Below are 57,671 nucleotides of genomic sequence, written 5' to 3'. Positions count from 1 at the left end.
TTCTAACGCCTTCATTGCGAGCCGCGGAAAAATCATTACCCCAAGTAAACTCATGAACTTGGGCCTGGTAGGACAAAGCGATCGCTTTTGTGCGATCCGTGGACCCCGTATCAATGACGATGATTTCATCTACGGCGCTCTTGACGCTTTCCAGGCAGCGCTCCAGCACATCCTGTTCGTTCTTGACGATCATGCACAAGGAAAGAAGCATATTCATTCTCCTATATTCTTGATTTGCCTTAGTTGTATATCGGATTTCAATCGTTATTACAATAGATCCTATCCACAGTTACAGTTACTGCTCTTCCGAACGGAAAGGAAACACCCTTCCATTCTCCGGAGAGACGAAAGGGTGTCAGGCAGAAATTCCTGTCGCCGTCACCGATTATCTCAAACGTAGGCGGTCGCGGTCGACGAAGATGGAATTGATGCCGGTGAAAGCATACTCGTCATATCCTTGCTGATCCATGAAGCGGACAATGGTTTCGTTTTTCGTTCGATGAGCAAGCCTGATTTCGTAATCAATCATTTCAATGACAATAATGACGGGGCGTTTGGTCTCAAAATCGATGGATTGCAGAATCTCCATATCCTTGCCTTCGAGATCAATGGACAGCAAAGCTGGCGGAGCATGAAGGTACTGATTGACGAGATCATTGTAAGAAATAGTAGGAACTTTAATATGATCAACAATGGACAGGTAGGGATTTTTTTCACAGAATTCCATAGCTGACTCGTAGCTGGTCGTACAAAGTCCGTCCGAATTCAAGATGTAAAAATCCTGGATCCGGCCTGATTGTACATCCACGCAGCGGTTCAAAATCAGATCTCGGGTCCTCTCGGATTCGAGCTCTGGAATAAGGGATGGATTGGCTTCCACCAGTATGCCGGCTGCTCCCCTTGAGTACAAGGCATAAGTATTGCTCAGGAATTTGGCATGATTCGCTCCCAGATCTACATAGGTTGCGTCCCCGATTGAAATGTTAAGCATCTGCAAAATATAGAGGATGATGCTGTCTTCTCCGGATTGAGAGTACGTTTCTTGCACATATGGAGACGCAGCAGGAGCTTGTGCAGGAGAGTTGTTTCGTCCCAACTGGTCAAGCTTGTCGGCGAGAATGAGCAGCTCCTGTTTTTGCTGGAGACTCTCCTCGGTAAGCTCGACCAGATGGTGGATGTATTGTTGTAAGATGGTTTGTTGCTGTTGAGCAGCAGTGCAGGCCTCTTCCTGCTGCAGCTCGACTTGAGAGATTTTTTCGGCAAGCTGCCTGTTTTCACTCCGAATGCTCTCGATTTTTTGCTCCAGCTCAAGGAGCTGTGAGTTGGGTTCCGGGACGCTGGGGGCGTTCATCGGCTTCATTGGGATCACCATCCGTTGTTTTCTGTTCGTGCAGGATGAAGCAATTTGCAGAGAAGAAAAGTTGTATTCTAGTAGTTTACTCGGTATATAGAAGGGAATCCGTTAGCGGCTTTGACGTCTTTCTTTGGATTTTATATTGATATTGGAACAGTCGATGTCGATATTAAAGTCAACGGATAGTCATAAAGGAGTCCTGCAGATGAATGCCAAAGAGAATAAGCCGGTCAGCAGCGTTACTTGGATCGGGCCGCAGTTTGAACAAGCGAGTCTTGCGCATGTAAATAGAGAAATTGGAAGCCGTCTCGCAGAGCGCCGAGAACTCGTTTCTTTCTCGTATATGGACAAAGTCAATCAAAGCGAAATCGTTCCTGAATATAAAAAGATTCAAGAGAGGACTTGGCAAGGAGACGAGTCTTCCATTGCGATCGCACATCAATGGCCCCCTGACTTTAAGCGCCCGAACAGCGAGAAATGGATAGTCATGCAGCCTTGGGAATTCGGAGCCATACCGAGGGATTGGTATATTCCGTTCAAGTATCATACGGATGAGATTTGGGTGTACACCAGCCATACAAAAGATTGTTATGTGAAATGCGGCATTCCGGCTGAAAAAATCAAAGTCATTCCACTTGGAGTGGATCCTTCGCTCTATTGTCCTTCGGGCTCCCGATATCCTCTTCCGACCAAGAAGAAATTCGTTTTCCTGTTTGTAGGAGGAACGATTTACCGTAAGGGAATCGATACTCTGCTCCAGGCCTATATCCAAGAATTCAGCCCTGAGGATGATGTTGTGCTGGTCATCAAGGACAATGGCCAAAAAACATCCTATCAAGGGCAAACAAATGAGGAAGCTATTCAAAAAATACAAACTAATGATCTTTATCCTGAAATCGTCTATATAACGGATGACTTGACTCCAAGCCAGATGGCGGAATTGTATCGATCGGCGGATTGCCTTGTTCATCCTTACCGGGGGGAAGGTTTTGGACTGCCGATTGCGGAGGCGATGGCTTGCGGCATTCCGCCCATCGTTCCTGATCGCGGAGCCAGCATGGATTTCTGCGATGAAGAGACGGCTATTTTGGTTCCGAGCTTCGAAAAAAGGGAATTGCAAATGAAGCTTGGGGTTAGCGCAAGCATTGATTTTCCTTGGGTAATCGAGATTCATGTCGAAGACCTCCGCCAGAAAATGAGGTCGGCCTATCAGGATCCGGAGCGGCTGCGGGAATTGGGAGCCAATGCATCCAGCTTCATTAGGCAAGCCTTCACCTGGGATGCGACCGCCGATACGGTCGAAGCCGAAATCGAAAGAGTAATCGAAGAAGGGCAAGGACGGACAAGAGCGAAATCCGACATCATTGAAGAAGAGTCGAGTGTAGCATTCGAATTCTATAAGCAAGGAAACGATCCGAAAGCGGAAACGATTTTCAGAGCGATTCTGGATCATTATCCGCATAGATTGGATATTCGCTACAACCTTGCCGTTGTCTTGTTCCGGATGGGGAGCATTCAATCGGCGAGACAACAACTTCAATGGATAACGGGGATCATGAAGAACGAGACTGCAGAGCTCCAGTCTGACATCTGGAACCTGCTGGGTGTTTGCTATTCCGAAGCCGCCAGTTTTTCCAAGGCGGCGGAAGCTTTCAGGAACGCTCTGGTGTGCAACGAAAATCATCCTACCGCAGCGGAAAGTCTTGCTTATGCAGAGACAATGCTGCTTGAGTCAAGCCATCGAGGAAGTGTGGATGAAACAAATCCCGGAGGTCCGGATCAAGAGGACTTCGCTCTCGCTCTTATCAACAATGAAATCCAGCTTGATGAAATTCAATTGCTCTCAGATGAAGATTTGCAGTACATTCTGGATTCGGCCTTCCTTGCCACTTATCATAAGGCCGTATCGGTCCGGAACTATTTGACCGGAATTATCATGCTTAAGCTGGATCGGATCGAAGAGTCCATTCAGAACTTAAGGCTTGCTGTCAAGCATTTTCAGGAGGGAGAGCAGCCTGCGTTCCTCCGTTTCGCCTCATTGAAGCATTTGGGGCGTGCATACTTTACAAAGAAAGATCTGCATCAGGCCGTCCACTATTTCAGGGAAGCTCTCTCAATGACGGAGACAACCGGCAGGGCGGCGGACAAAGTCCTCATCAGGGAATGGATAGAGGAAGCGGAGAGAGAGATGGAATCTCTTCGAAACTATTACTGCAATCATGGCGACGACATGCCTGAGAGTCGGCCTGTGTCTGCAGCGGATGAAAACGAGGGACAGCCGGAAGCTTTTCAGAATGAATGCTTAAAAACTTATTTCAACGAAGGCGACCATGTTCTGGTTCTTGATCCCCCCCTATTGTCGGCATCGGAATCCTTCTCGAATCGGGGAAAGAAAACACGGACGGTTGGAGGCATTGCCGTCACACGGCTGTCGCTCAACGAGTTCAGAAACGAGCAGGGACTGAAGGTGGACGGGATCTACCTCGGCAAGGTGGCGGAACGCATCCTGCCCCATGAGTGGATCGAGCTGCTCTCCCTTTGCGCCGGATCCTTGAGCTCATCAGGCAAAATGATCATTCTCAGCTATGACGTGGAGGCGCAAAAATCCGCCAATATGTTCTGGGAGAGGATCGAGCATGTACGCCCTTATCCTAAAACGCTTATGCAATCCATTCTGGCATCGGCGGGGATGACGGTTACGCTTGGCTTCGATGCGAAGAGCGAACAGGCCTATGGATTAGTAGCGTGTAAAAGACCCTATGAAGTCTTGTGGCAATCGCCCGTATATGATGCTTCGGGTTACGCCAATGAACAGGTCGACTATTTGGATTGCCTCAGAAGCCTTCCATTGAAGATACAACTGCAGCCAAAAGAGCAGAACCCTCGGCCCGATCTGCTTAAAGAAGAAAAGTTAACCTATTTGAATGCCTTGCAGAAAAATCGCAATTCAAACGGAATCGTGCATTATCAGGCAGGTCCTGGATTTCATTTCCTCCCTCCCCTGGCTCCGGTGTCCATCGGCCGAACGATGTTTGAGACCGATCGAATACCAGAAGGCTGGCTTCCTCACTTGAACGGATTAACGGAAATCTGGGTTCCTTCCGCATTCAATCGGGATACATTCGCTGCTTCCGGAGTAGATCCGACCAAGCTGGCCGTCATCCCCGAAGTGCTGGATGAGCGGAGATACGAGGAGGCCTCAATTCGACCGTTTCCTCTAAAGGAAGTCAAAAATTATGTGTTCGTTTCGAATTTTGACTGGAGCAAGCGGAAGGGATGGGACGTGCTGATCCGAGCTTATGTTCAGGAGTTCGGGGCTTACGAGAATGTGTCGCTCGTTCTCAAGGTGAACCTATCCCTTAAGCCTGACAGCAACCCGAGCATGGAGATCATGTCGCTCGTCCGGGAGATGGGCCTCAATGCATTTCCGCATATTCAGGTTATCGATTCTTACTTGGGAGAGGAAGAGCTTCTCGGCCTGTACCGCGCATGCGACGCGTACGTCATGCCTTCCAGGGGGGAAGGATGGGGGAGGCCTTATTGGGATGCCATGGCGCTAGGGTTGCCTACGATCGGGACCCGGTGGAGCGGACAGCTGGAATTCATGACGGATGAGAACAGCTATCTGATCGACGTTGAGGATTTTCATCCAGTCAGCGAGGATATGCCATCGTTCTATCACGGCCACCGCTGGGCAGAGCCGAGCGTCGTACATCTGCGGGCCCTCATGCGGCATGTCTTCCTGAATCGGGTAGAGGCCGCAGAGAAAGGAAGTTTTGCTCGAGCGGATCTTCATAAGCGGTTTTCGAAACAGCGGGTTGGACAGATGATGTTCGATCGAATTGAAAAGCGGGTTCACGAATTTCTTAATAGGGAGTAGATAATGAGAAAAAGTTTTCGTCCTTAACAGACAACTTAACGACAAATTCAGCCGAATTTTGACAGGATGCAAGAAAATCCATTAGGATGCGAGCGGAAGCGAATCTAGATCGCGCTCCTTCAAGGCCGTACAGGCTATGAATCCGCTTCCATCCCATATTGACAACTGTTTTAATCCGGTGCTATAGTCAAAATGTGGGCCATGCATACAAGGCGTCTCACAGCATTTGAAGATGAAGGGAATGTTCTGAATGCAAGGTAAAGTGAAATGGTTCAATGCAGAAAAAGGCTACGGATTCATCGAGACTGAGCAAGGCGGCGACGTATTTGTTCACTTCTCCGCAATCCAATCCGAGGGCTTCAAAACCCTGGAAGAAGGCCAATCCGTCGAGTTCGACATCGTAGAAGGCGCTCGCGGTCCACAAGCTGCCAACGTAGTCAAACTGTAATCATCCGGCCGATCGGCCATGCATAGATGATTGACGAGAATGACAAGTGCCTGTACGGGGCTCTGCAATTGCAGGGCCTCTTTTTTTGTGTTTTGTTTTTCGGCGATTCATGATTTTTTTCGTATAAAAGCGGTTAGTAAGACACTATAGCCGAATTCAAGAGGGAGGGACGAAAGGCTGATGGAGATTTTTTTCATCGGTATTTAATCGCAATAACCATGATTCCTTGAATCGGAATCGCGGAAAAACAATAAAAAGTATAGTATTCAGAATATTCACAATTGGCCAATAAGTCTTTTGATTTGAAAGCGCAACCCATGTTATAATGGGACCATGCAAAAGGAGGAGTGCTCAATGAACTACAACATTCGAGGTCAAAACATTCAGGTGACGGACGCCATGCGCGATTAAGTCGAGAAGAAGTTGAACCGACTGGAAAAGTATTTTGATGCCCCCCTCAACACAGACTCCAATGTGACGATGGCTGTCCACAAGGGACGCCACGGCGTCGAGGTGACGATTCCGATGACGGGAGTCATTCTCCGGGCCGAAGAGAAAAGCCCCGACATGTACGCCTCGGTGGATACGGTCGTCGACAAGCTGGAGCGCCAGATCCGGAAATACAAAACGAAGGTCAACCGCAAATTCCGGCAGAATGAAAGCATCAAGACGCTGTTCCGCGAGGACGATGTGAGCTCTGTTCAGCTGCATGATTCTGAAGACGACCTTGAAGTTGTACGAATGAAGAAATTCCAACTGAAGCCGATGGATGTGGAGGAAGCCATACTCCAGATGGATATGGTCGGACACAGCTTTTATGTCTTCTCCAACATCGAGACCAAGGAAGTGAACGTGGTCTACCGCCGCAATGACGGCAAGTACGGTCTGATCGAGCAGGGCTGACCCGACAGCTCGAAGCCGGCCGTTGAAGCATCCAATAACGATTCAAACCACGCCCTTTCCTTTGCCGGAGAGGGCTTTCTGCGTCCATTCCAGCCGTTGCCTGGCAACTGTAGGGCGGGTAAGCGCGTATATAGGTTGCGGATTATTTTGCGCAGCAACGATGTCAGTTGTTTTAGTACACAAGCTTTTTATCGCTTAGATTGAAGAAGAAGCCCTATTACTTATTGGAAATGATTTGCCTCTCATTGCTACAGGGTCGGCTAACTGTTAAAATTAAGGCAAAGTGGGTTTACGAAAGGGGAAAACCATGCTCGGACTGGTGAAGAAGATTTTCGGCGACGCGAATGAGCGGGAAGTAAAACGGCTCTTGCGAACGGTCGAAGCGATAAATGGAATCGAGCCGGAGTTTGCGGCATTGACGGACGAGCAGCTGCGGGCCAAGACTCAGGAATTCCGCGACCGCCTCGAGAACGGCGAGGAGCTCGACGACCTGCTGCCGGAAGCTTACGCGACGGTCCGCGAAGCGGGCAAGCGCGTTCTCGGCATGCGGCATTTCGATGTGCAGCTGATCGGCGGCATGGCGCTGCATGAAGGCAAGATCGCGGAGATGAAAACAGGCGAGGGCAAAACGCTGGTCGGAACATTGCCTGTTTATTTGAACGCCCTTCTCGGCAAAGGCGTGCATGTCGTCACCGTCAATGATTATCTGGCCTCCCGCGACAGCGAGATCATGCGTCCGCTGTACGAGTTTCTCGGCATGACGGTCGGCTGCAACCTGCATTCCCTTTCCCATGAGGAGAAGCAGGAAGCCTATGCCTGCGACATCACATACGGAACGAACAACGAATTCGGCTTCGACTATCTCCGCGACAACATGGTCCTTTATAAAGAACAAATGGTTCAGAAGCCGCTCTACTTCGCCATCATCGACGAAGTGGACTCCATTCTCATCGATGAGGCCCGTACGCCGCTCATCATTTCGGGACAAGCGGCCAAGTCGACGGAGCTGTACCATTCGGCGGACAAGTTCGTCAGCCGCCTGAAGCATGAAGAAGACTACACCGTCGACATCAAGCTGCGTTCCGTCATGCTGACGGAAGCCGGCGTGGAGAAGGCGGAGAAGGCGTTCGGCGTCGAGAACCTGTTCGACCATGCGAACGTTACGCTCAACCATCATATCCAGCAGGCGCTCAAGGCGCATGCGATTATGAAGCGCGACGTAGACTATGTCGTGCAAGAGGAAGAAGTGCTCATCGTCGACGAGTTCACGGGCCGGATCATGTCCGGACGCCGCTACAGCGACGGCCTCCACCAGGCCATCGAGGCGAAGGAAAACCTCAAGGTCCAGAACGAGAGCATGACGCTCGCGACGATCACGTTCCAGAACTACTTCCGGATGTACCGCAAGCTGGCCGGCATGACCGGTACGGCCAAGACGGAGGAGGAGGAGTTCAAGAAGATCTACGGCCTCGAGGTGCTGCAGGTACCGACGAACCGTACGATGATCCGTCAAGACAGCCCGGACGTGGTCTACAAGACCGAGATGGGCAAGTTCAAGGCGGTCGTAGAGGAGATCGTGGAGCGGCACGGCAAGAACCAGCCGGTGCTCGTCGGCACGGTATCGATCGAGAACTCCGAGAAGCTGTCGGAAATGCTCAAGAAGCGCGGCATCACGCATAAGGTCCTAAACGCCAAGTACCACGCCGAGGAAGCGGAGATCATCTCCCGCGCCGGACAAGCAGGCTCCGTCACGATCGCGACGAACATGGCCGGCCGCGGCACGGACATCCTGCTCGGCGATACGGTGCATGACATCGGCGGCCTTCATATCATCGGCACGGAGCGCCATGAGAGCCGCCGCATCGACAATCAGCTGCGCGGACGCGCGGGACGTCAAGGCGATCCGGGCTCCTCGAGCTTCTATCTGTCGCTCGAAGACGATCTGATGCGCCGCTTCGGCTCGGAGAATATCATGGGCATGATGGAGCGTCTCGGCTTCGAGGAAGACCAGCCGATCGAAAGCCGCCTCATCACGAAGGCGATCGAATCCGCCCAGAAGCGCGTCGAGGGCAACAACTTCGACACACGCAAAGTCGTCCTGCAGTATGACGACGTCATGAACCAGCAGCGCGAAATCATCTACAAGCAGCGCCGCGAGGTGCTGTTCTCGGATAACATCCGCGATATCGTCATGGATATGGTCAAGCCGGTCATCGACCGCATCGTCGAAGCCCACTGTCCGAAGGAAGAGGTTCCGGAGAACTGGGATCTTCAAGCCATCGTGGATTATGCCGAAGCGACCTTCCTCAACGAGGGAGCCGTCACGAAGGAAGATCTGTGGGGCAAGGAGCCGGAGGAGATTTCCGAATTCCTGTTCGGCAAGCTGACGGCGCTCTACGACGAGCGCGAGGAAGCCATGGGCAGCGAGACGATGCGCGAATTCGAGAAGGTCATCGTGCTGCGCGCCGTGGACAGCAAGTGGATGGATCATATCGACGCCATGGACCAGCTGCGCCAGGGCATCCATCTTCGCGCTTACGGCGGCACGGACCCGCTTCGCGAGTACCAGTTCGAAGGCTTCGAGATGTTCAAGGAAATGATCGACACCATCCAGGAAGAAGTTACGAAATACATCATGAAGGCCCAGGTCGAGCAGAACCTGGAGCGCCAGGAAGTCGTCAAGGGCCAGGTCGTGGAAATGGGCGGCAGCAGCGAAGGCCGCGAGCAGCGTCCGGCCAAGCGCGAGGAGCGCATCGGCCGCAACGATCCTTGCCCATGCGGCAGCGGCAAGAAATACAAGCTCTGCCACGGCAAGTAAGGAACTCCGCAACTGCTCAGGCGCTGCCACGGCAAGCAAGGAACTCCGCAGCTGTTCAGGCTCTGCCTCGGCAAACAGCCGAGTCGGCAGCGCGTCCAGGCTGACTGGAACGCATGATGGCTGTGAACCGCAAGGCAGGATGACTGTGCCTGGCGGGCAGCAGTCCCAACAGCATGAGAGGCCGGGAGAGACGCGCCGTACGCGCCCGCTCCCGGCTCCTGTCATGAATAGACGAAAATTTGAGGTGAAGCATTGTCATGATCGACGTAACGGTTAAGCAAGACCTGCGCGAGGCGGCAAAGCGGCTCCAAGCTCTCAGGGGGTCTCTTTGACTTAGATCTCAAACAAGAGATCATAGCCAACTATGAAGAGAAGATGACCGCTCCCGATTTCTGGGACGACAACGAGAAGGCGCAGAAGGTCATCGCCGAAATGAATGCGGTCAAGTCCGTCGTAGAGCTGTACGACAGGCTCGCTTCCCAGCAGGAGGATCTGGAAACGCTGCTGGAGCTGGCCGGCGAGGAAGAGGATGAATCTCTCGATGCCGAGCTGACGGATGGCGTGGCCGACCTGATGGGCAAGATCGCCGACTTCGAGCTGCAGCTGCTGCTCAACCAGCCGTATGACAGGCTCGATGCGATTCTGGAGCTGCATCCGGGGGCCGGCGGCACGGAGTCCCAGGACTGGGGCCAGATGCTGTACCGCATGTACACGCGCTGGGCCGAGAAGCACGGCTACAAGGTGGAGCTGCTGGATTACTTGCCCGGCGACGAAGCCGGCATCAAGAGCGTCACGATTTCCATCAAGGGCCACAATGCGTACGGATACCTGAAGGCGGAGAAAGGCGTGCACCGGCTCGTGCGGATTTCCCCGTTCGACGCATCTGGCCGCCGTCATACCTCCTTCGTCTCCTGCGACGTCATGCCGGAGATCGAGGATGATATCGAGATCGAGATCCGTCCGGAGGACCTCAAGGTCGACACGTACCGCTCCAGCGGCGCCGGCGGCCAGCACGTCAACAAGACGGAATCCGCGATCCGGATCACCCACCTTCCGAGCGGGATCGTCGTGGCTTGCCAGACGCAGCGCTCCCAGATCCAGAACCGCGAGCAGGCGATGAAGATGCTCCGCTCCAAGCTCTACGAGCGCAAGATCGAGGAGCAGCAGAAGCATTTGGCCGAGATTCGCGGGGAGCAGTCGGATATCGCCTGGGGCAGCCAGATCCGCTCTTATGTCTTCCATCCGTACAGCATGGTCAAGGACCATCGCACCTCGGTGGAGACGGGCAACGTCGGCGCCGTCATGGACGGCGATCTCGATGCTTTCATCAACGGCTATTTGCGCCACCAGATCAGGCAGCAGCCGGAAGCCTGAGGGCAGGCGAGGCACGCAGCGAATAGAAGCACGGAAGAGTTCCAACACTGGATACAGTGTGGAACTCTTTTTCGCGCGGAATGAAATCATGCTCTGCGTTACCGCGGCAGAGCAGGGGAAATCGGCTTCTGGGAAGCCGGACTCTCCACGCGGCCAGCGGAGTTAGAGAGGGGAAAACTCGTGAGCAACAGGAACGAAGGGTCATCGAGGGAAAAGCAGACAAACGCGGAACGCGGCAAGAGCCGCAAGACCCGCCGCATGACGAAACCGCTCATCAATCATCCCGTCACAAATACGCTGCTGCTGCTCGCAGGAGCGTTTATCATCGCCATCAGCTTCAACTGCTTCCTGCTCCCCAACGGGGTCGCTTCCGGAGGCGTATCCGGGATATCGGTCATTATCCAGCATTTATACGGCATCACGCCCGCGTATACGCAGTGGGCGCTCAATATACCGCTGTTTTTCGCGGGACTGCTGCTGCTGGGCCGCCGCTTCGCCCTGCAGACTTTGTTCGGCTCGGCAATCATGCCTCTATTCGTTCTGCTGACGGCGCACTGGGGCGCTCCGACGAACAATCCGCTGCTGGGATCGATCTATGGAGGAATCGGCGTCGGACTTGGACTCGGACTGGTGTTCAAAGGACGCGGCTCCACGGGCGGCACGGATCTCGCGGCTCAAATCCTGCACCGGTACTCGGGGCTGACGCTCGGCTTATCCGTCGCTTGCCTGGACGGCCTTGTCATCGCTGCAGCGGGATTGTTCCTCTCGCCGGAGAATGCGCTGTACGCGCTGATCGGCTTGTTCGTGACGACGAAGACGATCGACATCGTGCAGACGGGACTCGCCCTATCCAAGGTCGCGTTCATCATCAGTTCCCGCGCGGAAGAGCTGGCGGACGCCGTGCTGCATGATCTCGACCGCGGGCTGACGCGCCTGGACGCGCATGGTGGCTACACGGGGGATGCGCGCACGGTGCTGATGGTCATCGTCAGCCAGAACGAGGTTTCCGAGCTGAAGCGGCTCGTGCAGACGGTCGATCCCGAAGCCTTTGTCATCATCAGCCATACGGCGGAGGTGCTGGGACGCGGGTTCAAGCTGGAGTAATCCAGAGCAACCTGGAGCAATCCGGAGTAATCGGGCACAGATTTCGGAATAATCGGGCACAGATAAGGCAAGGAAATCAATATCGAGCACTTTTTCGAGCAGCGGCTGGATCCGACCGGATTCTCCGCCCGCTAGGGAAAGTGTTTTTTTATTTCCCGGATTCCATTAAGGGAACTCGTCGAAATTTCTAAGAAAATGTTAAAAACCTGGTCAACAGATTATTAAGCCTTTCCAGCGATAATGGGTGAAACGACCGCGAGAGTGTCGCTCGGTCAAGTGCCGAGCCAGGGAAAGGGGAAGCAGGATCAAATGAAAGTTGTCGCCTTTGAACGGGATCAAAAGAAGAGCAGCCCAAAGATCGTTCTCCTTCTGCTTCTGGCCGTCGTCGGCCTGGGGGCTTTCCTGCGAATGGACTTCGTGCTGTCGGTCAGCCACAAGGTCAGCCACGACACGGTCAACTATGACATCATGGTCAGGCAGCTGCTGGATAAGGGAATCTACGCCTACAAGAGCGGGGAGTCCAATGCTCAGGTTACTCCGGGATATCCGCTCTTCATGGCGGCTGTATACAAGGCGGTGGACTACCGCGTTCACGATCCTTATCCGTGGATCCGCTGCATTCAAGCGCTGCTGAGCACGGCGATGCTCGTGCTTATGTACCGGCTCGGCTCGATGCTGGCAGGAAGATGGGCCGGCTTGCTGGCCGCTTTCCTGGGTGCCGTGTACCCCGCCTTCATTTGGACGACGGGAGGCATCCTGACGGAGACGCTGGCCGCTTTTCTATTGGTGCTTTACGTCTATGTCCAGCTTCTCGCTTACCGGACACAGCGGAAGCTGCCGATGCTGCTGGCCGGGGCTTCGCTTGGACTCGCCGTATTGACTCGGCCGGAGTTTTTGCCGCTGTTCGTCCTTGTCCACCTGCTCTTCCTGCTGTGGAGCCGAAAGTGGAAGCAGACGCTGCTTCAATTCGTCATCTGCGGTGCCGGGCTGGCGCTCGTGCTTGCTCCATGGGTCGTACGCAATGCTGTCGCGCTGCATGAGCTCGTTGTCGCCTCCACCCAGGTAAATCCGTTCGCGGCCGGAACCTATCCGGACAAGAACTACGAGGACGGACTCGTGGACAGGCATGGCAAAACGCAGATGGAGGTAGCAAAGGAACGGCTTCGCATCGGATTCACGGAGCATGCACGGACCTATGTGAAGTGGTATACCGTCGGCAAGCTCAAGTACACCTACGGCCGGATGTTCTATGGAAGCGGACATACGCCGTTGTACCCCGTCATGCCGGCTGCGATGCGGTATGTCTATCATCTGGCGATCATCTGGGCCGGGGTGCTGGCCGGCGCCGCGATGGTGATCGGCCGCAGCTGGAGGCATCCCGCGGCGCTGCCTGCCCTCCTGCTCGCCGCGATGTCGGCGCTCCGGCTGCTGTTTGTCCCGGAGTACCGGTACAACTTTACGGCGATGCCGTTTTTTATCGTGTTCGACAGCGCAGCGGCTGTCATGGCCGTCCAAGCCCTGCGCCGCCGGCAGGACAATCGGATGAACAAGCCGCATGGCAAAGGAGGGATTGACGATGGAAAGACGGCAGGCGCATGAGTCCAAAAAGAAAGCGGACGTGCTGGTCATCGTCCCGGCCTACAACGAGGCTGCCGGGATCAGGGGCACGATCGAGTCCATCCGGCGGCTGGCCCCTTATGCCGACATCGTCGTCGTCAACGACGGCTCCGCGGACGACACCGGCTGCCAAGCCGAGATGGAGGGCGTGCCGGTGCTGAATCTCGGCTGCAACCTCGGCATCGGCGGGGCGGTGCAGTCGGGATACCGCTACGCGGAGGAGAACGGTTATGCCTATGCGGCGCAAATCGACGGCGATGGCCAGCACAACCCCGCCGACCTGGCCGCTCTGCTGCAAGCGATGAAGGAGCGGGGAGCCGATATGGTCGTCGGTTCCCGTTTCATCGAGAGAAGAGGCTTCCAATCCACCTTCGCCCGCAAGCTCGGCATCACCCTGCTTGCCCGCCTGGCATCGGCTCTGACGGGACAGCGGATCACCGATCCGACCTCGGGGTACCGTCTTTGCGGGCGCAGAGCCATTGCTTTATTCGCCCGGGAATATCCGGTGGACTACCCGGAGGTGGAGGCTCTTGTGCTTCTGGACAATCACCGCGGCTCCTTCATCGAGGTGCCGGTCGTCATGTCGGAGCGTCAGGGAGGCGTCTCCAGCATATCGGCGATGAAGTCGGCCTATTACATGGCCAAGGTCATCCTGGCCGTGCTCATGACCAAGACGAAAAAGAAGCGCGACTGGAGCATCGGATATGGGAACTGAATTTTATTGGATCAGCTTTGCAGTCAGTCTTGGCTTTGTATGCACCATCCTGCTGCTCATCCGCAGGCGCAAGCTGCGGGAGCAGTATGCCATGCTGTGGCTGCTGCTGGGGACGGGGATGACGGCGCTCTCCCTGTTTCCCGGACTGCTCGACGGCCTCGCGGAACGGATTCATGTCGTGTACGCTCCTTCCTTGCTGTACTTCATCGGACTCATGGGGGTTCTGTTCCTGCTTCTGCATATGACGATGGCCCTCTCAGCCCTGACCCAGAAAACGATCACCTTGACCCAATCGGCCGCGCTCCGGCAGGAGCAGGTCAGGCGGCTGGAGCGGCGGGTGGAGGAGCTGGAAGGGGCTATGCAGCATCCCGCACAAAAGGAGATGACGTGATGGCCTACCTGCTGCTTCTCTTCAACATCCTGTGTCTGGTTGCGGGACAGACGATCTGGAAGCTCGGACTGGATCGGACCGGAGGGCTGGGAACGGACAATCTCCTTCAGGTTCTGTTGTCTCCGCTTATCCTCGCGGGCATCGCCCTCTACGGCATCGCCACGGTTCTGTGGCTGGCCGTGCTGTCGAGGCTTCCCCTCAGCGCAGCTTATCCGCTGCAAAGTCTGGCCTATGTGCTCGGCCTCCTGCTGGCATGGCGGCTGTTCGGGGAGGCCGTTCCGCCGAACAGATGGATCGGATGCGGCATTATCGTGGCCGGCGTCCTGGTGATCGGCGTCAAGTAAACCAAAGGAGTTGTGGATTTGAAAGGGAAAATGATGTTCTTGGCCTTTGCGCTGGCCGCGTCCGTACCGGTTCCGGCCGAGACGCCTGCGGCATCCGCAGCATATGCAGCAGCATCAGGAGCTGCGTCCGAGCTCGGCATAACGGCCGACGGATCGAGGGCGTCGGAGGCAGCGCCGCCGACCGCTCCTTCAGGCGAAGGAGCGTCGGCAAGCGCGGCGCCGAATCCGGCCGCTGCCGCCGAGTTATCGCCGGGAGCGGCGTTGCCGAGCCCATCCTCAGATGCTTCCCCGCCAAGCGAGTCTCCAACGAGCAACGCCTCGCCAAGCATGCCCGTCCCGCCATCCGGCGATCTGCTGCTGTACATGAACAGCGCCCGCATGGAGCAGGGAAGCAAGGCCTACACGGCAGCCAGGCCGCTCGCCGTCAAAGCCGGAGTCTCCTATGGAAGCCTGCGCTCGCTGGCGGAACGTCTCGGCTTCAGCGTCGCGTACGTCCCCGCCAAGAAGGAGACCGTCGTCCGCAAGGCGGGGCTGGAGGCCCGTTTCACGAACAAGAGCAAGTATTATACGGCCAGCGGCATCCGGACGCTGATGAAAGGGGCGGCTTATACGGACAAAGGCGTCTTCATGGTGCCGCTCACCTCGATCACAGCCGCGCTGCAAATTCCTTACACGGTCGATCAGCGCTCGCATACAATTACACTCAAGCAGGCTGCCGAACCGGCGGCATCGTTTACCGTTCAAGCTGGCGACATTATCGCCGGCGAAACCCGGGTTCAATACAAGGCGCGAGCCTCTTCCCCGTCCAATCTCCAGATCGTGCAGGAAAAATGGGAAGGACGCCAGGAGGTGTTCGCAGAGCCGGGCATTTATCCCGTCACCTATCAGGTTCAGGATACCGCGGGGAGATGGAGCAAGCCCTATACCCTTTCCATAACCGTAACAAGCCCCAACATTCCTCCTGTGGCGATGTTCAGCACCGACAAGAAGGAGTACCGCATGGGAGAGCCGGTCGTCATTGCCGACGAAAGCACCGATGAAGAAAATGCCATCACGGACCGCCAGTGGACGGGGAAGCAGGCGGCTTACTTCCGGCCCGGCCCAGTGACAGTGTCGCTGACGGTGACCGACAAGCATGGAGCTGCCGCCGCATTTTCGCAGGAAATCCTGATTACGGACGAAACGCTGTATGCCGAGGATGAGTTCAACCGCCTGTTCACGCCCGTCGGCTCCAATTTTCCCATCGACGGAACGTCCGTGAAGAACATGGAGCTGCTGCCTTTTACATACGATACCGAGCCCTATACGCTCTTCCGCTCTACCGGTCCGGAATCCATCCGGGAGGAAGGGGTACTGTACCAGGACGTCATCGACGGCCCCGCAAGGATTCTGCTTCACCACAAAAACACAACGGGACCCAAGCTGAAAATCTACATGCTCGCAAGCAATCCGAACCCTCGGCCGGCAACGCTCTTCATCGAAAGCTCCGGAATGGCAGGTCCGACTCCTTACGGCGAAATAGCGGGCCAGATGTCGCTGCAGCGCTACTTCGCTTCGATCGCATCCGGCTCTGCCGCGCGGGAGCTGGTGCTGGCTCCGGGCGAAACGCGCCTCCTGTTCCAGGAGATAGGCCAGAACGCCCTCAGCCAGGGCGATATCGTCACGTTCCAGGGAGAAGTGGCCAGCGACAGCGCCGTCAAGTACACCTCTCTGGTCGTCAAAGCGGATCGGGATCCTCTGACCGCTCTACCCAGCCTGCCGTTTCTGGATCCGAACCAGTCGATCGTCAGAGGGACCTTTGCAGATTCCACCCGGATATTCGATTATGCGCCTGTCGTGGGGACGACCCCTGCCAGGATCTATCTGAGCGACAATAATGCCGATCCCTTCCAGACCGGCTATGACGGCATCAAAGGGACGCCGGCGACGAACTCCGGCAATTACGGAGTGCTGTACAAGATCGTTCTGGAGCGCGTGGCTCCCCATACGCTGCTGACCTTCAATCCGCGCGGAGGCCTGTTCCGCGGCTCGGCGCTGGTCAACGGCTCGGTCGTCACGTTCTCCCATCTGGGAGCGGCCTCTGCAACCGATCAGAACAGCGTTCTCTACCGGACGGGAGCAGGCGAGGAATCCGTAGAGATCCGGATCTCTCCAGCCGCCGGAAGCAATCTTCCGTTCTGCCTGCTGCTGTCGCCGCTGCCGTCCGTAAGGAGCTGAACCTTCAAGCCGAGAAGACGCGGAATCTATCCGCGTCTTTTTCTGCTCTCTTGAAGGAAGGCGGAAGCCGGTTCTAGAAGGAAAGGAGTGTCATATTTCCGGTTGTATTATTATTAATATAAACGTATAATGATTCAGGTATAAGAGGCCTGCGGCGGCCTCTCTCAGGAATCAGGGCGAGGAAGGGAAGTGCTGGATGATGGGGACAAAAACAAGAGCTGCCATTGTAGGCTCAACCGGCTACGGAGGCGTTGAGCTGATCCGGCTGCTTCAGGCGCATCCGTATGCGGAGGTCAGTTCGGTCATTTCCTCTTCCAGCGCCGGAACGCCGATTGCGGACGGGTACCCGCATTTGTCGGATATTTTCCCGGGGGTTCTGGATGGCGTAGACCCCAAAGAGATCAAGAGCAAGGCGGATGTCGTCTTCCTGGCCGCTCCGGCCGGAGTGGCGAGCCGGATGGCGCCCCAGCTGCTGGAGGAAGGACTGAAGGTCATCGACCTGTCGGGCGACTTCCGCCTGCCTCAGCCGGATGTATATGAGCATTGGTACGGCAAGCCGGCCGCCGATCCGGCCTACCTGGAGAAGGCGGTATTCGGCCTCTCGGAGATTTACGGAGAGCAGGTTCGCGGGGCGGAGCTGCTTTCCAATCCGGGCTGCTATCCGACGGCGACGCTGCTGGGCGCGGTGCCGGCCATCAAGGCGGGCTGGATCGATCCGTCCTCGCTGATCGTCGACGCCAAGAGCGGCGTATCCGGCGCGGGCAGGGGGGCGAGCCTAGGCACCCATTATTCGGAGCTGAACGAGAACTTCAAGGCCTACAAGGTCAACAAGCATCAGCATATCCCGGAAATCGAGCGCGTCCTGTCCGATGCGGCAGGCAGGGATATCGTCGCCACCTTCACGACCCATCTCGTTCCGATGACGCGGGGCATCATGGCGACGATGTACGCTTCGCTGGCGGAAGATCGGACCGAGCAGGAATTCATCGAGCTGTATCGGCAGTTCTATGAGGGCCGCCCTTTCGTGCGCATTCGGCCGGAAGGCGTCTTGCCGGCGACGAAGGAAGTCTCCGGCTCGAACTACTGCGACATCGGCTTTGCCGTTGACCGTCGCACAGGACGTGTGACGATCGTGTCGGTCATCGACAATCTCGTCAAAGGCGCAGCCGGCCAAGCAATCCAGAACCTCAACCTGATGATGGGCTGGGAAGAGAATGCCGGCCTGCAGTTCATCCCGATGTATCCTTAATTCCCTGGCGGAACCCCACTAGAAGGAGATGCGATTTACGCGATGACACAAGAGACAGCAGGCAAGCCGTTCACGATCGTCCAGGACGGCTCCGTTACGACACCGGCAGGCTTTCGGGCGGGCGGGCTTCACTGCGGACTGAAAAAGACGAGCCGCAACGATCTGGGAGCCATCGTATGCGAGGTTCCTGCGGCGGCTGCGGCGGTGTATACGACCAACAAGGTGCAGGCGGCCCCGATCAAGGTGACCCGGGAAAGCCTGGCGGCGGGAGGAAGGCTGCGCGCGCTGCTCGTGAACAGCGGCAACGCCAATGCCTGCACGGGCAAGCAGGGCGAGGCCGACGCGTACGAGATGCGCTCCGCCTTCGCGGCAGCGGCCGGGATTCCGGCCGAGCAGATCGCGGTAGCCTCTACCGGCGTCATCGGCGAGCTGCTCAAGATGGACCGCGTGCGCGAAGGCATCGGCCGCCTGCCGAAGCAGCTGGCGGGCGACGATCGGAGCGCGAATGAGTTCTGCCAGGCGATCCTCACGACCGATCTTGTGAAAAAATCGATCTGCGTCGCCGTCGAAGCGGGCGGAAGGACGATTCATGTGGCAGGCGCCGCCAAAGGCTCCGGCATGATCCATCCCAACATGGCCACGATGCTCGGCTTCGTCACGACGGACGCCAATATCGGCAGCGAGGCGCTCCAAAGCCTGTTGAGCTCCGCTACGGACCGCACCTTCAACATGATTACGGTGGACGGGGACACGAGCACCAACGACATGCTGGTCGCGATGGCGAGCGGGCTTGCCGGCGGCGAGGAGCTGACGCCGCTGCATCCGGATTGGAACTCGTTCGGCGATGCGCTGCGATATGTATGCGAGGTGCTGGCCAAGGCGATCGCCCGCGACGGCGAAGGCGCCACCAAGCTCGTCGAGGTCCGCGTCAGCGGAGCGCAGAGCGACCGGTCGGCGGCTGCCATCGCGAAGACGATCGTCGGCTCTTCGCTCGTAAAGTCGGCCGTCTTCGGCGCCGACGCCAACTGGGGCCGCATCATCGCGGCCGCAGGCCGGGCCGGCGAGCCGCTCGATCCGGACAGCGTCGATATTTCGCTCGGACCGATATTGACGCTCAAGGAATCCCGGCCGGTCGCCTTCGATGAAGAAGCGGCGCTGGAATACCTGAAGGGCGACACGGTGGAAATCATCGTCGATCTCCATATCGGCGGCGGCGCTGCCGTAGCCTGGGGCTGCGACCTGACCTATGACTACGTAAGGATCAATGCGGCTTACCGCACTTAACAGCAGAAACCGTCAACAGGCGAAAATATAAGCGGCATGAAGCTTCAACCGGCTTGAGCATAAGCGGCATGAAGCGGATGAAGGAGCATGAGGCAGATGGAACAGCGGTTTGTGATGAAATGCGGGGGAAGCACGCTTGCGGCTCTTCCCGCCGCGTTCTTCGAAGATCTCCGGCGCCTGCAGGAGCAGGGCGTGAAGCCGGTCATCGTGCATGGCGGCGGCCCCGCCATCTCCGGGACGCTGGAGAAGCTCGGCATCGAGACCGAGTTCGTCGACGGGCTCAGGCGGACGACGGAGGAAGTGCTCGACGTCGTCGAGATGGTGCTCTCGGGAACGATCAACAAGGAGATCGTCAGGCGCATCCAAGGCGCGGGAGCGCGGGCGCTCGGGCTCTCCGGCGTCGACGGCATGCTCATCCAGGCCAGGCCTGTCGGCAATGCCGGCAAGGTCGGCCATGTCGGCGAAGTGACGGACGTCAACGCGGAAATCATTGAAGGCGTGATGGGAATGGGCTATATCCCGGTCATCGCGCCGGTCGGCATCGATGCGGCCGGACAGCGCTACAACATCAATGCCGATACGGCGGCAGGAGCCGTCGCTTCCCATCTGGGCGTAGAACGGATGATCGTTGTGACCGACGTGCCGGGCATCATGCGCACCGTGGACGGAGCCAAGACGGTCCTGCCTCGCGTGAGCGCGGCGGAGATCGAGGAGATGATCGCCACCGGAGAAATCTACGGCGGCATGATTCCGAAGGTTCGCGCGGCTCTCGCCTGCCTGCACGGCAATGTCCGCGAGGTCGCCATTGTCAGCGGCACCGAGCCGGACATTCTCAGCCGGGCCGTCCTGGAGGGCGGCGTCGGCACGGTGATTGCAGGCTGAAGCAGGGATCAGGGATTAAGGACCAGGGAGCAGACTGCGAAAACGGAGGGCTCTTCCGATCGCTGTTGAAGACGGGAGCAGACTCCGAAAACGGAGGGCTCTTCCGATCGCTGTTGAAGCCCGGATTCCTTGAACTTACCCCATGAATGGGGGAATCCGGTCTTCAAATGCGAACGCTCCGCTTCTACAGAGCCCCTCCATCTTTCTTCGTCCTCCTGATGGAGGAAGTTCTGCCTCCTGAAGGCAGGCTCCTCCTCCCTTCAGCAGAGAGGAATTCCGCTTTGCGTAGCATGCCTGGAGCGGCAGCATAAGGCTGATCCGGAGCAATGCATCCGGGGCGGCCCTGGGGTTGAAGCCCGGAGCGGAGCATCCGGGGCGGCCCTTGGGGTTGAAGCCCGGAGCGAAGCATCCGGGAGGGCACCTTGGGGTGGAGCCCGGAGCGAAGCATCCGGGAGGGCACCTTGGGGTTGAAGCCCGGAGCGGAGCATCCAGGGCGGCCCTGGGGGTAAAGCCCGGAGTGGAGCACCCGGAAGGGCACTTTGGTTGAAGCCCGGAGCGGAGCATCCGGGGTGGCCCTTGGGGTTGAATCCCAGAGCGGAGCGGCCGGAATGGCCCTGGAGAAATGACAATGGTCGCCTTTGCCGTCGGATTTCAACCATTGAATCCATTTATTCAGGAAATCTGGCGGCAACAGCGATCGGAAGGGCCATCCGGCGGCGAAGCGATTTTAGGATTCAACGTAAGAGCCATCTGGCGGCGAAGCGATTCTAGGATTCAACGTACTAAGAGCCATCTGGCGGCGAAGCGATTCTAGGATTCAACGCACCAAGAGCCGTCCGGCGGCGAAGCGATTTTAGGATTCAACGTACTAAGAGCCATCCGGCACCGAAGCGATTCTAGGATTCAACGCACCAAGAGCCGTCCGGCGGCGGAGCGACTCCAGGATTCAACGCACCAACAGCCATCCGGCTGCGAGTCCATATAACGATAGGGAGAGGTGGATCTGCAATGAGCAACAGCGCACTGTTTCCAACCTACGCAAGATATCCGATCGCGCTCGTCAAAGGCGAGGGAAGCTGGCTATGGGACGATACTGGCAAGAAATATCTCGATTTCATGAGCGGCCTCGCCGTCACGAACCTCGGCCACGCGCCGAAAGTGATCAAGGACGCGCTCGTGAAGCAGCTCGATGAAGTCTGGCATGTATCGAATCTGTTCCATATTCCGGGGCAGGAAGCGGCAGCGGAGCTGCTCGTGCAGCATACATGCGCGGATGCGGTCTTCTTCTGCAACTCCGGAGCGGAGGCGAACGAAGGCGCGATCAAGCTGGCCCGCCGGTACTTCCAGAAGATCAAGGGAGAGCACCGGTACGAGATCATCACCTTCTCCCAGTCCTTCCATGGACGGACGCTCGCAACGCTGACCGCAACGGGCCAGGACAAGGTCAAGGAGGGCTATCTGCCGCTGCCGGAAGGCTTCGTCACCGTGCCGATGGACGATCTCGACGCGCTCAAGGCTGCCGTGAGCGAGCGGACCGCCGCGATCATGCTGGAGCTTGTCCAGGCCGAGGGCGGCGTCCTGCCTGTCCGGGCGGAGTTCCTGCACGACATCGTCAAGCTGTGCAAGGATAACGGCATTCTGCTGATTGTCGACGAGGTGCAGACCGGCATGGGACGCACGGGCAAGCTGTTCGCCCATGAGCATTACGGCGTGCAGCCGGATATTTTCACCTCGGCAAAAGGGCTCGGAAGCGGCTTTCCGGTAGGCGCCGTCCTGGCGAAGGAATTCCTCCGCGAAGCGTTCACACCGGGCTCCCACGCGACGACCTTCGGGGGAACGCCGATCGCTTCCGCCGTCGTCAAGGCGACGGTCGAGGAAATCGCCGGCAACCGGGTGTATGACCGCGCGGCAGGCGCGGCCAGCTACCTGACCGGCCAGCTGCGCGAGAAGCTCGCCGGCAATCCTTGGGTGACGCAGATCCGCGGGCTCGGCCTGCTGATCGGCATCGAATGCGCAGGTCCGGTCGCCGACGTGATCGCGACGATCCACGAGCGCGGACTGCTGGTCGTGCCCGCCGGCCCGACCGTCATCCGCCTGCTGCCGAATCTGCTCGTCTCCAATGACGAGATCGATCAGGCTGTCGGCATCATCGCCGCCGTCCTCAAGGAGAAGACGGTCACGGCATCCCAGAACTAAACATCCCAAACCTAATTGGGGTGTAGGTTCCCGATCTCCACGAATCCAAGCGCCGCCGGACGACCGGCGGCGAGCATAGAAAGAGCAGGTGTTCCATTAATGCAGCAACCTCTTATTTTGGCCGGAGCCCGCAGCGAGGAGCTGGCGGCAGGCCTCAAAGGGCGCGATTTTCTCGCGCTGGCGGACTACACGCCGGAGGAGCTCCGCTACCTCATCGAGCTGGCGATCGAGTTGAAGCGCGTCCAGAAATCCGGAGAGGCCTATCACCCGCTCAAGGGCAAAACCCTCGGCATGATTTTTGAAAAGGCGTCCACCCGGACGCGGGTCAGCTTTGAAGTCGGCATGTACCAGCTCGGCGGACAGGCGCTGTTCCTCAGCGGCAACGATCTGCAGATCGGACGCGGCGAGCCGATCTCGGACACGGCGCAGGTGCTGTCCCGTTATCTGGACGGCATCATGATCCGCACGTTCGCCCACCGCACCGTCATCGAGCTGGCGCGCGCTTCCACCGTCCCGGTCATCAACGGCCTGACGGATTCCGAGCACCCTTGCCAGGTCATGGCCGATTACCAGACCGTCCTCGAGCACAAAGGCAAGCTGGAAGGGCTCAAGGTGGCCTATATCGGCGACGGCAACAATATGGCGCATTCGCTGCTCATGGGCGCAGCCAAGCTCGGCCTGCACATGAGCGTGGCGACTCCGGAAGGATACGAGCCGGATGCCGCTATCGTGAAGCAGACGCAAGCCGTCGCTTCCGGCACCGGGTCTGTGATCCACGTCTGCCGCGATCCGCGCGAAGCGATCGAGGGAGCGGACATCGTCTACACCGACGTGTGGGCGAGCATGGGTCAGGAGGCCGAGCAGGCGGAGCGCGAGCGGGCATTTGCCGGTTATCAGGTCAACGAGGACCTGACGAAGCATGCCAAGGCCGATTACCTGTTCATGCACTGCCTGCCCGCTCACCGCGGCGAGGAAGTGAGCGAGGGCGTCATCGACGGCAAACACTCCATCGTATTCGACGAGGCGGAGAACCGCCTGCACGCGCAGAAAGCGATTATGGCCGCTCTCATGTAGAGGCGGCTCCGACGAAATCGAACGATCGGGGCCTGCCCGAGGGCAAGGGGCTACCGGACGGGACAAGGAAAGGAAGATAAAAGCGATATGGCAAAGGAAAAGATCGTGCTCGCCTATTCAGGCGGCCTGGATACATCCGTCATCCTGAAGTGGCTCAAGGAAACGTATGACGCGGAAATCATCGCCTTTACGGCCGACATCGGCCAGAAGGAAGAACTCGACGGACTGGAGGAAAAGGCTCTGGCGACGGGAGCTTCCAAGGTCTATATCGACGACCTGCAGGACGAGTTCGCCAAGGACTTCATCTATCCGATGTTCCAGTCCGGAGCTCTCTACGAGGGGCAGTACCTGCTCGGAACGTCCATCGCGCGGCCGCTGATCGCCAAGCGAATGGTCGACATCGCCCGCGCCGAAGGTGCGACCGCGATCGCCCACGGCGCAACGGGAAAAGGCAATGACCAGGTGCGCTTCGAGCTGACGGCCGCCGCGCTGGCGCCGGACATCAAGGTCATCGCGCCTTGGCGCAGCGAGGAATTCCGGGCGCAGTTCCCGGGACGCGCCGAGATGATCGCTTACGCCGAGAAGCATGGCATTCCGGTTCAGGCATCAGCCGCGAAGCCTTATTCCATGGACCGCAATCTGCTGCATATCAGCTTCGAGAGCGGCATGCTGGAGGATCCTTGGTTCGATCCGAGCTCGGAGGAGAACGAGGGCATGTACGTGCTCAGCGTGTCTCCGGAGCGCGCGCCGGACAAGGCCGAATACGTGGAGCTGACGTTCGACCAGGGCAATTGCACTGCAATCAACGGCGAAGAGCTGAGCCCGCTGCAGGTGATGGACAAGCTCAACGAGCTGGGCGGCAAGCACGGCATCGGCCGTGTCGACATGGTCGAGAACCGGTTCGTCGGCATGAAGAGCCGCGGCGTATACGAGACTCCGGGAGGCACGATCCTGTTCAGCGCCCACCGCAAAATGGAGTCGCTGACGATGGACCGCGATGTCATGCATCTGCGCGACTCGCTTATCGCCAAGTACGCGACGCTCGTCTACAACGGCTTCTGGTTCGCGCCGGAGCGGCTTGCGCTGCAGGCGCTCGTCAAGGAAAGCCAAAAGAACGTCAGCGGAACCGTCCGCCTCAAGCTGTACAAAGGCAATGTCATCGGCGCCGGCGTCAAAAGCCCGGTCAGCCTGTACAACCCGGATATCGCCACGATGGAGGCCGATCCGTCGCAGGCTTACGACCAAGGCGACGCGACAGGCTTCATCCGCCTGAACGCGCTGCGTCTGAAGGTATCCTCCGGCGTGGAGCAGAGCCGCCAGGGCTGATCCGGCATTGCGGATCCGGTTCGGACAGACGGGGCCGCAAGCGATTTGCCGAACTGAAGGCGGATTGCCGAACTGAAGGCGGTTTGATGAATCAAAAGTCTGATCGCAGCCGATCAAGGTGCCTGAGCCTTTGCGAGGCGGGCGATGAATCCAAAAAAAGCATAAGGGCTTGCTGCGCCGGTCCGGCGCGCAAGCCCGTTGTCATATCCGAAGGGGGAGCAGGGCGATGAGCAAACTGTGGGGCGGAAGGTTTACGAAGCAGACCGACCAGCTGGTCGAGGAATACACGGCGTCGATTACGTTCGACAAGGAATTGGCGGAGGAGGACGTGCGCGGCAGCCTGGCGCATGTGTCAATGCTCGGGAAGCAGGGCATCCTGCCTTCCGGGGACGTCGAGACGATCAAGGGCGGGCTGAGCCGCGTGCTGGAGCGCATCCGCAAGGGCGAGCTGGAGTACAGCGTCTCCGACGAAGATATCCATATGAACATTGAAAAAGCGCTGATCGAGGATATCGGCCCCGTCGGGGGCAAGCTGCATACCGGCCGCAGCCGCAACGACCAGGTGGCGACGGACATGCATCTGTACCTGCGCCGGCGCGTCGTCGAGTTCGTCGGCCTGCTGCGCAGCCTGCAGGAAGCGCTTATCGGCCAGGCCAAGGAGAACCTGGACACGATCTTGCCCGGCTACACGCATCTGCAGCGCGCCCAGCCGATTCTGTTCGCCCACCATCTCATGGCCTACGTCAGCATGTTCGGGCGCGACGCCGAGCGGCTGCAGGACAGCTACAAGCGCATCGACACGCTGCCGCTCGGAGCCGGCGCGCTGGCGGGAACGACGTTCCCGATCGACCGCCATTACGTCGCGGAGCAGCTCGGCTTCGGCCGCGTATACGAGAACAGCCTGGACGCGGTCAGCGACCGCGATTTCATCCTGGAGTTCCTCTCCCATGCCTCCATGATCATGATGCATCTGTCCCGCCTGTCGGAGGAGCTGATCCTCTGGTCGAGCACGGAGTTCCGGTTCGTGGAGCTGGACGATGCCTTCTGCACGGGCAGCAGCATCATGCCGCAGAAGAAAAATCCGGACGTGCCGGAGCTTGTGCGGGGCAAGACGGGCCGCGTGTACGGCAACCTTACGGGCCTTCTGACGGTGCTGAAGTCGCTGCCGCTCGCCTACAACAAGGATATGCAGGAGGACAAGGAAGGCATGTTCGACACCGTCAAGACGCTCTCCGGCGCGCTGCGCCTGTTCGCTCCGATGATCGCGACGATGAAGGTGAACGGCGGGCAGATGCGCGAGGCCGTCAACAAGGACTTCTCCAACGCGACCGATATCGCCGATTTCCTTGTCGGCAAAGGACTGCCTTTCCGCCAAGCGCATGAGGTGATCGGCAAGACGGTGCTGTACTGCATCGAGAACGGCAAATTCCTGCTGGACCTTACGCTGGATGAATTCAAGGGGTTCTCGGAGCTGTTCGACGAGCGCATCTACGAGGTGCTGCAGCCGGAGACGGTCGTCAATGCGCGCAACGTCTACGGCGGCACGGCCCGTCCGCAGGTCGAAGCCGCCATCGGGCGTGCGGAAGCCGCGCTCGCGGAGACGGCAGGCTGGGTAGAGGCGTATTCCGCCAAGCAGAACTAGCAGGCAGCATGCCTGCGCGGCTCCGCAAGCGATGCCTTGCGATTGAGCGAAAGGAAGAGGGCTCTGTCCGCCATGCGCGGACGGGGCTTTTTGCCGCTTCAGGACAAACCATCGTCCGGCTAGGGGTAGAGAAGAGAGCGCACGGCAGGCTCGGCGGAGGACAGGGAGAAAGCAAGGATAGGAAAGGGCGGGGATAGAGAGGACTATAGATGGAGGTATTTGGGGTGAAATAGAGGGGGAAAGAGGGGGGCGGCAAGGGAAGGATCGGATAGAGAGGATAGAAAAGGAGAGGGGAAGAGTTCCGGTGCAGCGGCAGGGTGGATTTTGGGGATTGAATTCTTTATCATCTATACCAAAGGCAGGCTTTGTCCGTACCGTACTCACGCCCCGTTCGAGAAAGAGGTGACGTTCATGCAGCTGCTGGCCATATTTTCGATGCTCATCGACCATATCGGTATCATTTTTTTTCCCGACTCCACAGCCTGGCGCATCGTCGGGCGGATCGCATTTCCCATTTACGCCTATGGAATCGCCGTCGGCTGCCTGATGACCCGCTCCCGAAAACGGTACATCGGCAGGCTCGCGCTGCTCGCGGCCATCGCGCAGGTTCCTTACATGCTTGCGTTCGGTACGAACCATTACAACGTCATCTTTACTCTGCTCGCCGCGGCGCTTGTCATCTTCGCTCTCGACGGCCTGCTTGAGTGGAGCGCACGCCCCGACAGCCATTCCGACGCCGAACGCAGCGGCTCAAGCAAAGGCCGGCGCATTGCCGGGGGGACTGCCGCGGCCTTGCTGGTGGCAGCGGCCTGCATCCTCATGCAGGAGCTTCCTTTCGACTACAATGCCTACGGCTTGCTGCTGATCCTGATCTTCCGGTATGCAGGCCGGAAGAGGATGGTGATGCTCCATCTGCTGTTGAACGCAGCGATCATCGCCGCATACGGATCATCGTGGGCGCTTCAGCTGTTCAGCATCGCCCCGACGCTGCTGCTCGCCTATGGAGAAGATCTGCGGAATGGGCTCGACAAGCTGAAAGTTCCGCGCTGGCTGTGGAGATCGTTCTATCCCGCCCATCTGGCCGCTCTGGCGGTATTGGACTTCATGCTTCGCGGCTGAGCTTTCGAGCGCCTAAAGGGCATCCGGGCGCCAAAGGGCTCTGGAGCACTAAAAAGCTCCGGAGCAAAGCGAAGTGAAGCAGGTTCGACCACGAATCCGTTGAGCGCTCTTTTTTCACGGAAAATGGGGGGCTTTGAAGTCTGCGGCTGGATGCAGCCGGTATGGTTCAAGCAAAAAAGAGCGCCTGGCGTCGACGGACGCAGGTGCTCTTTTTGTTGGGGATCAGGCATACTCCGTTTTCCGTCCTTGCCGCAGGACAATTGCATCCCTATTGATGCGGGCTCGCTCCTGCTCCCTTGCATTAGGCGCTGAGCGTATTCAGCAAGCCGGTCAGCTCTTCGGCCGGAATCGGCTGGCTGAAAAAATACCCTTGGGCTTCATGGCATTGGCGCTGCAGCAAATACTGCAGCTGCTCGTCGGTCTCCACGCCTTCGGCGATGACCTTGAGCCCGAGGTTGTGGGCCATATTGATGATCGTATGGACGAGCGCTTCGTCCTTGGCATCCTGGAGGAGGTTGCGCGTGAAGGAGCGATCGATCTTGAGGCTGTCGATCGGGAACAGCTTCAGGTAGCTCAGCGAGGAATAGCCGGTGCCGAAGTCGTCGATCGACAGGCAGATGCCCATCGCCTTGAGCCTATGCATGATGGAGATCGCTTTCTGCGAGTTCTGGACGATGCTTTCGGTCAGCTCGAGCTCAAGGTATTGCGGATCCAGGCCGGTCGCCTCCAGCGTCGAGCTGACCATTTCGGCAAAATCGTTCTGCTGGAATTGGCGGGAGGAGATGTTGACGGCGATCCGAATCGGCTCGTAGCCCTCGTCCTGCCAGGCTTTGTTCTGGCGGCACGATTCCTGCAGCACCCATTCCCCAATGGGGATGATGAGGCCTGTTTCCTCGGCCAGCGGAATGAAGTCGGCCGGCGAAATAAGGCCCCACTGCGGATGCTGCCAGCGGACGAGCGCCTCGAGACCGACGATCATGCCGGACATGATATCGACCTGAGGCTGATAGTGGACCTTGAACTCGCCTCTCTGGAGACCTTTGCGCAGGCCGTGCTCCAGCTTCATCCTGCGGGTGACCGCTTCGTTCATTTCGGGCGTGTAGAACTGGAAGTGGTTCTTGCCCTGCTCCTTGACGCGGTACATGGCCGTATCGGCGTTCTGGATGAGCGTCTCCTGCGTCTGGCCGTCGCCGGGGTACACGCTGATTCCGATGGAAGGAGTGACGAACATTTCGTTCCCGGAGATCAGGATCGGCTTGGCGAAGCTTTTGACGATGAGGAGGGCTTTGCGGCTGATCTCGTCCGAGGTCGTGCCCGGCAGCAGGATGATGAATTCGTCGCCTCCCAGGCGCGATACGGTGTCGCCGCTGTCGATGCAGTCCCGCAGCCGCTTCGATACCTGGATGAGCAGCAGATCGCCCGTGGAGTGGCCGAGCGTGTCGTTGACATACTTGAACCGGTCCAGGTCGATGAACAGGATGCCGACCTGCTGGGCGGTCTCCTTGGCGAATTCAAGCGATTGCTTGAGCCGGTCTCCGAGCAGCAGGCGATTGGGCAATCCGGTGAGAGCGTCTAGATACACCATCTGATTGATTTTCTGTTCGGCTTTTTTTCGCTCGGTGATGTCCCGGATAATGCTGCTGAAGTACTTCTCTCCGTCTTCGGTCCATGATGCCAGGGACATTTCGATCGGGAACTCCACTCCGTCCTTGCCCAGCCCGGACAGCTCCAGGACGCTTCCGGACCCGTCGGGAGCAAGCGGGGAAGCATAGGGCTCGATCTCCTTGCGGTGCTCGTCGCGCAGGCGGTCCGGAATGATCATCTCCAGCGGCTTGCCGGCCGCCTCGGCTTCGGAGTAGCCGAAGATGCGCTGGGCTCCCTTGTTCCAGGACTGGATGATCGTCCGGCTGTCGGCGAGGATGATGGCGTCGCTGGCCGATTCGATGACGGATTTGAATTTGCGTTCGGACTCCAACGACTGGGATTCGAAGCGCCGGTTCAAATAGGTGCTGATGAAGACGAGGCCCAGGATGACGAGCATGCCGATGAAAATCGCATAGGCGAGCAGCGTGTTGTCCAGCGAGGAGTCGTGGCCGGCTGGGGCTCCGCCTATATGGTGGAAGGAAGCGGCAGCCATGCCCGTATAGTGCATGCCGGCGACAGCCAGGCCCATCAAGACCGCTCCGGCGGACTTGAATTTCCAGACGCCGGAAGTGCCGGAGCGCTGCTTGATGGCGAAGATCAGATGGAGGGCGGCGAGGGAAGCCAGGACGGCGATGGCGCATGATGCCGCTACCAGAGGGGTGTTGTAGGTCACATGCGCCTCTACGACTAAGGCCTTCATGCCGGTATAATGCATGGAAACGATTCCGGCGCCCATCAGCACGGCGCCCGAGCATGAGCGCAGCATAGGAAGAGACGAGCCGCTGACGGTGAGCAAGGCAAGGCCGGAGGCGAATATCGCCGGTACGATGGATACCAGGACCAGCATCGGATGGTAGGTGACCCGGACGGGCAGATGCATGGCCAGCATGGCGACGAAATGCATCGACCAGATGCCGAGCCCCATCGCGACGGCTCCGGAGAGGGTCCAGATGTAGCGCGTGCGCTTTCTGGCCTTGTCGATCAATATGGCAAGATCAAGAACCGTGAACGATGAAATCACGGCGATCAGGATGGATAGGGCAGCAAGCGGCATGTTATAGGAGCTGTGAAGGATAGGCATCGGCGGTTAATCTCCTTAGACAATCGGCGGACGGCGGCAAGCCGGTTTCCTTTTTTGTATATAACGGCAAAATGCACATGGTTGGTAAGCTTTTTTGTAGGAAGGGAAAAAAATTCTTCGGTGTTTCAACAATGAGAGAAACGGGTATAGAAAAAGTTGCCATTCTCTTTTCGGTTCTATTTGGAAAAAGACTATGCTTATCGAAATGAAAATCATTGGGGTGGACTGGCCTCTTGGCCGAGGCTGGATTATAGGATTAGGAGCGGGTAAGGGTGGAATGCTCAAGCTGCAGGATGGAACCATTGGGAATCGAGCTTCGCTGCGGAGGCGAGGAAAGTCTGCTCGCGGTCCGCGAAGCGGCGGATCAACTGCGCAATCAAGGAAAGGACGCGGTTTTCGAGGACAATATACTGAGGATATCGGAAGCGGATTTGCCGGGCATGCTTGATTTTTGCCGGGACCATGCCGATACGGAGGCGATCGCCTTCCGCATTGCTGCCGGGGGAGGGTGGAGATCGCTGGCCGAAGCCGGCTCGATCGCCGGCACGAAGTGGGTCGACGACCTGATCCGCGAAGAGCGGATCAGCTGCCATATCCAGCCGATCGTCAACGGGAACGGGGAGCTGTACGCCTATGAGTTCCTGGCGAGATTCATCCGGGAGGACGGAACCTTGATCTACCCGGGCGAAATGTTCCAGGCGGCCCGGGAGCGGGGGCGCCTGTACGCGCTGGACAAGGCTTGCCGCATGGCTGCGGTCAGACATGCGGCTCCTTTGAAGACCAGGGCCTTCATCAATTTTGTCCCGACGGCCATCTATGCTCCCGAATATTGCCTTCGGACGACCGTGAATCTCGCCGCGAAGCTTGGAGCGGATCCTTCCTTGCTCGTCTTCGAGGTGGTCGAGACGGACAAGGTCGAGGATACGGAGCATTTGAAGCGGATTATGGCCTACTACCGCGAGCGGGGATTCCGGTGCGCGCTGGACGATACGGGGGCGGGATACAGCACCGAAGAGCTGCTGGCGGAGCTGAGTCCCCATTACATGAAGCTGGACATGCAGCATGTGCAGGGCGTCGCGCGGGACGCGGACAAGCAGCGCTCCGCGCTGTCCTTTCTGGAAGCGGCCTTGCGGGTCGGAGCGGTCCCGCTTGCGGAAGGAATCGAGCAGCAGGAGGATTTCGATTGGCTGAAGCTGCAGGGCTATCAGCTGTTCCAGGGCTACCTGTTCGGCAGGCCGGCTCCGGTGGACCGATATTATCCCGGCCGCAGCGATGCTGCTGCTGCGGTCATCGCTTGAAGACGCGGGAATTCGGCCCTCGCAGCAGCCATCGGCTGAAGAAGCCATATTCAGACCCCATAACGGCAAAGTTTGAAAGCGGCGGAGATCGGAGCTTGCATCGGCCCAGCCCCCTGCCATGAAATGAAAACGGTACAGCCTTGTCCGCCGTCATTGCTGATGGCGGGGAGCATGGCTTCGGCTGCTACCGCAGCAGCCGGATGCCGTCCTCCAGCAAGCCCGCCGACGAGCCTTCAGGGCCCGTGCCGCCCATGGCCGGACCGGAGTCCGCGCCGCCGGGGGAGGGCGACGCCGCACGGCCCGGCTGCTGCCCGATGCCGACGATTTCCGGCTGGGCTTTGTACGTATCCCGCGAAATGCGGAGGCGCGACGTTTCTTTGCCTTTTACATAACGGATCCGGTACGTATCGACGACATAACCTTTTTTGCCCGGAGTCAAAACCTGGCTCTCGCCGGGAGCGAGCAGCGAGGTCGGCTTCAGCTGAACGGCCGGGGAGAGGGAGCGGACGGTCTCGGTGCGGATCTCATAGTTGACGTCGGGCGGGAGCGTGCCGTACAGCTTCACCGTCAGCTTCCCGTCGCCCGAGCTGGTCTGGATGAGAATATGCTTGCCGGTGGAATTACGGAAGCGGAAGTTGATGACGCCGTCGGCAAAGGTGGCGTCCCGCCCCAGAGGGAGATAGGAGACGGGAAGCGAATGGTTGCGCCGCTCCACGATGTCGAGGCCGGCCAGCAGCACGGCGTTGTAGAGCGTGCTGGACACTTGGCAGATGCCGCCCCCGATGCCGGGGGTGAGCTGGCCATTCAAGATGACGGGCGCTTCCCGGTAGCCGGTCTCGCGCTCCGTGATCCGGATGACCTCTCCATAATCAAAGACGTCGCCCGGCTTCATGAGCCATCCGTTCAACGTGCGGGCCGTCTCCGAGACGTTGAACGCCCTTCCCTGGGAGCTGGCGCTGTAGTCGGTGGTGAAGCTGGCGATCAGCCGGTCGATTCCTTCCTCCCGCAGCGACGCGAGCGTGACCTTGGGGAGCACGGCTTTCATTTGAAGCCTCCCCTCCAGAACGGGGCTGACGCCCAGCTGCTTCAGCAGCGCTTTGCCTTTGAGCCCTTTCAGGGAACGAGCCGAGGGCAGAAGCTCATTCTGAGGCTCTGAGGCGGCAATCCGGCCAAGCGCCGCCCAAGCACGGACCTGGCTGAACTGCCGGTCCAGGTCCAGATGGAGGACGCTCCGGCCCGGCGTGTACACGACGCGATCGTCCGCGCCAATCGTCCGCACCGCGTCGATGGGCTGCCGCTCGTCGTAGAAGCCCCATTTCCGGCGCAGCGCGGCATCGAACGCCGCGCGGCGCGACTCGAGCTTCGCCGGCAGCCGCTTGTCCCATTGCCAGCGGTATTTGGCCCGGCTCCATGCGGAGCCTGTGGCCAGCCGGCGGACCGAAGCCTCCGCTTCGTCCAGCCGGAGCCGGAACCCGAGCGTCCGCAGCGTCCAGGAGGCGCTGCGGGAAGCTTCAGCTTCAAGGCCGCCGGAAGCATTGGCCGTCAGGCCGCCGGATGCGTTGGCCGCGAGGCTGCCGGACGCACTGGCCGTCAGGCTGCCGGACGTCTCGGCCGCCAGGCTGCCGCCGCTTTCATTCGGAATAAGTCTTGCCGCAAAGCCCCCGCCGCCCGAGGCCGGGGGCTTGTCCGCGTCGAACGAGGCGAGGCCTCCTCCGTCCTGCAGGATGACCGCGCGGCCATCCATCGCTTCTCCGTAAGCTTGCAGCAGCCGCAGCGCCTCCTGCCTCGGCAATCCTCCGAGAGGCAATCCTCCCGCCTCGGTGCCGGAGGGCACAGTTGTTTTGGAGCCGTATATCCATAGAGCTCCCCATGCGGCGCAAGCGGCGAGCAGCAGGGCAAGGAGAATGATCAGCATCAGATGCAGCCTTTTCACGGGCAGTCCTCCCATCAGGCATCGTTCGTCATGTATATGCCCGGCCCGGGGCAATTAGTCTCTTCTCGCCTTCCTTTTCATGGTAAACTACCACTTAAAGCCTGTGAAAACAGGCCCCGGACGCCATAGGGAGGAACACCGATGATCAAGGTGCTGATTGCCGACGACAATTCATTCATCAGGGAAGGAATGCGCATCATCCTCGCCAGCTTCGGCGAGTTCGACATCGTCGCCGCGGTCGAGGACGGCCTGCAGGCCGTCGACTACTGCAAGGCGAATGAGGTGGACGTGGCGCTGCTGGACGTGCGGATGCCGAACATGAACGGGGTCGAAGCCGCCCGGCTCATCTCGGAGGGGTCGCAGGCGAAGCCGCTCATTCTGACGACTTTCGACGATGACGCCTATATTCTCGATGCGGTGCGCAGCGGCGCCAAGGGCTATCTGCTCAAGAACAACGATCCGGAGCAGATCGCGGCTGCGATCCGCAGCGTCCATGGCGGCCACAGCGTGCTGCAGGACGCGGTGCTGGAGAAGCTGAGAGCCGGCCTGGCCGCTCCCGCCGTCCCGGCGGCTCCGGAGCCGGCGATCGACCGCAGCCTGTTTACGGAGCGGGAGCTCGAAGTCATGGCCCAGATCGCGAAGGGGCTGTCCAACAAGGAAATTTCCCGCGAGCTGTTCATCTCCGAGGGCACGATCGCCAACTACATCACTTCCATTCTGAACAAGACAGCCCTGGAGCATCGGACGCAGATCGCGATCTACTACCTCACGGGCAAGCTTTCCTGACGCCATGCAGCTGTGGACGATGGGCAACAAGCTGCTTGCGCTGGCCTTCATCATGGCTTCAGCCTATTTCGCCGACGTGACCGCGGCGCATTCGTCGCTGCTCATGCTGCTCGCGCTTCTCTATATCGCGCTCAGCATGGCGGTCCGCCTGCTCGGCCCGATCAAAGCCAAAACCGGCGCCATTGGCTCGGTCATCCTGTTCCTGCTCGCCGCGAGCGCATACGGCAGCCCCTTGTTCGTGCTGCTGCTGCCTTTCAGCGCCTGCGAGCTGGCCTTTCTCCACGGAAGGCGGAGAGCCATGCTGCAGGCGGGATCGCTCCTGCCTCTGCTCTTTCTTCGGGACGGGCTGCTTGCCGGCTATATCTTCGTGGCCGTTGCGGCCTGGTTCCACTATCTGCTGTACTCGGCGCAGCTCATGAAGGCCATCGGCTTCGAGGAGGAGCTGGACCGGCTGCGCATGAAGCAGGAGAGGCTGGCCCGCCGCCTGAGCGACGGGCAGGAGCTGCAGCGTAGCTCCGAGTACACGCACAAGCTGGAGGAGCGCAACCGGCTGTCGCAGGAGATCCATGACGGCGTCGGCCACTCCATGACCGGCGCCCTCATCCAGATGGAGGCGGCGAAACGGCTTCTGGCGCGGGATCCGGAGCGGGCGGGGCAGCTGCTGGACAATGCGATCGGCATCTCCAAGGGGGCTATCGAGGAAATCCGGCTGACGCTGCATCGCCTCAAGCCGCCGACGGAGCAGCTCGGGATGAGCCGGCTGCGGGAGAAGGTCGAGAGCTTCGGGATGAGCAGCGGCCTGCAGGCCGGCGTCAGCGGGAACGGAGATTTGGAATCCATCGGACCTCTTTATTGGAAGATCATCCAGGACAACGTGACGGAATCGCTCACCAATGTTCTCAAATACAGCGGAGCGACGGCCGTCCATGTCGAGGTGAGCGTGCTGAAGCGCTACATCAAGGCGGTCGTGACGGACAACGGGCGGGGCAAGGACAAGATCGTCAAGGGGCTTGGACTCAAGGGCATGGAGGAGAGGGCCGCTTCGGTCGGAGGCACCGTCGTCGCGGACGGCAGCCGCGGCTTCAGCGTTACGACGCTGCTTCCGTACGGGGACAAGCCTGCGCAATAATGGAGGGATGCATGAAGAATTTCATGGTCCCCCGGACGGCTGCCCTCCGCATGAACATGAGAATTCTCATAGCCAAAGGGTGAACTTATGCACTGACATAGGGGCATCCTTTTTTCTTATACTGAGAGCATCAAATGGATGAGGGAAACGGAGTGGGGATCATGAACGTGCTGGAAATTCAAGGTCTGACCAAAAAATTCGGGAATTTCGTCGCGGTGGACAATATGACTCTGAACGTGAAGGAGGGCGAAATCTTCGGCTTCCTCGGCTCCAACGGAGCGGGCAAGAGCACGACGATCAACATGATCTCCTCGCTGCTGCAGCCGAGCGCGGGTGAGATCCGCATCCTCGGCAAGGACAGCCGCAAGCATAGCCGCCACGCCAAGACGAACCTGGGCATCGTGCCGCAGGACCTGGCCATCTACGACGACATGACCGCCTACGAGAACGTGGCCTTCTTCGCCGGCCTCTACGGCCTGCGGGGCAAGCTGCTGAAGGAGCGGACCGAAGAAGCGCTCGAATTCGTCGGCCTCGGCGACCGCGCCCGGAGCCGCCCGTCCACCTTCTCCGGCGGCATGAAGCGCCGGCTGAACATCGCCTGCGCCATCGCGCACAAGCCGAGTCTGATCATCATGGACGAACCGACCGTCGGCATCGATCCCCAGTCCCGGAATTACATTCTGGAGTCGGTGAAGAAGCTCAACGAATCCGGCTGCACGGTCATCTACACGAGCCATTACATGGAGGAAGTCGAAGAAATCTGCTCCCGGGTCGCCATCGTCGATCACGGCAAGATCATCGCGGACGGCACCAAGGAGCAGCTCAAGGCGATCATCACCGATGTCAAGGATCTGTCGATCGAGCTGAAGCCGGGCTCGGCTTACAGCCTTCAGAGCCTCAGCGAGATTCCCGGCGTGCGCGCGGTGAACGAGAAGGAGGGGCGTCTGAGCATTCAGAGCGACGCGGCCGTGGACAATCTGAACCGGATTCTGAAGTCGCTGATGGACGGCGGCGCCGAAGTGAAGGCATTGCAGGAAGAAGAACCGAATCTCGAGACGGTCTTCCTGACGCTGACGGGCCGCAGCCTGCGGGACCAATAGGAGGGGTCGAGATGAATGTGATCCAAATCGCGCTCAAGGAAATGCTTCTGAGCTTCCGGAACCGGCGCACGCTGTTCTTCATGCTCGCCTTTCCGCTTGTCCTGATGCTGGTGCTCGGCACGGCCCTTACGAATGCGTTCAGCACGACAGCTTCCATGGATACGATCCGCGTGCTGGTCCAGGATCTGAGCAGCGGCGCCGCGCAGCAGGGATTTGCGGGATTCCGGGCGGAGATGGAGAAATCCGGCTTTGTTTTCACGGACGTGAAGCCAGGCATGGACGGGGCGGCGGAAGTGGAGAAAAACAACTATGACGACTATGCAATCGTTGCAAACAGCGGCATCAAGCTGTACGGCAGCGACCGCAACGCCGTCGCGAGCAACATGACGCAGGGCATGCTCTCGGCCTATGCCGACCGCTACAATGCCGCAGCCGCCATCGCGGCGGCCGATCCGGCCAAGGCTGCCTCCGCGTTCCAGCCGGTGCCTTCCGGCGGGTACGTGAAGGAACTGTCGCTGGATCTGGACCGCATGCCGGGCTCGATGGATTACTACGCGGTCGCGCTGACCGTCATGATCGCCCTGTGGGGCGCGATGTCGGCGGCCAGCCTCGTCAAGAGCGAGATCAGGCAGGGCACGGCAGCGCGCCTGGTGGCCGCTCCCGTGCGCAAGGGAGAGATTTTTGCCGGCAAGGTGCTGGGCAATCTGGCGGTCAACATGCTCTGCGTGCTCGTCGTCATTACGTTCAGCAAGGTCGTCTACCATGCGTACTGGGGCGACAATCTGCCTCTGGTCCTGCTCGTCCTGCTCTCCGTCGTCGTGCTGTCGACCAGCCTGGGACTTGCGCTCAGCTATCTTCTGAAGTCGAGCGCATCGGGCGGCTTGATATCCTTGGCGGTGCAGCTGGCCTCCTTCTTCGGCGGCGCGTACTTCCCGCTTGGAGTCGTGGAGAAGAACAGCCTGCTTGGCATCGCCGCCAGCCTGTCCCCGATCCGGTGGGCGAACATGGCCTTGAACAACATGATCTACCTCGGCGACAACACCCAGGTCTTTCAGACCATCGGCCTCAACGCCGGCCTTGCCGCGCTGCTGCTGGCAGCCTCGGCCTATATGATGAGCAAGCGGGAGGGATTGTAACATGTGGAGAGATATATGGTGGGTGGCCGTCCATACCTTGAAGAACACCTTCCGCAAAAAGAGCAGCCTGCTCGTCTACGTGGGGCTGCCGATCATCGGAGTCATCGGCTCCATCATGCTCTATGGCAGCGCGGGACAGCAGGTGCTGCGCGTCGGCATCGCCAATGAGGACGGCAGCGCCGTCATCGCCGCCGATACGGCGGCCTACGTCAGCAGCCTGCAGCATGTGAAGACGACGCTGTTGAGTCGGGAGGAGCTGAAGAAGAAGCTGGCTTCGGCGGACCTGGACTCGGGCCTGATTCTGGAGAAGGGCTATTCCGACAGCGTGGCGGCCGGCAAGCCGGAAGGGATCGCCATTCAATCCGTCAAAGGCCAGACCGTGACGGCGTATATCAAAGGCATGCTGAACGCATACCTGGACAATACGGCTGCCATCAGCCGCACAGCCGGCGGGGACCGGGCCGCCTTCGACAAGCTGTATGCCGATTACCGCGGCGGAGGGTTCAAGCTCGAGACGCAGCAAGTCGCCGATACATCCCTGACGAAGGCGATGTCGGTCCAGTCCATCGGATTCCTGATCCTGTTCATGATGACCGCGGCCGTCAACCTGTCGGAAATCATCCTGAAGAGCCGCGAAGACCGGACGTATTACCGCATTCTGTCCTCCCCCATCAGCGCCCGCTCGTACGTGCTCGCCAACGTCCTGGTCAACATCGCCGTCATGGTCGTGCAAGTGGCCGTCGCTCTGGTCGCTCTCCGTTACGTCTTCGGCGTCGACCCGGGCCTTCCGATCGCCCAGCTCGGGGGCATGCTCATCCTGTTCGCCCTCGTGTCCGTCAGCCTCTCTCTCGTCATCGTCGCCTTCTCCAAAAACTCGGCGGTATCGGGAGCGATGTCGAACTTCATCATTACGCCGAGCTGCCTGCTGGCCGGCTGCTTCTTCCCGATCTCGATCATGCCGGACACGATCCGCAAGATCGGCGACTTCATGCCGCAGCGCTGGGTGCTCCAATCGATCGACGAGCTGCAGACCGGAGATACGAGCCGGATCGCGATCAACCTGGCCGTGCTGGCAGCCTTCGCTCTGGTGTTCTTCCTCGTCGCGGCCTACAAGTTCGGCCGCAACAACGACACGAAAACGTTCGTGTAGGCGTCTCCCGGCCCCATCCTGACCAGGCAGTCAGTGCCTATGGAGCCATCGGTGCAGACAGGGCCAATGGAGCCATCGGTGCACATAGAGCCGAACGAAAACAACCGGCGGGATGCCCGCCGGTTGTTTTCGCTTTCAGTAAGCTTCCAATACGCTGCTCCCGCCCCGGATCATGTCGGTGACGGCGTCATACAGGTTGGGAGGATGCTCGGCGATCCGGTGGCACAGGTACAAGTACCATTCCTCCCCATAGGTGACATAGATCCGGGTCGAGACGCCGGATTCCTTCCAGTCCCGCGCCGACTCCGGGACGATTCCGTACAGCATCTCGAGCTCGGCCAGCGGATGCCGGACATACCCGCGAGCGTCCGCTTCCCGGATCAAATTCCGGTCATGCGTGGCGATGGATGTCTGCTTGCCCTGCTCCAGAGCCAGGCCGACCAGCTCCAGATAGCGGGCGTCCAGCTGGCCGGAGCGGGGAATCGAGACGCCTTCCGGCTCCTGGTAGGCTCCCTTGACAATTCTCACGGCGCCGGGCGCGTCCTTCAGCAGCGTGAGGTCGCCGAGCGAGCGCGGCAGCTGCGCCTGGAGAGTGATGCCGAGATTCGCGGAACGCTCGGCTGCTTCCCGGTAGACGTCCAGAATCGAGGAGGTTTTGGCGGCTTCCTCCATGCTGACGAACAGCTGGAGCCCGGCGGCTGAGGCTTTCTCTGCGAGAGCGGTCAGATTGCGCAGCGCAAGCCCGCGGTCCAGGGACAGGCCGATGTGGGACAGATCGAGCGAGATCCGGCTGTTCAGGCCTTGCTTCACGCAAGCATCGATCAGCCTGGAGAATTCCTGCACCGCCAGCTCGCATTCCGGCTCCGAGCCGGTATTCTCGCCGATATGTTCCAGGGAAACGGCATACCCGCGCCCGGCCAGGGCGGCAGCGGTCCCGACGGCGGGCTCGCGCCTGTCACCGGCCGTGAACCGGCGGGCAGCCCGGCTGAGGATGCGGTGCAGCTCGGGCGATTGAAGCAAGCGGGACTTGATGTCAGGGTTTCTTGCGATGGACTTCAGGGCGGCGGCAAAATCTTGTTCGGCTGTTGAAATGGACATGAGGCGGTCTCCTCCTGCTGCAGGGATATTCCCCTACGATAAGGCGAACAGGCGGAGGCGTCTTGTACGATCTTGCTGCCCGCTGGCTGCTCAAGAGGAAGCATAGCGTGACGGGGAAACGCCGACATGGGCCCGGAACGACCGGCTGAAGTGGCTCTGGTCGTAATAGCCGGCCTCCAGGGCGATTTCCGCGAGCGGCTTTTCCCCGAGGGCCAGCTCGCTTTTGGCGAGGTTGAGCCGCAGCATGTTCTGGTAGGCGGCAGGCGGCAGGCCGCATTCGAGCTTGAACAAGCGGATCAAATGGTAGCGGCTGAGGCCGGCCGCTCGCTCCAGCATGTCCAGCGTCACCTTCTCCCGGAAATGCTCATGGATGAAGTCCTTCGCTCGGCGCAGGGCGGCTTTCTCCGCGCCGCGGCGGAGCAGCGGCGCCTCTTGCGCGCCGGCGAGCCGGTCCAGCGCCTTCACCAGGCCGATGACGGGAGTCTCGATCTCCAGCGGCGTGCCGCCTCCGCTCATGGCGGACATGGCGGCGGAAACCCATGAACTGCACGCTGCGGCCGCCTGTCCATCCGCCAGCAGCGGCCGGCGCAGGGGCAGAGGGTTTTCCAGCCAGGAGCCCGTCCATTCCGGGGAGATGAACAGCATGTCGTAGGACCAGCCGCTCCCGGCCTCCGGGCTGCACGCATGGGGAAGCAGCGGCGGAAAGGAAATCAGGGCGCCTTCTTCCAGCTTGGCCGTTCGGCCGTCATACCAGGCGGCGGTGGAGCTTTTGCGCACGATTCCGACGGACAGCTCCTCGTGGAAATGCTTCCGGCAGCCGAAATCGTACGACGAGCAGGCTTTGGCCTCCAGAAAGGGCAAGGCCGATTCTCGGTAAAAGGAAATTCCCATTCCGGCACCTTCTTTCTATTCCTTATTATACGCCGGGTTTTGATTCCGTCGGGTTGTGGGAATAAAAGAAATAGGAAATCCAGCCTATGGGAGGTTCAATCATGGACAACAGCAATCCTTCTTCATCCAGTAAGCTTCCCCGCTACCCGGAATCGATGTGGAGGGCAACGGAGGAGCTGCCGCAATTCGAATCTCTGCGCGGCACCGTGGAAGCCGATGTGGCTGTCATCGGAGGCGGCATCACGGGGATAACGGCGGCTTACCTGCTCAGCAAGCAGGGGCTCAAGGTCGTGCTTGCGGAGGCGGGCCGGCTTCTGGATGGGACGACCGGACATACGACCGCCAAAATCACAGCCCAGCACGGCATGATCTACGACAAGCTGCTGCAGCATTTCGGCAAGGAGCAGGCCAAGCAGTATTTCGATGCCAACGACGAGGCGTTGAAATGGATGACGCAAATCGTGGCGGAGCTCGGCATCGACTGCGGTCTGGAAACTCAGGACGCCTATATTTATGCCGATAACGATGCGGATTTGAAGCAGCTGCATACGGAGTGGAAAGCCTATCAGACCATCGGCATACCGGGCGAATGGACGGACAAGCTTCCGCTGGACGGCTTGTCGGAGAAAGGCGCGATCAAGCTGCCGGGCCAGGCGCAGTTCCATCCGCTGCAATACTTGAAGAAGCTGCTGGCCGAAGCGCAGCGCCACGGGCTCAAGGTATACGAAAATACGACCGCGAGCGGAAAGGTGAAGGAGGACGACAACGGGCGCCTGCAGGTGGAGACGGAAGCGGGCGGCACCATTTCCTGCAGCTGGGCGGTCTCGGCCTCGCATTTCCCTTTCACGGACGGCGGCGGCTTTTTCTTCTCCCGGCTGCATGCCATGCGCTCCTACATCGTCGCGGTCGAGCCGGAGAAGCCTTTCCCGGGCGGCATGTTCATCAGCGCGGGCAGCACCGTCCGCTCGCTGCGCTCGGCGCAGCTGGGAGACAAGCGGGTCGTGCTTGTCGGCGGAGACAACCACAAGACGGGCCAGGGCATTCCGATGATCCAGCATTTCGAGGCGCTGGAGCAATTCGGAGATTCTCTGCTCGGAGCCAAGAGCATTCCATACCGATGGTCCGCGCAGGATCTCGTCACCCTCGACGAAGTGCCCTACATCGGGCCGATCACGGGCAAGCATCCCAATCTGCTCATCGCCACCGGCTACAACAAATGGGGAATGACGACCGGCACGCTCGCCGCGCTGATCGTGAACGATCTCGTCGCGAACGGCCAGAGCAAGCATCTGGAGCTGTTCAAGCCTTCGCGCTTCAAGGCCGATCCGTCGCTCAAGACGTTCGTGGCCCAGAACGCCAACGTCGCCGGGGAGCTTATCTCCGGCAAGCTGGACGCTCCGTCCCGGACGCCGGATTCGCTGGAGCCGGACGAGGGCGCCGTCGTCAAGGTCAAGGGCAAGCGCGCCGGCGCCTATCGCGACTCGCAAGGAGCGCTGCATGTCGTGGATACGACCTGTACGCATATGGGCTGCGAGTGCAGGTGGAATTCCGGGGACCGCTCGTGGGACTGCCCGTGCCATGGCTCGCGCTTCGGCTATGACGGCACCGTGCTGGAGGGACCGGCGACGCAGCCGCTGAAGCAGCTGGAGGTCGAGCAGGGCTGATTGCCGGGCAAGCGTCCGACCTCTGCCGGCTGGACGGCTCGGAAGAGAATTCAAGAGGCTGTCCGTTGGGTCACGAGCATGACCCAGGGGAAGCTTCTTCTTTTTTTAGCGCACCTGGTTTGATAGAAGAGCAATAGGGCTCCGAACGGGCCCTATTTGCGTTCGCTTGCGCATTGCTGGAAAATAAGGCTCAATGGCAGCCTCATCCTCGGCCTGCGGACCTTATTTTCGAGGAAATTCACGGATATGGCTCCGCACAGGCTCTATCCTCCTCCGCTGACATGCTGTCCGTATGAGGGAGCGCGTCAGTGGAAGGAGACGCGGAGAAGAAAGCGCGGCAAGCCGCTGTCTCAGGGGAATGCTGCAGGCCGCCACGGCAAGCCAGCCCGAAGCCGGCTTTTTTTTGCTGCGGTCAAAACCGTTTGACGGCGCTCGAAGTCTAATGCGGAGATAGGGAGGGAAGGGCTTGGACGACATAACGACGACACCGGTTTTATCGGAAGCAAAAGCAAAGGACAGCGCCGCGGCGTTGGCCGCCCAAGCCCGCGCGGGCGACGAAGGCGCCTTCCTGCAGCTGATGGGCAATTCGCGGGATCGGCTGCTGCGGATCGCCCTGGCCTATCTGCGCAGCGAGGAAGCGGCGCTGGAAGCCATTCAGGAGACGACCTTGCGGGCGTACATGAAGCTGGGCAAGCTCAAGGAACCGGCTTATTTCCAAACCTGGCTCATCCGGATTCTGATGAACGTCTGCATCGACGAGCAGAAGCGGCGCCGCAGGCAGAGACCGGCCGAATGGCTGCCCGAGGCTCCCGCTGCGGAATTCGGAATGCCTGGAATCGAGGACAGGCTGCGGATGGAGGAGGCCATCGCCGAGCTGGAGCCGAAGCTCAGGCAGGTCGTCATTCTCAAATACTACGACGATATGACGCTGACGGAAATCGCCAGGCTGCTGGGGAAGCCGGAGGGCACGGTGAAGACCTGGCTGAACAGGGCGCTGGCGAAACTGAGAGCATGGATGAGAGAGGGGGAGGCGCGGGATGAAGGATGAGCAGCCGGACTTTTCCGTTCTGGCCGAAGATAGGGGGATGGATCCTGTTCTCGCAGGACGGGCGGACGCAGCGATTAGGGAGGGACTTGCAGCCGGCAAGGAAAGGAAGCGGGGAAGGCGAAGGACGGTCCGCCGGAGAATTTATGCCGCTTCGGCCGCCTGCCTCCTGCTCCTCGTCTGTCTCGTGACGATCCGCGTATCCCCGGCATTCGCGTCTGCCGTGAGGCAGATTCCGGGAATGGCCCCGCTGGTGGACGCGATCCGCCAACAGTATGCCAACGACCAATCCATTCTGGACGCGGTGGATAACGACTACATGCAGAAGGTAGGGCTGTCGGATGAGCATGGCGGGCTCAAATTCACCGTGGAGGGCATCGTCGCGGACGAGTTCCGGATGAACCTGCTGTACAGCATCAAGGGCCTGCGCTCCGATGAACAGGTCGAGCTGCATGATTTGAGCCTGACGGACGGGACGGACCGGCAACTGCAGGTCGGCTACGGCTCATCCGGGAACGTCACGGGCCAAGCGGACGGTTCCGAGAATATGGAGAACATCTCCATTCTGTTCAGCAAGGAGGAGCCGCTGCCGGATAAGCTGGGCGTCGTGCTCACGCTCCGCGGCCAGAAGTACAAGGTGGCGTTCGCGGTAGACACCGCGAAGTTCGGGGGTCATTCCCGCTCCGTCCCGATGGACTATACGCTGGAAGCCGCCGGACAGAAGATCATCTTCGAGCGGGCCGTCATCTCTCCCCTTACGATCAAAATCGAAGCGCGTTTTGCGAAGAGCAATACGATGAAGATTTTCGGCGGAGGCGACATGAAGCTGGTGGACGATGCCGGCAAGGAATGGTCCGTTCCCTCCATGAGCTCCGGGACGAACGATCCCGACCGGACCATTTTCACCTTCCAGAGCAGCTACTTCCGCAAGCCGCAGGCTCTGTATTTGACGGGAACCTGGCTCCGGGCTCTGGATAAGGGCAAGAATGAGATCGTCATCGACACGGAGAAGGGCTTGCTGCTCAAGGCTCCGGACGACAAGGTGACTTTGCTGGGATCGACGGAGAGCGGCGGGGAGCTGCAGCTGCGGTTCCATCTGGATACGGGCCGCAAGGACGACAACATGAGCTACAATCTGCTGGACGGAACGTTCGTGGACGGGAGCGGAAGCCGGCATGAAGACAAGCAGCTGGGATCCTCGGTAAGCGCGAATTCCGACGAGACGAACCAGACTCTGGCGTTCAAGTACAAGGCGGGCGCCTACAAGCAGCCGCTCACGTTCACGATCGGCAGCTATCCGAATTATATCGAGCGACCATACCGGATCCCGATCTCATTGTCCGGGGTTTGGGATCAGGATTGACTGCGAGGCAGCAGCGGAATTGCGGGGCACGGAACGCCGATCGGCGCGCCGTGCCTTTTGTTGTTTTTTTGGCGGGACATATAAGGTTTTCTCGACATTTATCTACAAATCGTTGCTCTTTTACCGATGTAAAGAGAGGGAGTTTCTCTCCCTTGTTCGACAAGGCGGCAAAGGGATGGTTGTCGAATCCGGTACTGCGGACCGGACATGCAGATGAGAATTGTGAAAATTAAGGAAATCCCTTCCTGCAGGAGAGGAAATAAGCCTTTTCTGTCGAACATTCATAAGCGGAAAACAGACAGGATGTGAGAACACCCGTGATTGAAATGATGGACATCTGGAAGACCTACCCCAACGGCGCGCATGCGCTGCGCGGGATCTCGGTCGTCATCGACCGCAATGACTTCGTGTACATCGTCGGGCCTTCGGGCGCCGGCAAGTCCACGTTCATGAAGCTGATCTACCGGGAAGAGTACCCGACCAAGGGGCAGCTCTTCGTGAACGGCTTCAATATAGGCAAGCTCAAGCCGCGCAAGATTCCTTATGTGCGGCGCAACATCGGCGTCATCTTCCAGGATTACCGCCTCCTTCCGAAGCTCACCGCCTACGAGAACGTTTCGTTCGCGATGGAGGTCATCGAAGCTCCCCGCAAGCTGATGAAAAAGCGCACGATGGAAGTTCTGGAGCTTGTCGGCCTCGGCGGCAAGCATGGCCATTTGCCGGCTCAGCTCTCCGGCGGCGAGCAGCAGCGCGTGGCGATCGCCCGCGCGATCGTCAACAATCCCAGCGTCATCGTGGCCGACGAGCCGACAGGCAATCTCGACCCCGAGACGAGCTGGGGCATCATGAACCTGCTGGAGGAAATCAACTTCAGGGGCACGACCATCGTGATGGCGACGCATAACCGCGAGATCGTGAACTCTCTTCGCAAGCGCGTCATCGCCATCGAGAACGGCGTCATCGCGCGCGACCAGCTGAGAGGGGATTACGGCTATGAAGGCTAGAACCCTCCTGCGCCACATGCGCGAAGGCGTGCGGAACATCTTCCGCAACGGCTGGATGAGCTTCGCCTCCATCAGCTCGATCTTCATTTCCCTGTTCATCCTCAGCGTCTTCGTCCTGCTCGCGCTCAACGTCAACAAGCTGGCCGACCAGCTGGAGAGCACGGTGGAGATCCGCGCCTTCCTGCAGCTGGACACGGCGCAGCAGCAGATCGATTCGCTGGAGACCAGGATCCGCAATATCCCCGAGGTCAAGAGCGTCGAGTTTCGGACCAAGCAGCAGAATCTGGAGGAAATGAGCCGGATGATGGGCAGCGACGGAAAGCAGCTGCTGCAGGACTATCAAGGCGAGGACAATCCGCTTCCCGCTTCCTTTGTCATCGAAGTGTACGATCCGCAGACGATCGCATCCGCAGCCGGCCAGATCGAAGCGCTCGGCGCGGGGCAGGATCCTTCCCCGTTCCTGCGGGTCAAGTACGGCCAGGGACAGGTGGAGACGCTGTTCAAGGTGACCAACGCCGTGCGCAACATCGGCCTGATCCTCGTCGCTGGACTGGCTGTCACAGCCATGTTCCTCATTGCCACGACGATCAAGACGACGATCATCAACCGCCAGCGGGAGATCGGAATCATGAAGCTGGTAGGGGCGACCAATGCGTTTATCCGCTGGCCCTTTTTCGTTGAGGGCGCGCTTATCGGATTTTTCTCCTCTGCCTTGACGGCCGCCGTCATCCTGCTCGGCTACCGGGAGCTGTTCCAGCAGTCCGAGTTCGAGCTGGGCCTCATGAGCATCAGGCTCGTCACGATTCAGGAGGCCGCTCCGATCATCGCGCTGCTTACGATCGGCATCGGCACGCTGCTTGGCGTATGGGGCAGCGTATTATCGGTACGCCGTTATTTGAAAGTGTAGGAGGATGCAAGCGCAGATGAAGAAGAACAGGGTTATTCTCGCCTGTCTTGCGGCTGTCCTGGCCCTGACCGTCTTTCCGGCGGGGGGAGAGGCGGCCTCGCAGGTGGACAAGATCAACAAGCAAATCAAGCAGGTCCGCGACCAGATGCAGGCCGCTTCCCATAACCGCAACCAGGCCGAGAAGGATGCCAAGACCGTGCAGGTGCAGAAGATCCAGACGGCGGAATCGCTCAAAACCGTCATGGCGGAGATCGACACCGTCGGCACCCGCCTCAGCCAGGTCCAGAACGAGGTTCGCGACACGACCGAAAATCTGCAGCGGACGGCCCAGGAGCTCGATGATGCCGAGAAGCGGATCGGCAAGCAGGACGACCGCCTGCAGTCCCGGATCCGGATGACGTACATGAACGGCAGGGTCAGCTACCTGGAGGTTCTGCTCAATGCGGCGAGCTTCGCGGATTTCCTCAGCCGCCTCGACTCGCTTCATACGATGATGAGCCAGGACAAGGTCATCCTGGAGGAGCGCCGGCACGACAAGGAGCTCGTCGAGGAGAAGAAGAAGGAAGTGGAATCCCAGCTCACCGAGGTCAAGGGGCTGTACGCGAAGATAGCCGATTACCAGCAGGTGCTCTCGGACAAGGAATCGGAGAAGCAGCAGCTGATCGCCGCGTACGACGACAAGCTGGAGGAGCTTGGCGAGATCAGCGAGGAGCAGGAGCAGCTTCTGCTGGACCTGGCGGCCAAGGAGTCTGCGCTGATCAAAAAGAAAAACGCGCTCAAGACGTATTACACCGGCGGCAAGCTTGGCGTTCCGCTGAAGGCAAGCTACCGCATCAGCTCGCCGTTCGGCTATCGGATCCATCCCATCACCGGCAAGCGCAAGCTCCATGCCGGCGCCGACATGGCGGCTCCGGAAGGAACGAACATCTACGCGGCCGAATCCGGCGTCGTGCTCGTCGCGCAGTGGTGGACCGGGTACGGGAACTGCGTCGTCATCGATCATGGCGGCGGCTTGTGGACGATATACGGCCATATCCGCAACGGCGGCATCAAGGTGGAGAAGGGCGAGACCGTGAAGCGCGGCCAGCTCATTGCCGAAGTCGGCTCGACCGGCAACTCGACCGGGAATCATCTCCACTTCGAAGTGCGCAAGGACGGAACGCCGGTCAATCCGCTGCCTTATTTGAAATAATGGACGAACATCCGCCGCCCGCGAGCATTCTTCTCGCGGCGGCGGGTTGCGAAGTCGAAAAGCTTCCCGCTTTTGCGGGGAGCTTTTTTGTTGCCGGTCCGATGCGAGCGGCTTGCTTTTCGACCCGAGAACCGTCGCTCCTGCTCGGCGTCGAGGCGGCTTGCTGCTCCTCGAGACGTTCTGTTTAGGTCGAATCCGAAGCCGCGAGGCCGGGGAGGATCCGTTCTTTTCCCGCTGCTGCCAAATAAAACCCGGGCCGTTGTCGCATACTAGAATTCTCATGCAGGTCTGGAACGAAACAGCAACCGAGGAGGAGAACGGTATGAAGTCATTGTCACTGCGGATGGTCCGAAGGACAGCCGCATTGGGCGCGGCGGCGGCGATCGTCCTGGCGCTGCCTCAAGCAGCCGGAGCAGCCGCCCCGGCGCCGGCGCCGCTCCATGCTCCGGCCAAGCCGGCGGAAGCCGCGGAGCCGCAGTCCGGCGGCCTCAGCAAGGAAGAGCTGCAGAGAATCAATACGGTGCTCGATTTGATCCAGAAGCAGTATTATGAACCGGTTGACCGCGCCAAGCTCGTGAGCGGGGCGCTCAGCGGGATGATGGAGTCGCTTGGAGATCCGTACTCCACCTATATGGACGTTCCCGCAGCCAAGCAGTTTTCGGAGACGGTGGAAGGGGCGTTCGGAGGCGTCGGAGCGGAGGTGTCCCTGGAAGAGGGCAGGCTGACCGTCGTCTCGCCGATGAAGGGGTCGCCGGCGGAGCGGGCAGGCGTGCAGGCGAAGGATGTCATCCTGTCCGTCAACGGCATCAGTCTGGGAGGCCTGCCGATCTCGGAGGCGGTAGCCAAGCTGCGCGGTCCAAAGGGCTCCAAGGCCGTCCTCGTCATCCAGCGCGCCGGCAGCGGCAAGCCGATGACCGTTACCGTCGTGCGGGAAGAGATCGACGTGGAAACCGTGGAGGCCCGCCTGCTTCCAGGGAGCGTCGGCTTGATCGAGATTCGGCAGTTCTCGCTGAACACGGCCGAACGCTTCGCAGAGGAGCTGAACAAGCTCGAGAAGCGGAAGCTGAAAGGGCTCGTAATCGACGTCCGCAACAATCCGGGAGGCATTCTGCCGGTGGTGGAAAAGATATCCGAGCCGTTCATCCCGGCAGGAAAGCCGATCCTGCAAGTCCAGCAGCGCGGACAGCGCGCCGAGAAGATCCTCTCCAATGGAAAAGGCAAGCCGTATCCCGTCGCTGTGCTGATCAACAAGGGAAGCGCCAGCGCATCGGAAATACTGGCCGGCGCCTTGAAGGAGTCGGCGGACGCCGTGCTCGTCGGTCAGACCTCCTTCGGCAAGGGAACGGTCCAGGTCAGCTATGACCGCAACCTGGAAGGCGGGCTCGTCAAGATGACGATCGCCAAATGGCTGACGCCGAACGGCGTCTGGATCCATCATGAAGGCATCCGCCCGGATATTCAGGTGAAGCCTCCGGCTTTATATACGGTGTCCCGACTGTCGAGGTCGGGAGAGCCGCAGAGAGATGCCATCAGCGAGGACACGAAGACGCTGCAGGCGATGCTCGTCGGCCTCGGATACAAGCCCGGACGAACAGACGGTTATTACAGCGAGGGGACGGCTGCCGCGGTGAAGGCGTTCCAGCGGCAATGCGGTCTCCGGGAGACCGGCTCGGCCGATTCGGCTACGCAGGAAAAGCTGGAGAAGGCCGTTCGCGACTGGGTGCGCAGCGGCAGCCACGATACCCAGCTGGAGGCTGCGGCGCAGGCGCTCCGCTCCGGCAAGGGAGCCCGGAAGCAATAAGCCCTTGCGGCAGGGATCAGGAAGCCCCTTTTCACCGGCTCGAAGCCGCCGCGCAAATCAAGGCCGAAATTCTCCGCGGGGAGGATTTCGGCCTTTCGTTGTCGAAAACAATACGACTGGATGGTACGCTTTTGGGAGTCATTCTTTTGAAAATGAGGTGCTTGCTGTGGACACGGCCTTGGAGATTCTCCGTCATTACGGGACAGCGGCCGTCAGGCTGTTGTCCCAGCCGTTTTATTATTTTGCGCTGCTGCTGATCATTCTCTCTTATATTCGTCAGACCCGAACGGAACGCAAGCTCTTCCATGTGCGCCTGCATGCCTGGCCCAAGCTGCTCGGCCGAGCCGTCTGGAGCGGCCTGCTCGCTGGAGCCGCCCTCTCGGCTGGCGCAGCCTTCATCGGCATGAGCCTGACGCCTTCCGCCGCGCTCTGGCTGTGGGGGACGGCCGCCCTGCTCATGCTCGTCCGCGTCCGCTATCTCTGTTTCGCTTATAGCGCCGGCGTGCTCGGACTGCTGCAATGGCTCAGCGGCCTGCTCGGCTTGCCGGACGGGACGGGCGGCTGGCTCGGGCGAGCCGCTCTCTCGCTGGAGAACCTCGATATTCCCGGCCTGCTGCTGCTCGTTGCCGGCCTGCATGCGGCCGAGGCTTTGCTCGTCCGCCGGGATGGCGCCCGGTTCTCCTCGCCGCTGTTCCTCGAGGGCAAGCGCGGCAAGCTGATCGGCGGCTACGCCTTGCAGGGCTACTGGCCGGTGCCGCTGCTTCTGCTGGTGCCATCCGCTTCGGCGGCGGCCTCGCTGCCATGGACGCCTCTGCTCGGCGGCTCCGCATGGGAGGGCGGCTGGACGGTCATCGCGCTTCCGGCCATCATCGGCTTCACCGACCTGACACGCTCGGAGCTGCCGAAGCTCCAGGCCCGCCTTACGTCGCGCCGGCTGCTCGCCTACAGTGCCGTGCTGGCTGCGGCCGCGCTCGGTGCCGCATATGCGCAGCCGCTCGTGCCGGCTGCAGCGCTGCTTTCCCTCGGGCTTCATGAAGCGCTCATCGTGCTTGGATCGATGCGGGAGCGTCAGCGTCAGCCGCGCTTCGTCCATGACGAGCGGGGCTTGTGCATTCTCGGAGTCGTGCCGGGAACGCCGGCAGAGGAGATGGGCCTCGAAGCGGGCGAAGTGCTCCACAAGGTGAACGGGAAAAAGGTAAGGACCAAGGAAGACCTGCATGCTGCACTGCATATAAACTCCGCCTTTTGCCGGATGGAAGTGTTCAATGCCGATGGACAACTCAAGTTTCTGCAGCGGGCCAGGTATGCGGGCGAACATCACCAGCTCGGAGTGCTGCTGGCTCCCGATGAGGATGCGGGCTATTATGCTGCTCCGGCGCATGTATCCGTGCTGGGCCTGCTGAGGCGGAGCCGCGCTGCGCGGCGCCGTGTCCGCAAGGATACGACGATGTAGCGTCGGGAAGCCGGGACGGTTGGCGGTTCGGCTTGAGCGGGGGCGGTTTCGCTTCCGCTTCCGTGCCGATGAGCTCAAGCCGGACGGGCGCCCCTTGAGTCACCATTCGCACCAATCAAAAAAGGCTTCCGAAGCCCATCCTCATGGATGGCTCCGGAAGCCTTTTTATTGCTTTCCAGCGTGCCTGCCTAGCTGTTGTTCGCTGCCGCGTTTTCGGCGCCGGCGCTGTTTTCTGCTGCTCCAGTGTTGGCGGCCGCATTTTCTTTCTCTTCAAACGAATTCGTAATCGTCGCCTTGCCGCGGAGGTCGGTGATGAGCGTCTGGGACAAGGTGCCGAGCTGCTGATATTCAAGCGATTCCGTAATCTCCGCTTTTTTCTCTTCCAGCGTAGGCGTCGAGGCTTGCTTGTGGTCGATGACTTTGATGATATGGTAGCCGTAGTCGGATTTGATCGGTGCGGAGATTTCGCCGACCTTAAGGTCGAAGGCCGCCTTCTCGAATTCCGGAACCATGGCGCCCTTGCCGAAGTAACCGAGGTCGCCGCCATTCGCCGCGCTGCCGGTATCGGTCGATTTTTCCTTGGCAATCGCCGCAAAGTCGCCGCCGTTTTTGAGCTGCTTCTCGATGGCGTCGGCTTCTTCCTTCGTCTTGACGAGAATATGGGAGGCTTTCACCTGCTCCTCGGTTGCGAAGGAAGCTTTGTTCTCATCGTAATACTTCTTGATGTCCGCATCGGTTACTTTGACTTTGTCCTTGAGCAGCTTGCGAAGCTGCACCTGCATCTGCAGTTGGTTGTTGAGAACGTCCTCCGACAAGCCGGCCTGCTTCAATGCGTCCTTAAACGCGCTTTCGCTGCCGAAGTTCTTCTTGACGTCGGCAAGCTCTTTGGCCATTTCATCTTCGGTGACCTCGATCTTCTTGTTGCTGGCTTCCTGGTCGACGAGCTTCATCGTGATGAGGCTGTCCAGAGCCGTCGTGCCTGCGGAAGGAACCATCGCCTCGTACAACTCGTCCTTCGAGATCTTCTCGCCGTTGACGGTGGCAACCGTACCGCCCGATGCGGCGCCGCCGCTGCCGTTGAAGAGACTGACCAGCGCGATGACGAGCGCCACTGCCAGCAGGAGCGAAGCGATCATCCAGCCGGCAGCGGCTCCGCTGCGGCGGGGACCCGATCCGTCGCCGTCCATCAGCGGCAGATCAGCCGCTCCAGCGGAGGTGTTGACCGCGCTTCCTTCCGTGACCGGCACCGAACCGAATGCGCGCTCGGGATCCGCCGTATGGATTTCGGCGTCGTTCTCGGCCTGCCGGAGGGATTCCTCGGCGCGCTCCTCCTCGACGATATCCTCGGCTTGAAGCGTTTCTTCGCGATGCTCGTCGCCGCTGCGGCCAGCGAATTCGACGCCCTCGTTCGTTGCCGTATCTTCCAATGTAAGATGCTCGTCCTGTTTTGGATCGACCGGATCGAGATGATCCTTGGGATCCTTGTCCTTATCTGCCATGAAACGATTGACTCCCTTCTGTATCCTTCAAAGAGTGGTGAATGCAATGGATTCTGGATATTGCTTGCTGCGAGAATAATATCAAAATCCATGCCGGGTTACCTTAACGGAACATGAAATTTCTACAAATGGGCTTTGAAAAAGTCGATCGTGGCATTCAGAGCCTGCTCCAGCGCCTCCGTCGTGCCGGCAAAAGGATGAACGGCGCCGAACGTATGGCCGGTTCCTTCCAGCTCGATCGCGGGCTGATGGGGCGCCGCTTCCTGCAGGCGGTGAAAGCCTTCGACCAGACGGGGAGCATCGTCGCTTCCTTGAATCATCAAGACCGGAATCCGGAGTCCGGCGAGGCGGGCGGGAATGTCGAAGCGGTCTTTATTGGCGTCCAGATCCTCGAAAAACTCGCGCCGCACAGGCATTTCCTGCCGAGTCCGTGAGTTGGTGACGTAGGCGACGCCTTCCTCGCGGGCCTTGGCTTCGAAGGCGTCGTCGAACAGGTTGGCGCGGGCGATGCCGTTCCAGGTAGCGGCCGCCCGGATGAGCGGATGCTCGGCGGCGAAGATGAGGGCGTTGCCTCCGCCTCTGCTGTGGCCGATCATGCCGAGCTTAGCCCGCTGGATCAAGCCCGCGTGGGGCAGATTGCCGCCGATCGCGGCTTTGAGGACTTCCGCCAAGTCGGCCTGCTCGCGGGTGTAGGTGTTGTAGCCGAATTTGGACAGCTCATCGAAATCCTGCTCGCCGACTCCGTTGCGGGAGAAATTGAAAGTGATGGCGACAAAGCCGGCTTCGGCCAGCTTCTCGGCCGCATAGGGCATGAAAGCCCAATCCTTGAAGCCCTTGAAGCCATGGGCCAGGAACAGCGCCGGGCGATCTCCCGGCTTTTTGGCCGCACGCACTTCGCCGCGGATAATGCCGCCGTCGCCAAGCCTGATTTCGAAGGGCGACACGAATAGATGGGACATGAAACATACTCCTCTCAAGCTATAGCATTTCCAAAACTAAGCATAAACTTCCTAGCCGTTTCGTTCAAATGGAACTTGCGGCATATTCCTGCAGCGGCGCCTGCGGCTCCCTGTTCCATCCCCCGCTGCAGTTTGGTACGATGGAGGACGGGCATGGAGGCTGAAACATTTCCTGCTTCGGGATCGTTCAGAAGATTAACAACCATTCATTCGACATTTAAGACAGGCTCGCCGGGAGGCGGATCTCATACAGCAAAGGGGAACGACGATGATGAAAAACCGAAACAAACGAATTGCGGCAGCGCTTCTGCTTGCCCTTACCGCCTGGGCGGCAGCAGCCTGCTCCGACAGCTCCGCTCCGGGAACGGGTTCGGCAGTCAACGAGGCTGCTGGAAATGTGCAGACGGCCTCTCCGTCGCCGTCGCAGGATCCGGTAGCCAATGACGGCAGCGAAGCTGCGGGAGGCGGAGCGGCAGCGAATGCAGGGGACACAACGAATGCAGGCGGAGCGGCGAATCCATCCGGCTCCAAGGGCGGCACAGACAAGCCGGCAGGGGACAAGGATGGACAAGGAACCGCTGTCTCCGGGCAGCCGTCCGAACAGGTTGCGGCCCAGGCCGATACGGTGGCGGCCCTGATCAACAAGGAGTTCCGCCTGCCGAAGGGCTACGTGCCGGATGACCTCGTCTACCCGGACATTCCGTTCACCTTCAGCGAAAAGATCGACAAGCGCAAGCTTCGCAAGGAGGCTGCCGGGGCGCTGGAGAAGCTGGTGGCAGGTGCGAAGAAAGACGGAATCTCGCTGGCTGGGGTGTCGGGCTACCGCTCGGAAACGAGACAAAAAACGCTGTATGACAACTATGTCAAAAAAGACGGAGTCGCTGCTGCGGACAAATACAGCGCACGGCCGGGGCATAGCGAGCACCAGACCGGACTTGCGATCGACATGTCCGGAACGGACGGCAAATGCGCGGCGGAAAGCTGCTTCGGCGGTACGCCGGAAGCGGAGTGGCTGGCGGCGCATGCGGCGGAATACGGCTTCATCATCCGCTATCCCGAAGGCAAGGAATCCATTACGGGTTATAAATACGAGCCGTGGCATATCCGCTTCGTAGGCAAGGAACTGGCCGCCAAGCTTGCTGAAAGCGGAGACACGCTGGAGGAGTATTACGGAGCCGCGGTACCGGTTACGGGACAGAAGTAAGCGTCGGGACGAAGGCATTCACGGAGTCAGAAAGCAGATCCGCCAAGGCGGGGATGAAGGCGGGGGAGCCCGTTTTCGTCTCCGCCTTTTTGTCGGGCCGTTCCCTTCTAGGCTTGCTGTTTTCCTAATAAGGTTAGAGTAGCAAGGAAGGGGGCTTAGGGGGATGGATTGGGACTGCGCAATCATTGGCGGCGGGCCTGCGGGCTTGAGCGCCGCCTTGATGCTGGGCCGCTCGCAAAGGTCGGTCCTTTTGCTCGACGATCATCAGCCGCGCAACTCCGTGACGGAGGCCAGCTACGGCTATCTGACGAGAGACGGGATTGCGCCTGAGGAATTCCGCACCCTCGCCCGCAATGAACTGGCGCAATATCCTTCGGTGCGGCTGAGCAAGAGCCGGGTCGTCTCGGTGGAGAGGGTCAATGGAGGTTTCCGTGTCTTTACCGCAGCCGGGGGTTCCGCCGCCGCCCGCACGGTGCTGCTTGCCGCAGGACTGCAGGAGCGGTTCCCGGACATTCCCGGACTGCGGGAAATGTACGGCAAAAGCCTGTTCAGCTGCCCTTACTGCGACGGCTGGGAGCTTCGCGGGCAGCCGCTGCTGGTGCTGTCGACGGGAAGCGGCTTGTTCCAGCAGGCGCGGCTTCTGCTCGGCTGGAGCCGCGATCTGCTCGTATGCAGCCACGGGGCATCCAATCTGACCATGCAGCAGAGGCATGCGCTGGAGAGCCGGGGAGTGAAGGTCAGCTCTCTCCGGATCGCCGCTCTTGAAGGGAGCGGCGGCAAGCTGCGCGAGGTCGTCTTCGAGGACGGCAGCCGGATAGCCCGCAGCGGCGGCTTCGCCTCGCCGGACGGGATGCTCGGCACGCCGCTCGGTAGCCAGCTCGGCTGCGCGCACGATGCGTACGGCTCCGTTTCGGCCGACGGCTCCGGCCGCACAAGCGTCCCCGGCGTCTATGCCGCGGGGGATACGGCGGGGTTCTCGCCGTCGCAGATCGTCGTCGCGGCGGCCAGCGGCACCCGCGCCGCGGTCGGCATCATCGGCGACCTGGCCGAGATCGATTTTATCCGGATGGGTGGATGAGCAGCCATCGTTCTTGTGCGAAAAGAAAGATCCCTTCATCGGTGGACATTGGCGGCAACATGCCGTTTCCTGCCGGGAAGGGATCTTTTTGGCTTGCTCTTCGGCTTGGAGAGAAGCCTGGTCGCAAGCTGATGCTGGTGCAGGAAGGACGACGGATTGAACCCGGGAGCGAAGCCACCAGCAAGGCGCCTGGGGTGGAACCCGGAAGCGGAGCCACCGGAATGGCACCTGGTGTTGATCCCGGGAGCGAAGCCTCCGGAATAGGTACCTGGTGTTGATCCCGGGAGCGAAGCATCCGGAATGGCATCTGGTGTTGATCCCGGGAGCGAAGCCTCCGGAATGGTACCTGGTGTTGATCCCGGGAGCGAAGCATCCGGAATGGCCCTGTAGAAATGACAATGTTCGCCTTTGCCGCCGGATTTCCACTTTGGGATCCATCTAATCAGGAAATCTGGCGGCAACAGCGATCGGAAGGGCCGTCCGGCAGCGAAGCGAATTTGGGTTCACCCCGCAGGGCCGTCCGGCAGCGAAGCGAATTTGGGTTCACCCCGCAGGGCCAACCGGCAGCGAAGCGAATTTGGGTTCACCCCGCAGGGCCGTCCGGCAGCGAAGCGAATTTGGGTTCACCCCGCAGGGCCAACCGGCAGCGAAGCGAATTTGGGTTCACCCCGCAGGGCCGTCCGGCAGCGAAGCGAATTTGGGTTCACCCCGCAGGGCCGTCCGGCAGCGAAGCGAATTTGGGTTCACTCCGCAGGCCCATCCGGGCTGCGAAGCGAAACTGGGCTCGGATTTCAAGCTTCAGGCCTCCGCATCCACGCGTTTCTGTTCGGCCGGCCAAAGCCAGCGGCTGAGCAGGATTCCGGCTGCGCCGAGCAGAAGGATGACGACTCCGAACCGGCCGAAGATTTCCCGAGGGCCGGCCAGCTCGACCAGGAATCCGCCGAGCAGCGGAGCGGCGATCATGACCGTGCTGAGGACCATGCTCTGGATGCCGAACACCCGGCCGGTCATGCCCGGAGGCGTCTCCTTCTGAAGGCAATAATTGAAGGCGATGATGAACATGCCGTTGCCGGCTCCGAGGAGCAGGCCGAGCAAAAGGACCGGCAGCGCAGCGGCGCCGGGAGGCAGGAGACCGAGTCCCCCGACCGCCGCGCCGATCATCGCGTACCCTCCGCCCAGACGCAAGCCGTAGCCCAGGCTGCGCCCGATCTTGTTCAGGAGAGCGATCGCTCCAACCGCGCCGGCTCCAGCAGCCGCAACCAGCCAGCCGAGCATGTATTCCTTGTCGGGCGCAAGCACGAGGAACAGGCTTTTTTACT

Annotated in this window: 43 protein-coding genes and 1 pseudogene (1 of these 44 running past the window's edge); 35 read left to right on the top strand and 9 right to left on the bottom strand. The window is 59.7% G+C overall.

What is annotated here, in order from left to right; translation table 11 throughout:
* Nucleotides 1–211 carry the beginning of a tetratricopeptide repeat-containing glycosyltransferase family 2 protein gene (locus tag VE23_RS14415; protein ID WP_049868352.1) on the bottom strand. The gene continues 1,745 nt to the left of window position 1, outside the view, so only the first 211 of its 1,956 coding nucleotides appear in the window; the start codon lies at nucleotides 209–211; the stop codon falls past the left edge of the window.
* A gap of 174 nt (nucleotides 212–385) precedes the next feature.
* Nucleotides 386–1,360 carry an FkbM family methyltransferase gene (locus tag VE23_RS14410; protein WP_049868351.1) on the bottom strand — a complete coding sequence of 325 codons (975 nt, stop codon included), beginning with the start codon at nucleotides 1,358–1,360 and terminating at the stop codon, nucleotides 386–388.
* A 199-nt stretch (nucleotides 1,361–1,559) separates the two neighbouring features.
* Here VE23_RS14410 and VE23_RS14405 point away from each other — a divergent pair, with 199 nt between their 5' ends.
* From VE23_RS14405 to VE23_RS14315, 19 genes and pseudogenes are all read left to right on the top strand, one after another.
* The gene (locus VE23_RS14405) at nucleotides 1,560–5,234 is read left to right on the top strand and encodes a glycosyltransferase (protein WP_049868350.1); all 3,675 of its coding nucleotides are present in this window, start codon (nucleotides 1,560–1,562) and stop codon (nucleotides 5,232–5,234) included.
* Nucleotides 5,235–5,484: 250 nt separating this feature from the next.
* Nucleotides 5,485–5,682, top strand: a complete 198-nt coding sequence (locus VE23_RS14400; RefSeq protein ID WP_028599014.1) for a cold-shock protein — start codon at nucleotides 5,485–5,487, stop codon at nucleotides 5,680–5,682.
* A 354-nt stretch (nucleotides 5,683–6,036) separates the two neighbouring features.
* Nucleotides 6,037–6,585: pseudogene (gene hpf, locus VE23_RS14395) on the top strand (ribosome hibernation-promoting factor, HPF/YfiA family).
* Nucleotides 6,586–6,892: 307 nt separating this feature from the next.
* Nucleotides 6,893–9,403 carry a preprotein translocase subunit SecA gene (gene secA / locus VE23_RS14390; RefSeq protein ID WP_048745178.1) on the top strand — a complete coding sequence of 837 codons (2,511 nt, stop codon included), beginning with the start codon at nucleotides 6,893–6,895 and terminating at the stop codon, nucleotides 9,401–9,403.
* Nucleotides 9,404–9,660: 257 nt separating this feature from the next.
* A protein-coding gene (prfB, locus tag VE23_RS14385) for a peptide chain release factor 2 (RefSeq protein WP_198156173.1) occupies nucleotides 9,661–10,777 on the top strand; the annotation gives its coding sequence in 2 pieces (ribosomal slippage) (nucleotides 9,661–9,732 and nucleotides 9,734–10,777; 1,116 coding nt in all).
* 258 nt (nucleotides 10,778–11,035) lie between these two features.
* Nucleotides 11,036–11,881 (top strand): YitT family protein, encoded by an 846-nt coding sequence (locus VE23_RS14380; protein WP_049869745.1) that lies wholly within the window; start codon nucleotides 11,036–11,038, stop codon nucleotides 11,879–11,881.
* Between the two features lie 309 nt (nucleotides 11,882–12,190).
* Nucleotides 12,191–13,480 carry an ArnT family glycosyltransferase gene (locus VE23_RS14375; protein ID WP_049868348.1) on the top strand — a complete coding sequence of 430 codons (1,290 nt, stop codon included), beginning with the start codon at nucleotides 12,191–12,193 and terminating at the stop codon, nucleotides 13,478–13,480.
* Complete coding sequence (locus VE23_RS14370; protein ID WP_048745181.1) at nucleotides 13,458–14,213, top strand: glycosyltransferase family 2 protein; 756 nt, start codon at nucleotides 13,458–13,460, stop codon at nucleotides 14,211–14,213. The genes VE23_RS14375 and VE23_RS14370 overlap by 23 nt, the downstream gene beginning before the upstream one ends.
* A complete protein-coding gene (locus VE23_RS14365; protein WP_049868347.1) occupies nucleotides 14,203–14,604 on the top strand; it encodes a DUF2304 domain-containing protein in 402 nt (133 codons plus the stop codon). Before VE23_RS14370 ends, VE23_RS14365 begins: the two co-directional genes overlap by 11 nt.
* Nucleotides 14,604–14,948, top strand: coding sequence for an EamA family transporter (locus tag VE23_RS14360; protein ID WP_049868346.1), 345 nt, complete (start codon nucleotides 14,604–14,606; stop codon nucleotides 14,946–14,948). Before VE23_RS14365 ends, VE23_RS14360 begins: the two co-directional genes overlap by 1 nt.
* An 18-nt stretch (nucleotides 14,949–14,966) precedes the next feature.
* On the top strand, nucleotides 14,967–17,165 hold the full coding sequence (locus VE23_RS14355; RefSeq protein ID WP_049868345.1) for a stalk domain-containing protein: 2,199 nt from the start codon (nucleotides 14,967–14,969) through the stop codon (nucleotides 17,163–17,165).
* Nucleotides 17,166–17,364: 199 nt separating this feature from the next.
* Nucleotides 17,365–18,414 (top strand): N-acetyl-gamma-glutamyl-phosphate reductase, encoded by a 1,050-nt coding sequence (gene argC, locus VE23_RS14350; RefSeq protein WP_049869744.1) that lies wholly within the window; start codon nucleotides 17,365–17,367, stop codon nucleotides 18,412–18,414.
* A gap of 42 nt (nucleotides 18,415–18,456) precedes the next feature.
* A complete protein-coding gene (gene argJ / locus VE23_RS14345) occupies nucleotides 18,457–19,698 on the top strand; it encodes a bifunctional glutamate N-acetyltransferase/amino-acid acetyltransferase ArgJ (protein ID WP_049868344.1) in 1,242 nt (413 codons plus the stop codon).
* A gap of 96 nt (nucleotides 19,699–19,794) precedes the next feature.
* Nucleotides 19,795–20,580 carry an acetylglutamate kinase gene (gene argB, locus VE23_RS14340; RefSeq protein WP_049868343.1) on the top strand — a complete coding sequence of 262 codons (786 nt, stop codon included), beginning with the start codon at nucleotides 19,795–19,797 and terminating at the stop codon, nucleotides 20,578–20,580.
* Between the two features lie 1,008 nt (nucleotides 20,581–21,588).
* Complete coding sequence (locus VE23_RS14335) at nucleotides 21,589–22,776, top strand: acetylornithine transaminase (protein ID WP_127508737.1); 1,188 nt, start codon at nucleotides 21,589–21,591, stop codon at nucleotides 22,774–22,776.
* Between the two features lie 99 nt (nucleotides 22,777–22,875).
* A complete protein-coding gene (gene argF, locus VE23_RS14330; protein ID WP_048745187.1) occupies nucleotides 22,876–23,850 on the top strand; it encodes an ornithine carbamoyltransferase in 975 nt (324 codons plus the stop codon).
* 87 nt (nucleotides 23,851–23,937) lie between these two features.
* Nucleotides 23,938–25,176, top strand: a complete 1,239-nt coding sequence (locus VE23_RS14325) for an argininosuccinate synthase (protein WP_048745188.1) — start codon at nucleotides 23,938–23,940, stop codon at nucleotides 25,174–25,176.
* 226 nt (nucleotides 25,177–25,402) lie between these two features.
* Entirely contained in the window at nucleotides 25,403–26,818 is a 1,416-nt protein-coding gene (gene argH, locus VE23_RS14320; RefSeq protein WP_049868342.1) for an argininosuccinate lyase, read from the top strand.
* 324 nt (nucleotides 26,819–27,142) lie between these two features.
* Nucleotides 27,143–27,937, top strand: coding sequence for a TraX family protein (locus VE23_RS14315; RefSeq protein WP_232316948.1), 795 nt, complete (start codon nucleotides 27,143–27,145; stop codon nucleotides 27,935–27,937).
* Between the two features lie 301 nt (nucleotides 27,938–28,238).
* Here VE23_RS14315 and VE23_RS14310 read toward each other — a convergent pair whose 3' ends face one another.
* Nucleotides 28,239–30,662 carry a bifunctional diguanylate cyclase/phosphodiesterase gene (locus VE23_RS14310; RefSeq protein ID WP_021881073.1) on the bottom strand — a complete coding sequence of 808 codons (2,424 nt, stop codon included), beginning with the start codon at nucleotides 30,660–30,662 and terminating at the stop codon, nucleotides 28,239–28,241.
* A gap of 293 nt (nucleotides 30,663–30,955) precedes the next feature.
* On the opposite strand from VE23_RS14310, the gene VE23_RS14305 reads away from it, so the two are divergent.
* The gene (locus VE23_RS14305; RefSeq protein WP_127508734.1) at nucleotides 30,956–31,960 is read left to right on the top strand and encodes an EAL domain-containing protein; all 1,005 of its coding nucleotides are present in this window, start codon (nucleotides 30,956–30,958) and stop codon (nucleotides 31,958–31,960) included.
* Nucleotides 31,961–32,144: 184 nt separating this feature from the next.
* Here VE23_RS14305 and VE23_RS14300 read toward each other — a convergent pair whose 3' ends face one another.
* Nucleotides 32,145–33,893: a VanW family protein gene (locus VE23_RS14300; RefSeq protein WP_049868341.1), complete on the bottom strand. Its 1,749-nt coding sequence runs from the start codon at nucleotides 33,891–33,893 to the stop codon at nucleotides 32,145–32,147.
* A gap of 141 nt (nucleotides 33,894–34,034) precedes the next feature.
* On the opposite strand from VE23_RS14300, the gene VE23_RS14295 reads away from it, so the two are divergent.
* From VE23_RS14295 to VE23_RS14275, 5 genes are all read left to right on the top strand, one after another.
* Entirely contained in the window at nucleotides 34,035–34,679 is a 645-nt protein-coding gene (locus tag VE23_RS14295; RefSeq protein ID WP_049868340.1) for a response regulator transcription factor, read from the top strand.
* Nucleotides 34,680–34,683: 4 nt separating this feature from the next.
* Nucleotides 34,684–35,808 (top strand): sensor histidine kinase, encoded by a 1,125-nt coding sequence (locus VE23_RS14290; protein ID WP_049868339.1) that lies wholly within the window; start codon nucleotides 34,684–34,686, stop codon nucleotides 35,806–35,808.
* A 161-nt stretch (nucleotides 35,809–35,969) separates the two neighbouring features.
* Complete coding sequence (locus VE23_RS14285) at nucleotides 35,970–36,908, top strand: ABC transporter ATP-binding protein (protein ID WP_048746334.1); 939 nt, start codon at nucleotides 35,970–35,972, stop codon at nucleotides 36,906–36,908.
* A gap of 11 nt (nucleotides 36,909–36,919) precedes the next feature.
* Nucleotides 36,920–38,044, top strand: a complete 1,125-nt coding sequence (locus VE23_RS14280; protein ID WP_049868338.1) for an ABC transporter permease — start codon at nucleotides 36,920–36,922, stop codon at nucleotides 38,042–38,044.
* A 1-nt stretch (nucleotide 38,045) separates the two neighbouring features.
* The gene (locus VE23_RS14275; protein ID WP_049868337.1) at nucleotides 38,046–39,194 is read left to right on the top strand and encodes an ABC transporter permease; all 1,149 of its coding nucleotides are present in this window, start codon (nucleotides 38,046–38,048) and stop codon (nucleotides 39,192–39,194) included.
* A gap of 135 nt (nucleotides 39,195–39,329) precedes the next feature.
* Here the strand turns inward: VE23_RS14275 and VE23_RS14270 are convergent, their stop codons facing one another.
* Together VE23_RS14270 and VE23_RS14265 are read right to left on the bottom strand one after the other, a co-directional pair.
* A complete protein-coding gene (locus VE23_RS14270) occupies nucleotides 39,330–40,292 on the bottom strand; it encodes a proline dehydrogenase family protein (RefSeq protein WP_048746302.1) in 963 nt (320 codons plus the stop codon).
* A 90-nt stretch (nucleotides 40,293–40,382) separates the two neighbouring features.
* Nucleotides 40,383–41,183: a helix-turn-helix domain-containing protein gene (locus VE23_RS14265; protein WP_049868336.1), complete on the bottom strand. Its 801-nt coding sequence runs from the start codon at nucleotides 41,181–41,183 to the stop codon at nucleotides 40,383–40,385.
* A 101-nt stretch (nucleotides 41,184–41,284) separates the two neighbouring features.
* Here VE23_RS14265 and VE23_RS14260 point away from each other — a divergent pair, with 101 nt between their 5' ends.
* The 8 genes from VE23_RS14260 (at nucleotide 41,285) to VE23_RS14220 (ending at nucleotide 51,612) form a co-directional block, all read left to right on the top strand.
* Nucleotides 41,285–42,847, top strand: a complete 1,563-nt coding sequence (locus VE23_RS14260; protein WP_048746304.1) for an FAD-dependent oxidoreductase — start codon at nucleotides 41,285–41,287, stop codon at nucleotides 42,845–42,847.
* Nucleotides 42,848–43,313: 466 nt separating this feature from the next.
* Nucleotides 43,314–43,895: a sigma-70 family RNA polymerase sigma factor gene (locus VE23_RS14250; protein WP_232316946.1), complete on the top strand. Its 582-nt coding sequence runs from the start codon at nucleotides 43,314–43,316 to the stop codon at nucleotides 43,893–43,895.
* Nucleotides 43,885–45,255, top strand: a complete 1,371-nt coding sequence (locus VE23_RS14245) for a DUF4179 domain-containing protein (protein WP_049868335.1) — start codon at nucleotides 43,885–43,887, stop codon at nucleotides 45,253–45,255. The genes VE23_RS14250 and VE23_RS14245 overlap by 11 nt, the downstream gene beginning before the upstream one ends.
* A 317-nt stretch (nucleotides 45,256–45,572) precedes the next feature.
* Nucleotides 45,573–46,259 carry a cell division ATP-binding protein FtsE gene (gene ftsE, locus VE23_RS14240; protein ID WP_049868334.1) on the top strand — a complete coding sequence of 229 codons (687 nt, stop codon included), beginning with the start codon at nucleotides 45,573–45,575 and terminating at the stop codon, nucleotides 46,257–46,259.
* Nucleotides 46,249–47,166, top strand: coding sequence for a permease-like cell division protein FtsX (gene ftsX, locus VE23_RS14235; protein WP_048746310.1), 918 nt, complete (start codon nucleotides 46,249–46,251; stop codon nucleotides 47,164–47,166). Before ftsE ends, ftsX begins: the two co-directional genes overlap by 11 nt.
* 16 nt (nucleotides 47,167–47,182) lie before the next feature.
* Nucleotides 47,183–48,358, top strand: a complete 1,176-nt coding sequence (locus VE23_RS14230) for a murein hydrolase activator EnvC family protein (RefSeq protein ID WP_049868333.1) — start codon at nucleotides 47,183–47,185, stop codon at nucleotides 48,356–48,358.
* A gap of 322 nt (nucleotides 48,359–48,680) precedes the next feature.
* Nucleotides 48,681–50,159: a S41 family peptidase gene (locus tag VE23_RS14225; protein ID WP_164763097.1), complete on the top strand. Its 1,479-nt coding sequence runs from the start codon at nucleotides 48,681–48,683 to the stop codon at nucleotides 50,157–50,159.
* 166 nt (nucleotides 50,160–50,325) lie between these two features.
* Entirely contained in the window at nucleotides 50,326–51,612 is a 1,287-nt protein-coding gene (locus VE23_RS14220; protein WP_049868331.1) for a PDZ domain-containing protein, read from the top strand.
* Between the two features lie 188 nt (nucleotides 51,613–51,800).
* Here the strand turns inward: VE23_RS14220 and VE23_RS14215 are convergent, their stop codons facing one another.
* Nucleotides 51,801–53,111, bottom strand: a complete 1,311-nt coding sequence (locus tag VE23_RS14215) for a peptidylprolyl isomerase (RefSeq protein ID WP_049868330.1) — start codon at nucleotides 53,109–53,111, stop codon at nucleotides 51,801–51,803.
* Nucleotides 53,112–53,233: 122 nt separating this feature from the next.
* Nucleotides 53,234–54,070: an alpha/beta hydrolase family protein gene (locus tag VE23_RS14210; protein WP_049868329.1), complete on the bottom strand. Its 837-nt coding sequence runs from the start codon at nucleotides 54,068–54,070 to the stop codon at nucleotides 53,234–53,236.
* A gap of 268 nt (nucleotides 54,071–54,338) precedes the next feature.
* Between VE23_RS14210 and VE23_RS14205 the strand changes: the two genes are divergently transcribed.
* Together VE23_RS14205 and VE23_RS14200 are read left to right on the top strand one after the other, a co-directional pair.
* Complete coding sequence (locus tag VE23_RS14205) at nucleotides 54,339–55,274, top strand: M15 family metallopeptidase (protein WP_442950537.1); 936 nt, start codon at nucleotides 54,339–54,341, stop codon at nucleotides 55,272–55,274.
* Between the two features lie 163 nt (nucleotides 55,275–55,437).
* Nucleotides 55,438–56,352: an NAD(P)/FAD-dependent oxidoreductase gene (locus VE23_RS14200; RefSeq protein ID WP_049868327.1), complete on the top strand. Its 915-nt coding sequence runs from the start codon at nucleotides 55,438–55,440 to the stop codon at nucleotides 56,350–56,352.
* Nucleotides 56,353–57,150: 798 nt separating this feature from the next.
* Here the strand turns inward: VE23_RS14200 and VE23_RS27380 are convergent.
* Nucleotides 57,151–57,651 carry a hypothetical protein gene (locus tag VE23_RS27380; RefSeq protein ID WP_232316945.1) on the bottom strand — a complete coding sequence of 167 codons (501 nt, stop codon included), beginning with the start codon at nucleotides 57,649–57,651 and terminating at the stop codon, nucleotides 57,151–57,153.
* Nucleotides 57,652–57,671: the final 20 nt, after the last annotated feature.

The sequence above is a fragment of the Paenibacillus sp. D9 genome, assembly GCF_001188365.1.
GTDB lineage: Bacteria > Bacillota > Bacilli > Paenibacillales > Paenibacillaceae > Paenibacillus_O > Paenibacillus_O humicus.
Note: the sequence above shows the minus strand (reverse complement) of the source record. Positions and strands in the feature narration are given on the sequence as shown.

Bases quoted from the DNA above. Each gene is read 5' to 3' on its own strand.
- VE23_RS14410 (WP_049868351.1), bottom strand. From the start codon at position 1,360: ATGAAGCCGATGAACGCCCCCAGCGTCCCGGAACCCAACTCACAGCTC.
- VE23_RS14405 (WP_049868350.1), top strand. From the start codon at position 1,560: ATGAATGCCAAAGAGAATAAGCCGGTCAGCAGCGTTACTTGGATCGGG.
- VE23_RS14400 (WP_028599014.1), top strand. From the start codon at position 5,485: ATGCAAGGTAAAGTGAAATGGTTCAATGCAGAAAAAGGCTACGGATTC.
- secA (WP_048745178.1), top strand. From the start codon at position 6,893: ATGCTCGGACTGGTGAAGAAGATTTTCGGCGACGCGAATGAGCGGGAA.
- VE23_RS14380 (WP_049869745.1), top strand. From the start codon at position 11,036: ATGACGAAACCGCTCATCAATCATCCCGTCACAAATACGCTGCTGCTG.
- VE23_RS14375 (WP_049868348.1), top strand. From the start codon at position 12,191: ATGAAAGTTGTCGCCTTTGAACGGGATCAAAAGAAGAGCAGCCCAAAG.
- VE23_RS14370 (WP_048745181.1), top strand. From the start codon at position 13,458: ATGGAAAGACGGCAGGCGCATGAGTCCAAAAAGAAAGCGGACGTGCTG.
- VE23_RS14365 (WP_049868347.1), top strand. From the start codon at position 14,203: ATGGGAACTGAATTTTATTGGATCAGCTTTGCAGTCAGTCTTGGCTTT.
- VE23_RS14360 (WP_049868346.1), top strand. From the start codon at position 14,604: ATGGCCTACCTGCTGCTTCTCTTCAACATCCTGTGTCTGGTTGCGGGA.
- argC (WP_049869744.1), top strand. From the start codon at position 17,365: ATGGGGACAAAAACAAGAGCTGCCATTGTAGGCTCAACCGGCTACGGA.
- argJ (WP_049868344.1), top strand. From the start codon at position 18,457: ATGACACAAGAGACAGCAGGCAAGCCGTTCACGATCGTCCAGGACGGC.
- argB (WP_049868343.1), top strand. From the start codon at position 19,795: ATGGAACAGCGGTTTGTGATGAAATGCGGGGGAAGCACGCTTGCGGCT.
- VE23_RS14335 (WP_127508737.1), top strand. From the start codon at position 21,589: ATGAGCAACAGCGCACTGTTTCCAACCTACGCAAGATATCCGATCGCG.
- argF (WP_048745187.1), top strand. From the start codon at position 22,876: ATGCAGCAACCTCTTATTTTGGCCGGAGCCCGCAGCGAGGAGCTGGCG.
- VE23_RS14325 (WP_048745188.1), top strand. From the start codon at position 23,938: ATGGCAAAGGAAAAGATCGTGCTCGCCTATTCAGGCGGCCTGGATACA.
- argH (WP_049868342.1), top strand. From the start codon at position 25,403: ATGAGCAAACTGTGGGGCGGAAGGTTTACGAAGCAGACCGACCAGCTG.
- VE23_RS14310 (WP_021881073.1), bottom strand. From the start codon at position 30,662: ATGCCTATCCTTCACAGCTCCTATAACATGCCGCTTGCTGCCCTATCC.
- VE23_RS14305 (WP_127508734.1), top strand. From the start codon at position 30,956: ATGGAACCATTGGGAATCGAGCTTCGCTGCGGAGGCGAGGAAAGTCTG.
- VE23_RS14295 (WP_049868340.1), top strand. From the start codon at position 34,035: ATGATCAAGGTGCTGATTGCCGACGACAATTCATTCATCAGGGAAGGA.
- VE23_RS14290 (WP_049868339.1), top strand. From the start codon at position 34,684: ATGCAGCTGTGGACGATGGGCAACAAGCTGCTTGCGCTGGCCTTCATC.
- VE23_RS14285 (WP_048746334.1), top strand. From the start codon at position 35,970: ATGAACGTGCTGGAAATTCAAGGTCTGACCAAAAAATTCGGGAATTTC.
- VE23_RS14280 (WP_049868338.1), top strand. From the start codon at position 36,920: ATGAATGTGATCCAAATCGCGCTCAAGGAAATGCTTCTGAGCTTCCGG.
- VE23_RS14275 (WP_049868337.1), top strand. From the start codon at position 38,046: ATGTGGAGAGATATATGGTGGGTGGCCGTCCATACCTTGAAGAACACC.
- VE23_RS14270 (WP_048746302.1), bottom strand. From the start codon at position 40,292: ATGTCCATTTCAACAGCCGAACAAGATTTTGCCGCCGCCCTGAAGTCC.
- VE23_RS14265 (WP_049868336.1), bottom strand. From the start codon at position 41,183: ATGGGAATTTCCTTTTACCGAGAATCGGCCTTGCCCTTTCTGGAGGCC.
- VE23_RS14260 (WP_048746304.1), top strand. From the start codon at position 41,285: ATGGACAACAGCAATCCTTCTTCATCCAGTAAGCTTCCCCGCTACCCG.
- VE23_RS14245 (WP_049868335.1), top strand. From the start codon at position 43,885: ATGAAGGATGAGCAGCCGGACTTTTCCGTTCTGGCCGAAGATAGGGGG.
- ftsX (WP_048746310.1), top strand. From the start codon at position 46,249: ATGAAGGCTAGAACCCTCCTGCGCCACATGCGCGAAGGCGTGCGGAAC.
- VE23_RS14230 (WP_049868333.1), top strand. From the start codon at position 47,183: ATGAAGAAGAACAGGGTTATTCTCGCCTGTCTTGCGGCTGTCCTGGCC.
- VE23_RS14225 (WP_164763097.1), top strand. From the start codon at position 48,681: ATGAAGTCATTGTCACTGCGGATGGTCCGAAGGACAGCCGCATTGGGC.
- VE23_RS14215 (WP_049868330.1), bottom strand. From the start codon at position 53,111: ATGGCAGATAAGGACAAGGATCCCAAGGATCATCTCGATCCGGTCGAT.
- VE23_RS14210 (WP_049868329.1), bottom strand. From the start codon at position 54,070: ATGTCCCATCTATTCGTGTCGCCCTTCGAAATCAGGCTTGGCGACGGC.
- VE23_RS14205 (WP_442950537.1), top strand. From the start codon at position 54,339: ATGATGAAAAACCGAAACAAACGAATTGCGGCAGCGCTTCTGCTTGCC.
- VE23_RS14200 (WP_049868327.1), top strand. From the start codon at position 55,438: ATGGATTGGGACTGCGCAATCATTGGCGGCGGGCCTGCGGGCTTGAGC.